Raw genomic sequence first — 57,536 nt, 5'->3', positions numbered from 1 at the left:
TTATGATCCGGATAGTTGTAATTCCCGCCGCAAAACACTTCGCACCGATTGCCAGACGGGTCGAAGAAATAAATGGTCTTGCCATGGGTAAGGCCATGGCGGGTCGGACCGATATCGATGGAGGTGTCGGTCATAGAGATCAGGTCGGCGGCGCGGAGTACGTCTTCCCAGGTTTCGAGGTAGAAGGAGGCGTGATGGAAGCGACCCTTCTCAGGGTGATGAATGAAGGCCACGTCGTGGGCCTTGGTCGACAGGCTGAGGAACTGGGCGACGCGCGTGCCATCCTCATCCAGCACCTGTTCGGCCAGATAGAAGCCGAGCACCTTGGTGAACAGCTCATAGGTGGCTTGTAGTTCGTCGCCATACAGCAGGCAATGATCGAAACGCACCGCCGCCATACCTTTCAGATCGCGCGGCCAAGCCTCGGGATTGACCTCACTCACACCCCACTTGCCAGTGTATTCCTTGTCAGCATACAACTCGAAGTGATGCCCGGAGGGGGCTTGGAAGCGCACACGCCGACCGCAACCCGTGAGTTCGCCGGCGGGAATGGTCTCGACCGGGCAGCCATAGTCGATCAGGTCCTGGGACAGCCGGGACAGGCACTCTTCGTCGATCACCTTGAAACCCATGAAATCCATACCCGGCTCATCGGCTTCGCGTAGCACTACGGAAAATTTGTCAACCTCAGTCCAAGCCTTCAGATAGACACGGCCCTGGTCGTCACGATCCATCTCGATCAGACCCAGCAACTCAACATAGTGTTCCAAAGCCTTGACCATGTCCAGTACACGTAGTTGCACGTGGCCGGGGCGCATTACACCTTTGTTCATTGATATCACCTATTATCTTTATTGTTGGTCGACAGTGTTTTCACTGCACGGCTTTGAATAACGTTCGATACATAGATCGCTGCGGGCAAACAGTCGGCAGGCCAAGGCGTAGCCTTGTTCGCGGGCTTCTACTGGCAGGTGCTTGCAGCTCACGCGCCCGCACTCGTAGTCACCGGCAAGCACCCTCACCTTGCACAAGCCACAACCGCCGCCGCGACAGCCCACGGGTAAGCAGTGCTTACCCTGCGTCTCCATTGCACGCAACGCTGACTGCTGCGGCTGACAGAAAAAGCGCTCCCCACCAGGCTGCACAGTGATTTCAAAGACCTCTGACATATCTCCCTCCGTTCAACCCGAGCAGAACCGGAGTAGCTCCACTGGGGACTGCAAAGGTGCCACTGCAGGACATCAAAAGACCAATCCTGATCGGTTCGGCCGCCTTAACCACCTTGTCAGGGAAGTGCTGAAGGCCAATACCAGAGCACTGACGGTGACGGTGGAACAGAACGAGCAAGGCATCTTGTTATTGTTGTGCATTGTCACCTCCAGCGAGCTCTGTGGCGCAGCACGCAAGGAAAACTATATTAGGCTGCCGTTGTGATAGCGACGCACTGAAGCCAGACACGGTGGTCGCCCATGCTTGGACCAACTTCGACGTGTAGTTAAAACTCAGCGCTTCTCAACGACATCCGGTTTGATGGCTGGAGCTCGCAGTAGCATTCCACCCTACGCTCAGCCCCACTAAGCAAGCCTTATGCACTATATAGCCCAACGTCGAGAATTATATTTGCCCTCAAGCCCTCGACCGATGTCAACGTTGTCACCCTTGACGTAGCACAACCCGGCCACCACGCTCCCAACCTAGGCGCGCACGGGCCTCGGCCAAGTCGGTATCGAGATCGTGGTTCCACAGCCAGTCGAAGCGGGTCGCCAGGTTTTCCCCCAGCAGCTGCTCGTTCGCACCGACGACGGGGTCGCGAAACTCGTATAACTCGCCGGTCTCCCAGGAGGTTCGCTGCACGCGACAGGCACGGGGGCGGCGCAGGTCGTCGTAGGCTTCAAGCAGCTCGGCGAGGTTGCCGGCATCGACCTGGGTATCGCCCAACAGGCGGGCGAGGAAGTAGGCGTCCTCAATCCCCTGACCAGCACCCGCGCCCATATGCGGCAGCGTGGCGTGGGCTGCATCGCCGATCAGGGCGACGCGCCGGTACACGTAAGTTGGCAGCTCCGCCAGATCGTGCAGTGCCCAGAGGGTTGGCGCCGGAATACACTCCAGCAGGACTCGCGCGGCGGCACCCCAACCGGTGAAGGTATCAAGCATCTCGCGCTGGCTCGCGTTGCGCACCCAGGGCATATCTGCGGGCCAGGTCGGATCAGGCTGGCTGCGGTCGGAAAAGAAGGCCACTACATTGATGAGACGGCCCTGCTTCACCGGAAAAGTAAGGATATGCCCGTCGAGCCCCAAGTACACCTGCGGCACGTCAACCAAGTGTTCGTCTATGCACTGGGCCCGATAAGCTTCGCGCAGGCGCAGACTGTCGACAAGCCCCCGATAGGCGCAGGTGCCGGTGAAGCGCGGCGCCTGCGGGGAGAGTCCTTGACATTCCAGCACATGGCTACGCAGCGCTGACTTGATACCGTCGGCGCCGATAAGAAGGTCGCAGCGGTGCTCTGTGCCGTCGGCGAATAGCACTTGCACTTCGCCACCCTGCTGCTCAACATGGACGGCGCGCTTCCTGAATTGAGCGATACCATCTGGCAGGTGAGTTACTAGGGCGTCAATGAAATCCGCCCGGTGTACCGAGGACTGGCCCACGCCCGGAGCAATGGTGGCTCCTAGATAGCTGTTATCGCTACCGCGCCTCCATTCGACCCACACGTCCTCCCAAGGCACCGAAGTACGGTCTGCAACCTGCAGGTAGGCCTCGCCCAAGCCCAGACCGACAATGGCGCGCACTGCGTTGGGACCAAAGGACACACCAGCACCGACCTCACCGAAAGCCGACGCAGCCTCGAACAGCTGTACCTGTAGATGGGAGTAGCGGCAGAGTTCCAGTGCTAAGGCAATGCCGGAAATTCCGCCGCCGACGATACCGATACGCAAGCCAAGTTTATTGTTTTTCATTTTTATACTAGCTATTAGATTTATCGATGACTTGTTGACAAGATAACTGCGCAAACAATATTGATAAATAGCTCTCTCGATATACAATAAATCATCAACATGAATATTGCTGCTGGCTGGCCGGGCACCAGCAATAACCCAAGCGAGGCCCCATGGAACTGCGTGACCTGGATTTAAACCTGCTGGTGGTGTTCAACCAGTTGCTGGTCGATAGACGCGTCTCTACCACTGCGGAGAACCTGGGCCTGACCCAGCCTGCCGTGAGCAATGCGCTGAAACGCCTGCGCACCTCGCTACAGGATCCACTCTTCGTGCGTACACACCAGGGAATGGAACCAACACCCTACGCCGCGAACTTGGCCGAGCCCGTCGCATTGGCCATGCACGCCCTGCGCGAAGCCCTACAGCACCATGAGCACTTCGATCCGCTGACCAGCGACCGTACCTTCACCCTGGGCATGACCGACATCGGCGAGATCTACTTCATGCCGCGGCTGATGAATGCGCTTACTCACCAGGCCCCCAATTGCGTGATCAGTACGGTGCGTGATAGTTCGATGAGCCTGATGCAGGCCTTGCAGAACGGCACCGTAGACTTGGCCGTGGGCCTGCTACCCAATCTGCAAACTGGCTTCTTCCAGCGCCGACTGCTCCAGAATCACTACGTGTGCCTATGTCGTAAGGACCATCCAGCCACCCGCGAACCCCTGACTCTGGAGCGCTTCTGTTCCTACGGGCACGTGCGTGTCATCGCCGCTGACACCGGCCACGGCGAGGTGGACACGTACATGACACGGGTCGGCATCCGGCGCGACATTCGTCTGGAAGTGCCGCACTTTACCGCCGTTGGCCACATCCTCCAGCGCACCGATCTGCTCGCCACTGTGCCGATACGTTTAGCCGACAGCTGCGTGGAGCCCTTCGGCCTGAGCGCCTTGCCGCACCCAGTCGCTCTGCCAGAAATCGCCATCAACATGTTCTGGCATGCAAAATACCACAAGGACCTCGCCAATATGTGGTTGCGCCAACTGATGTTTGACCTGTTTTCTGATTCAGGAGACAACCAAGCCAATCAATACGGTCGACAGTGATCTTACGCAGCCCGCTTGCGCCCTGGCTAGCAACGAGGGAAGCTCATCAACCGGCAGCTGGTATAGGCGATGCTGTGCGATACTTCAGCCGAGCCGGCGGTGCCGAGCCGCCTGACCTACAACCGCACCCTCTTTCGGTCGCGGTAGGGATAGCAGTTACCTGCCCCCCCCGCACAGATCCGTACGCGCGGAGCTACCGCATGCGGCTCCTGCCTCAGATCCGTGACGCGAAGCGTTCCTCCGGATAGAGATGTGCAGTTCTGGGCTTCGGTATTTCGGTATTTAGATACCTGCGAGACGACCAAGGCGTGACCACTGGAACCGGTTACGCTGGCTGCACCACTTGAGGGCTTGCCGCCATAGGCGGCAGACAGCTGCCCGAAAACCGTCAAGGCGGAGCAGGTTGCCCGGCACCGCTCGGAAGTTGAAATAGCCGCCAACCACCCGATTGAGCTACTGCCCTTGAGCCCGGACCGGCTCATGACGTCGACGTTGTAGTTCGCTCCGGATAGCCAGCAGCGTCGCACGCATTTGCTTCTTCACTGTCAGACGCAGCACTTGGAAATCGCCGTCTCTTTTGGTGCTGCAGCAGTGCTGTGAACACCCAGGAAGTCAAAAGCCTCCGGTTTGCCCAGTCCTCGCCGCCGGCATTTGCCTATGGCAAAACGACCGAATTCAATCAGCCGTGTTTTCGCCGCGTTGAGAGATAGGCTAAACTTGGCCAGGCCTCCCTATAACTAAGCCAGAACTGCTGAGCCTGCCATTGCGTCCTGAAACCCGCCACGCTGTCGTCCGCGTAACGCACGACAATCACATCGCGACGGGCATGCCGCTGGCGCCACTACCTTGCCCTGATATCCAGCACGTAGTGAAGATAGATATTCGCCAAGCAATGGCGATATCACTCCACCTTGGCGAGTCCTCTTGGGCGCAGCCACCCTACGTCCATCCTCCATTACGCGTCAGTACCGTTGCAAAACTCACTCTCAGTCTTTTGCCGCCGCCCAGTTTATAAAAATCGGGAATGGGCCTAATATACACCCCCCTACTCAAGACCAACTCTCCGGAATTTATCAGCTATGCCGTGGAAAATGTGGTCGACCGAACGACTAGGCATCGCACTGGCGATCCTTGCGGCCCTTGGTTTTTCCGTCAAGGCGATTTTCGTCAAGTTGGCCTACGCCGCCGCTCCTGTGGATGCGGTCACACTGCTGACCCTGCGCATGACCTTTACGTTGCCGGTCGCACTCTGGATCAGCCTTTCGCTGCGCTGCTCTCACCCGCCGCTTACGCGTAATGACTGGGGCCTGCTGATCTCGCTGGGCCTGCTTGGCTACTACGGTGCCAGTATCCTCGACTTTATCGGCCTGCAGTACATTTCCGCCGCGCTCGAGCGCTTGATTTTGCTAATCTACCCGACAATTACCGTACTGATCGGCGTCCTCGCCATGGGCAAACATCTTGATAGACGCCAAGTGGCTGCGTTGTTGCTATCCTATGGCGGAATTGGATTGGCGTTCGCCCACGATTTGCATATGGCGGAAAATAGCAACGCCGTGCTGATCGGCGCGGCCTTCGTCTTTGGCTCTGCGATATCCTACGCGCTCTATAGCGCCGGGGCCGAGATCGCAGTGCATCGCCTTGGCGCCCTGCGCTTCACCGCGCTGGCGATCATAGTTTCCACCGTCGCCACGCAGCTGCACTTCCTCGCCACCCAGCCATTTTCCGCCTTGATTCAGCCCGCGCCGGTCTATATGTATGCTGCGGCGATGGCACTGCTCTCGACGATACTGCCGGTATTTTGGCAGTCGTCCGCAGTTCGCAATATCGGTGCCGCACGCACCGTACTGATAGGTACATTAGGCCCGATACTCACGATTTTCTTTGGTTGGCATTTACTCTCGGAGCCGGTCTCCTTCGCGCAACTGGCCGGTGCCGGCCTGGTACTGGCGGGCGTACTGCTGGTTTCATGGCCCAACAGCACGCCTGTTCGGCGGAAGGATATTACCCAAGCGACCACTGCCGAGGGCACATGAACAATCGCGAGCTCTACCTACCAACTTGCAGGGCGTTGCCGCTAAAGATAGGCGGCATGCGTGCCTTCTTGTTAGATGTTGCATATTACTTTATAACACTAACACTCGAGCAATACACCTTAAAGGAAAGACCATGAAGCTTTATTACAGTCCTGGAGCCTGCTCCCTGTCACCCCACATTATTCTACGTGAAGGCAACTTCGACTTTCAGCTTGAGCGAGTCAATCTGCAAAGCGCTGAAACCGAAACTGGTGCCGATTACAAAACCATCAACGCCAACGGGTATGTCCCGGCTTTGAAACTCGACGAGGGGCAGGTGCTCACTGAAGGCCCAGCCATCGTGCAGTATCTCGCCGATCTCGTGCCAGAGAAACGCCTCGTGCCGGCTGCGGGTACGCTGGAACGCTACCGCCTGATGGAGTGGCTCAACTTCATTTCTACGGAGTTGCACAAACGCTTCGGCGCGCTGTTCAACCCGGAGTTGCCGGAGGAAATGAAAGCCCTCATCAAGTCCCACCTCACAAGCCGCATCGAAGAGGTCAGCCGGCGGCTGGATGACAAGCCCTACGCCATGGGCGAGGAGTTCACTGTGGTGGACGCCTATCTCTTCACCGTGCTCAGCTGGGACAAATATGTCGGCGTCGACCTCTCGGCCTGGCCTGGGCTGGGCACCTATCTCAACCGTGTGGCCGCTCGCCCAGCTGTCCAGGCCGCCCTCACGGCCGAAGGCTTGCTCTCCGCATCCGCACAATAAGAGGCCGTTGAAAATTCAGCTCCAAGTGCCCCTACCCGCCACGTTTGACGTTTCACATGCATTCAGACGTGGCGTGACTCTTCAAAATGCCTGATTTCAGGCCGCCTTGAGCCTAGACTCTATGCGTTTCGGCACTTTTTTGGCGTACTCGCCATATAAATGCGATCCCCGACACCAACCCGACAGACTGACCACCAGTGGCAGCTTGGATGGCGCCCAGGGCGCGACTTCCTGGCCTTCTAGTTCAGGTGCTGCCCGGTAGAGGCGGGATGCAGGGCGGTGCTTGCGCTTCGTTTCCACACCCCGCTCGTCAAACCGGACGTGCGCTATTAACGCATTAGGCCTCGTCCGAGATCGATAGGTCTTCGCGCTCGGCACATCGGCTATTCGCGTAAGTAATAGAAGCCTAGCTTTCCGTACATAACCGCATCGGGGGGATTACCTTTGCGACGACGGCGCCGGCCTCGGCCCCTACACCCTGCGCTGCGCGCTGTGGCGCGAGGGCGACAAGGCGATCTTCGACTTCGAGGGCACCGACCCGCAGGCGCCCTCCTCGGTCAACTTCTACCTCAACGAGGAGATGTTCAAGATATTCTTCGGCGCGCTGACCATCAGCCTATTCGACCCGGCGATCCTGCTCAACGACGGCTTCTACGACCTGATGGGCGGGCTGCTCGGTCAGGGTACGCCGCAGGCGATGAACGCCGCCGGCTTCTCCGACTCGCCGCACTTCATGTACTCGGGCTACGACCAGCAGGGCGAATTGTTCCAGCTGTTCCAGATCGGCTTCGGCGGCCTACCGGGACGGCCAGTGGGCGACGGCCCGGACGGTTACTCGCTGTGGCCGGGCTTCACCAACGTGCCCAACGAGTTCGTCGAGGCGTACCTCCCGCTGCTGCGCATCGAAACCTACGAAACCCTCACCGACTCCTGCGGCGCCGGCCTGCACCGTGGCGTCAACGGCGGCGCACCGGGCGAAAGCAGCCGCAAGGAGCTGATCCGTGCCGACGGCACCCGGCAGATGCTGCCGGCCAAGTGCGACAATATTCAGGTCAAGGCAGGCGACCTGGTGCTGTTCGACACCTGGGGCGGTGGCGGCTGGGGTGACCCGCTGCAGCGTGAACCGGCCAAGGTGCTCAGCGACATCCGCAAAGGCTTGATCAGCGTCGACGGCGTAGCCGCTATGGCGTGGTGGTCGCCAACGATGCTGTGGACGAGAGCGCGACTTGCGCCCTGCGCGAGGTCATGGCGGCCGAACGCGGCGAGATCGAACTGTTCGACCGCGGCGGCACGCCGGATGAACTGAAGGCGCGCTGCTTGACCGAAACCGGCCTGCCAGCACCGACGGTACCCGCCGAGCATGAAGAACACCACCACCGCGAGCACGCCGACCATCGCTGCAGAAATCACGAATGAGTGGCCGAGAACACCACCTTGGCCGCTTCGATCAGGGCGGTGGCCTCCAGCGAGCCGGCCGCCCCACCCTTGCTGGCCTCCGCCGAGCCCATAATGTCGATGGACGAAGCTGCCAGGCCGATTCTCAGGTTCGGGCCCAGCAGCGCTGGCACGACGAAGCCCGGCTGGTGGAAGTCGGCCAGCGCTGGAACGGATCAAGGATACTGAATGCAATGCATGCAAGTACTCGATAACCGTAAGGCGCGCGACTTCCGGGGTTGGAGGATGACGTATAGCCACGCATTTTCAGAAGCTTTGGGCTCATTCACCATTGCGTTCGAAAGACGTCTGATTTTACACAGAGTGCCGTGGCAGATCTCAGCGGCATCATCGAACAGCATCGGCGCACGGAACCAGAGCCGAGCACTAACTGAATGACCCATCGCCCGTGCGCTGAAATGCAGTTCCGCCCAGTTGATGACTATGACCGAAGCCAAGCTGGCAGAGTCAGCCCCATCCGCGAATTGAAGCCGGCCTGCGCAGCGGTCGCATGCCTACGCCTGATCGTCGTCCTTGCCCCCAAGGGCTGAATCTTCGCGCTTTGCGGCCTCGTTGAGGAGCCGCAGGTATGGGTTGTCTGGCGGCGTCTCCTCGAACAGCGTATCCGGGCTGGCGAGCAGGTAGCCGTGCAGCCGGCGAGACTTGCGCGGCCCCGTGACTTCGCAGGTCCAGATGTTCAGCCCACTGGGCTGCTTGCGGTGCTGCCCCAGCTTCTCGAAGCGCTTCTGCACCCACTGCCACCCCTCCAGCTTCTCCTGCTTGGCCAGCGCTGCGACTTGAAGATACTCCTGCGCGTAGCGCTGGAACACGCCGGGGCTGACGAGGTAGGCCGTGCCGGCGACGGTATGCACCAGAGCCTTGGCGTCGTTGATGATCAGCTTGCGCGTCTGGATGCTCTGACGCAGCCAGGCCATGAAGTGCGCCCCGGAGGGCTCCGCGCGATCCGGGGCAGGCGCGAGGCTCATCGGCGGCGGTGGCACGGTCAAAGGGGCCGGCTCGGGCTCGGCAACAGGGCAACTCGGGATCTCCGGTGCTGTGGGTGGAGTGGTGTCTCCCAGCAGGTCGAGCAGCGCGGCCACGCCCGGGTCTGTGGCTGCGGATGCAATCGGCGCCGTGCTCGCGGGTGCAGCATCGATGCCTTCCGCGCGCGGCACATCAGCCACCGCCGGCGCCTGCGGCTCCGCTTGTTCCTCTTCGACCTGCACACGGCCTGCGAAGGGCGCCGGCCGGTCGGCGGCATCCCAGATCATCGCCGGCGAGAGTTTCAGGAAGGTGAAGGCGTGCGACCAGCCGGCGTCGCTGGTGACGGTAGCCTTCCAGATTGCCTTGCCGTCCGGCGTGGCCAGAGCGATGCCATGATCCTGCAGCACGTTGAACACGGCCGTGTTGCTCGACGGAATGCCGTCGATGCCCTGCGACAGCAGGTGTGCGCGCAGCTTGTCGGAGACGGTCTTGCTCACCAGCCACAAAGCCTCTTGGGTCAGCCAGCCGTCCGCCGGGCCGGCCTGGTTCAACTTGAACTCTTCCTTGAGCAGGTAGCGGAGGCCGTCCAGCAGCTTGCGTTGCAGTGCGTGTTTGGGCGCCGCCAGCGCCTTGCTGGGATCACCGCCGAGTTCCTGGGCGACCGATGCCTGGTCGGCCTGCACGACGAGTTCGCCGAGCGTGCCGGCGTGCTCGTACTGGCCGGCCAGCACATACAGCAGCGCGGCCCAGAGGTCGGGATAGCCGCAGAGCCAGTCGAAGATGTCCCTATCGAGCAGGCGGGCATAGAGCAGCCCGGTGGCGGCACCGTGCAGGCGGTACTCACGCTCCTTTCGGTAACGGAAGCGGTAGGGCTTGCGCAGCGGGCCGTGCCAGGGATGCCAGACGCTGCCGTCAGCATGCTCGACGTGCAGATCGACCGCAATCTTGCCGATGTCGTGCAGCAGGGCCGCGTAGGCCGTGCCTGCGGTCCAGGCTTCGGCCTGGGCCGCCTGTGCCTCCGGTGTGGCGCCGGCAGGCAGCAGGTGCGACTGCCGCAGCTTGAGCGCATAGGCCGTGATTTCGAGGCCGTGGTCCAGCATGCCGCCCGGATAGGCGTGGTGGTGGCTTTCGGACGCAGGGAACTGTTGGACCAGTTCGGCGTAGCGTTCCAGCGGTGCCAGGTACAGCGTGGCGAACTGCCGGCGCGACAGCGAGGTGCGCTGCCAGATGTGTTCCAGCAGTTTCTGCCGGCGCGGTGTTGCCAGCAGCGATGCGGCCGACTCGGGCCGCGTCAGCCCTTTGGGTGTCTCGGTGGAGGGAGTGGATGGTGCGCCGGAGGCCGGCAGCATCCGTTTGCGAAACAGCGAGAGCATGGCGAACCTCGGATGAGGGACTGCTCAGGGGTGCCTTTTGGCCTTTTCGGGTAGGGCCTTTCCCCTTGGCCCCATTCCCTTGCCCCTTCCCAGCCCTTGCGGCCTTTTCGGAAGCCTTTGGGTATAGGGGCAGCGTGTGTCGCGTGCCGCAATCAATGCGGCATGGGGCAACCCCCGGCAAGCGGGGATACTGCTGCCGCCGCGTCAGATCTGGCCCAGGCCGGCATCGAGCGCAGCGGCTTGCGCGGCGAAGTCCTTGGGGCGCTTCTTGCGAAAGGTCTCCAGGTTGTTGAGCTTCCAGCGCAGTGCCGGCAGTTGCGCGGCGTGCTGGCATTGCACCAGCGACCAGTCCGGTTCTGCGCGTACCAGGCCGCTCAGGAACCGCCTGTGCGCCTGCGTCAGCCGTTGCTGCAACTCGCGTCGCAACTGCGCGCGAGCGTCCAGCAGCGTGTCCAAGGGGCAGTCCACTTCGGCCATACCGACAAAGGCTCGTCCGTACTCGCCGGCGATGTCCTTGTCGTTGCCGAACAGCACTTCGTGGGGCGGCCGGTTGTGCCCGGCCAGGTAGACCACGAAGCACTCGACCATGCCATCGCTGATGCCGCCTGATTCGTAGAGCTGCCACACGTCGAACAGATCGCGCGGATGCTGTCGATCCAGCGCAGCCACCAGCTTGCTGGCGTACAGTTCATCCGGCGCCAGGATCGGCAGCTCGAACTCGACGCCGAACAGATCGCGGGTCTTGGCGCTCAGTGGTCGCCGCTCGACGGGCAGCACGCTGCCACGGAACACGACATTGACCTCGATCTTCACTTGGCCTACGTCGTTCTCGACGATCAGCTTGGTGTCCCCCGGGGCCTTGGCGCGAACCAGGCGTGTTTGCACACCCAGTGGTGCAAGGCGCGTGGCGATGGCGGCCAGCTCCTGGTTGATGGCTTGCAGCGCTTCGTCGCGCGGCGTCTGCCACGGGAGGTACACCACGTCGATGTCCACCGACAGGCGTGGCATGTCCTGCACGAACAGGTTGATGGCCGTTCCGCCCTTCATGGCAAAGATGTCGTTGGCGAACACGTCGGGCGCGACGGCCAGCAGCAGGCGAACGGTGTCCGCGTAGGTCTTATCCATGAGGTCTCAGGCTCAGCAAGGTGCCGTCATCGAGCCGGCTCATCCAGCGCGTGTTACTGCCGGTGCGAACCGGGTACTGCTCCAGCAGGGCATCGACATCCACGAGGCTGGTCTCGCGCGCCCAGGTGAGGAACAGGCGCACGGCCTTCACGCTGGCGCAGCAGGACAGCAGTTGCCCGAGCAAGTCCTTGCGGGGAGAACGCAGTCCATCAAAGATGTTGCGGGCCTCTTCGAGGCTCTGCTTGACGCCGGACTCGTACAGCAGTTCCAGCACAGCGCGCTCGGGAACCGCCGCCCGCAGGTGATCAGGCAGGCCCGGCGGCGTGGTCAGGGTCTTGTCGGCCAGCGGCGCGTCCGCGTCTGGCCAGTCGAACAGGCGGGCATGGACGTAGCGGGCCGGGAAGCGCGAGGTGAACCAGCCCGGCAACGCGTAGCGGTTGTCGCCCCACAGCACCAGCGCCTCCCGGCTTCCCAGGTTGTGCCGCACGCCCTGCAGGGCCAGGGCGCTCTTGCCGCCGATGTGCAGGCCGGGCACGCGCTGCTGCAGGAACTTCAGCGCACCGTAGACCCCAAAGTCATCGTTCGGGAATGCATAGACGCCATGGGCCAGGCGCACGAGCCAGCCCCCGTCGGCGTAGTGGGCAGCGAGCTGGGGCGACACCCCGAACTGTCTCAGGGTGGCCAGATCGAACGGTGCTCCGCGGGGAAGCCCCGCCTGCAGGCGTTTGATTACTTGGTGCTTGGAATTTCTGTCCATGCTATAAAAATAGCACGAAATCCAATCACGCCCTAGCGCTGCCACAATAGTCCGCATAGAAAGTAGCATCATGTTTTACTTTTGGAGCAGAATCTAATCATGATCGGCAGCCCAGGCCAATCCGGCTCGCCGGTCGCAACCTCGCCTTCTGGATCGCGGTCTATGCTGGAGGGCGAACGACAACGCCTCCCCCATGAGGTGAGGCACCACAGAAACCGAGGCACATGAGCATGACGACCAACACGCACAACGGGCGCTGGAGCCACCGGCTGGGCCGGGGGGCTGGCCGTGCCTGGCGTGGCTACCTGCGTCGTGAGCAACGTGCCGCCGGCTGGCTGGTGGCGCGTGGAGTGCCTGCAGATGCGGCCAAGGTGGTGCTCTGGATCGTCAAGCTCGCCGTGTTCGGTGTCCTGCTCTACGCTGCATCCTGGCTGGCCCTGCTGCTTGCCTTTGCGGTGACTGCTGCATGGTTCGTGCAGCACGACGACCCTGATCAAGAGGAACCGCAACCCGAGTGGAGGGAAGGCCCCAACGGCTTCGGGCTTTATGACAAGAGCGACTGGCGCATCGACCCGCATGTGACCGACGACGACTGAACGGCGGTCACTTCTTCGATACGGCGCTCATTGCCATGCCAGCGCCACGCCCGCCAGCGCCTTTGGCGTCCGAGGTGGCGGTGGACAACCCCTGCACGATATTTCCCGTGCGCACGCCTGCCCAGGCCAATGCCATGACCCAGAACGTCGGCAACACGATGAACATCGTTGCCATGACGAAGTTCAGCAGCATGTCACCGAACGCATTGTTCAGGCCGATCAATGGGGCGAAGTTGGCGTGCGGCCTGTCCGCGGCAAACCCCCAGCCGTAGAGCGCATCCAGGATCGTGCTGTCGATCCAGCGCGCGAGCTGGAACCAGAAGTCCACGAAGAACAGCGCGAACTTCACGCAGCTCACCGTCACCGTCGTCTTGAGGTCGTAGGTGCCCACCAAGAGCACCAACGGGATGCAGATGACGAGTGCCATCTTGAGCAACGACAACACCATCGGCACGGCCTGACGCACCACGTCCATCGCAGGGAAGAAGGCCAGCGAGCCCACGGTCAGCCCCAGGTCGCTCGCGCCGCGCGTGACGATGTTCGGCAAGGTCTTGTCGATCTGCCCACCGTAGTCGGTGTAGACCGCGCCCTGGTTCATCTTCTGCTGTCGCGGTGACACCACGGCGCGGATCACCGAGTCATTGACCTCGCTCTGCGACAGGAAGCCCGCCCAGCGCCCGATGCGGGTCAGCAGGTCGGGGTCGACCTGTGCCAGCAGCCGGCTGTGCAACCCCTGGCCGCCATCGGCCCACCACTGCCGGCAGGACGGATAGCCGCCGCCACTGTCTACCTGAGCCAGTCCCGCATCGCGCGTGGCGTCATAGGGCCAGGCCGTGCGTGGGGTCTTGGCGCGATAGGTGTCATAGAAGCCGGGCGTGTCGAGGAAGTAGCTCGACCCGATCCAGGTGACGTCGTTCATCTGCTCGTCGGAGAGCGTCGGGCGGTTCATGAACAGCTTGGCGCGCGACGGCCCGTAGCAGTCGTGCGTGAAGTCGGCGACCTCCTGTGCCAGCACCGGATCGTCGGTGCGCGTGGCATCCACATCCATCCGTATTTGCCGCAGGTCCGTGCCGCAGGGAATCGCCGCCACCGCGGCGCCCGTGACCGCCTTGGAGATGGCGTGCATGAAGAACCACCACACCGGCACCAGCGCGCTCTGGTTGCCGAGCGTGGTGTAGACGTTGGACCAGCCCGTGTCGTCGGGCAGCGGGACGTTGACCTGGCATTGCGCGGAGCGCGTGGTGTCGAAGCGGATGATGCTGAGGTCGACCGGAATGAACGGGATGCCGGCGAACAGGATGACCACGATCGCCACCCATACGCGGTTCTCGATGCGCAGCGACGACAGCACGCCCTTGTTGCCCTCGTCCGCACCTTCGCTGCGGGCTTTGAGCCACTCCTGAATCACGATGGCCACGAACGGCAGTGCGAACACGCCGCTGGCCACCAGCAGGTTCCAGATGCCGTTGTTGACGATCCAGCCCACCAGCGTGAGGTAGTACTCCAGATAGTCCGTCGTGTAGAGCGTCATGCCCGTCTCCCGGTCTCAGCCGTGCCGCAGCAACTGGCTGCCTTCCAGCAGTACGAGGGCTGTCACGGCCGCGATCTCCGTGCGCCGCAGGCGCTGATGCGTCTCGCGGGAGGGCTCTCGCCGCAACAGCCGCCGACGCATCCACCACCAGCCATAAGCCGTCGCTCCGTAGAGGCACAGCCGCCACACGAAGAAGTGACCGGCGTGCGCCTGCAGCCAGTGCTCCCAGCCATCGACGCCGCCGACCACGTGGATGCCCGCGATGTTCACCGCCACCGCGGCGGCGACCACCAGCAAGGTCCACAGCAGCGCCACGCCAACGCGGCGGTTGAACAGCCACGGCAGCCGCAGCCAGGCCAGCCGGCTCATGGCGTACCGCTCCGAGGCTTCTCGATCTCCCGCAGCCGATCGCGTGTGGTGTCGCCCTCGAAGACACCGCGCGAGCCGGCGGCGCGGGTGCTGTGGCGCTGGATGATCGCCATCGCCGAGTTGCCGGCCAACGTGCGCCGCAGCTCCAGCTCGGTCTTGAGGTTGTTGATCTCTTGCTCCAGCGCGGCGTTCTCCTGATCGACCGCCTGCACGGCCAGCTCGTTGGCTGCGACGTTGGGCTCCTTCTTGCCCGTCAGCAGCGTGCGCTGCAGCAGCAAGGCTTTTTCCAGCACGCTCGACAGTGCGGCCTCGGATGCGAGACGCCGGCCCAGCACGTCCTGATCGGGCTCGTCGCGTAGCGCTTCGATCACGCCACGGGTGATCGGCAGCGAGCTGCTTCCGGCGGCTTCGAGATGGGCCTGCGTCGTCGACCGCGCCCCTGTCACCAGCTCTTGCAGCGCCTGCAGCTTGGTTTCGTACTCTTCCTGGATCATCGGCGTGAGCCCGACGCCTGGGGTGGTCTGCGTCTTGGTGCAGCTCTCGCAGGTGCGCTGCTCACGCTCGCCCAGCACGCGGATCGCCCAGGCCGAGGCCGCCTGCGGCGATGGCCAGGTTTGGCAGGTCAGGCGGTTGCCGCAGGCGCTGGACGCAATCGGCGACGTATCGCCGACGCTGCGGCCGTTGAGCAGGTTGTAGCCCGCACGCGTCACGTCGCCCACCACCTTGATCGAGCTTTGGCCGTTGCCGCCGGCATTGCCGCCACCAACCCAGGGCACGCCGTTGTTGCCCCGGTTGGTCTCGGCCTGCTCGATGGCGGACACGGCATCGGTGCTGCTGACCGCATCCCGCAGCGCCAGGCCCTCGGCGAGCTGGTTCCAGCCGGCCTGGCCGCCAGCCATGTCGGCCATCCGCTCGGCGATCGCACGGCAGGTCATCTTGGAACGGTCGAAGTCCAGCCGCGCCTGCAGGATGCCGTTGGTCAGCAGGTTGTAGAGCCCCGGGTCGGCGCGCTGGATGATCAGCGCCGGCAGCGACGCCACCGCGGCGGTGGCGTTCTGGATCACGTTCGACATGATCGTCTGGAAGCCGTTGGTGATGCCGTTCAACTGGTTCTGCAGCGTCGTGGTGATGCTCATGTCGCCGCAGATGAGGTTGCTGTTCCAGCCGATGCCGACACCGATGCTCTGCATGTTCCCCGCACCGCCCATGGACACGGCGCGGCCACCGCCGATGCTGTAGAGCACGTCGTCGCCGATCACGCTGCCGCTCGCGTTCACGCCGCTGCTGTTGATGCTGGTTTGCGCCCAGGCGGCGCCGACGGCCACCGTGATGGTGCCCACGAGTAGCGTAGCCCGTAGATGCGGCTGCGCGCGGCGCAGGAAGTCGTGGAGAGAGGTGTTCATCGTGGTTCCTCACATGAAATCGACGCTGCCGAGGAAGACCTGCCCCTTGCGTTCGCAGCAGGCATACGGCCGCCACAGTGCCCAGGCGTAGTCGCCCTGTTGGGCCTGCACGCGGGTGTCGCCGTGCGGGAACACCGCGCAGGTATTCGAGAGGGTCGGTGTCAGCTCCTGCCACTTGCCGGTGGAGGCATCGCCTTCCTTCAAGGCACCGGCAGGCCAGTAGCCGTCGCGCGCGTTGGCCAGCAGCGACTGATAAACGTGGACCTGGTTGCGGCGCGTCACGATGTCGCCCGCCCGCTGCGCGACCACGGCGCCGCTCTTGTAGTCATCGGTCTGGTGCAGGAAGCCGCCGCGCGGATAGACGTTGCCCCACAAGTTCAGTCCTGCGCGCGTACCAATCTCGCGCCGGCCGGGAATCAGCGCTTCGGGGTAGAAGGCTTCGGGGATGTTGTAGCGCCAGGCGATGGTATCGAGCGTGCTCAGCAGGTAGGGCATGAAGGCCGTGCCCGCACCCTCGCACGAGTAACCAAAGGAACTCGCAAACTGGCTGAACACGTAGCCGCCCGGGTGTCCAATGACGTCAGCGTTCTTGAATTTCGCCAGGTTGTTTTCGTTGTCGTGGTTGGTGGTGCCGTCGCCACCGGCCTTGGCGGTCGGATTCGGCATGCTCATCGCGCGCACTTCCATCCAGGGGTTCTCACCCGTGTTGCTGTAGCTCGACACGACGGCATCGGGCAGGTAGTGGCGTACCTTCACCGAGGTGCGCACCGAGCAGCCGTACGGCGTGCAGTACAGCCAGTAGCAGATGCCGACAACGCGGTACTCCAGGCAGTCAGGCGACAACGCCGAAGAGACGATCGTGGCGGTGTTCAGGGCGAACGCCGAGGTGGCCGCGCCCAGCATCAGCGAGGCGACAATGGCGCACCGGCGCCGGGAAGTGATCTGGCGGCTCATGGCCGTGCGCTCCGGTAGACGTCGATGCGCGCGACGGCGTGGGCCACGTCGGGCTCGCCGTAGACCACGTAGCGCCGATCGACCACCACGGCTGGGATCTTGACGATGCCCAGTCCCCAGGCATCGGCGACGCCCTGGTAGGCCTGGCGGATGCGGCGCTGCAGGTCGGCGCCGCCATCGAGCAGCCGCTGCCGTACCAGGGCCTCCGCCTGGGCCGGGTCAGCGGGCAGGCGCGCCGTGAGTTCGGCCTCGATGTTCGCCGGCTGGTCCAGCTCGATGACGCGCACGCCGGCCGGGGCCTGCACCGGATGACGGCTGTCGGTGATGACGAGCACGTCCGCCGCCACCGCGACCGGCGCGAGCAGCGCCAGGCACAGCACGGCGGCCAGAGGGCGCCGTGAGGCGGCGGGAAGATCGAGGGAAAGAGCCGGCATGTCGCGCCTCCGCGGAGTCGATGCAGCCTGTAGTCGAGCGCAAGGCCAGCCCGTGAGCGACAAAGAAACCGACACCGGCCGGCTCCGATTTCCTGCAGGCCGGCGCCCAAAGAGAACGGGAGCCGAAGGCTCCCGTGGGGGACAACAGACGAGCACCGTTGCGGCGCGGTGGCAGGACGCGGCTACAGCAGGCCTTGCTCGGCGAACGAATACGGCGTGCCCTTGCCGACGATGAAATGATCCAGCACCCGGATATCGACGGTGGCCAGGGCGCTCTTCAGCCGCTCGGTGATCGCACGATCAGCGGCCGAGGGCTCGGTGTTCCCCGAGGGGTGCTGATGCGCCAGGATCAGCGCCGAAGCGTTGAGCGCCAGCGCACGCTGGACAACCACCCTCGGATACACCGAAGTCTGGTCGACCGTGCCCTTGAACAGCGGCTCGTAGGCGAGCACCTGGTGCCGGTTGTCGAGAAACACGACGGCGAAGACTTCGTTCGGCTCCGCGACCAGTTTCAGGCGCAGGTAGTCGCGCACGGCGGCGGGACTGCCCAGCGCGGGACCGGCCTTGAACACGCGGTTCTCCAGCAGGGTGATGGCCTGCCGGATGATCCAGTCCTCGTGCTGGTCGGCGATCAGGGTGAGCGACTCCGGGCGGGAATCGGCGATGACAAAAGACATGGCGAACCTCCAATGGATGAGATCGGAGGGCGCCCGCCCCAGGAGGGCAAACCCTCCTGGGGACGATGGGAACGGAACAGGTGACGAGCAGGCATCCACCACCGCGGATGCGGTGGCTGTTCGCGTCAAGGGATGCGATGCGAACGGGTTTCGATCAACGCGGACGAGCCGCGCCGTAGCCTTGAAGATCGATGGCTACCTGGGCATGTCGCCAGCAACGCCGGCGGGCATGTCTGGGGAATGGGCGGGTTCGGCTACGCTCGTGCTGCCGGCGGAAAGCAGGCCGATGGCCGACAGCAAGGCATCGCCTTCGACGGGACCGTGCAGCAGGAGCGTCTTGCCTGACTCGCGGTCGCGCAGTTGCAAGGCCGGCGTGGCCGCGATGCCCTGCTGCGCTGCTTCCACCGCCTGGGCACGGATCACGGCGTCGGGCCGCTCGCTGTCGAGGCACTGCTGCAGGGTTGGCGTGAGGTCGGGATAGCGCAGGCCCTCCGGCAGGCCCTGGCCGTCGCCACGGGTGTGCGCGTAGAGCCAGGCCACCGCCTGCCAGAACGCGGCATGCCCGCCCACCTCGCCCGCGCACTCGGCCAGGCGTGCCCCGGCGGTCGCGGCTGGCTCGTGCATGGACAGCGGCAGGTGATGCCACTGCCAGTTCACCTCGGGGTGGGCGTCGATCCAGCGCTTGAGCGTCGGGAAGTACGCCCGGCAGTACGGGCACTCCAGGTCGGCGTAACCGACCACCGTGAAGCGGGCATCGCTGCGGCCGTACAGCCACGGCGGCCCAACCGGCTTCGGTGGCTCGGGCACGGTCGTGATCGGATGCATGAACTCCGGGGCCGCATCGGGCGTGCGCAGGAGCAACCACCCGGCGGCGCCCACCGCCGCGACCAGCAGCGCGATCAGGGCATGGCGTCGAGTGAACGAAGGCAGGCGCATGGCGTTCCTCCTTCAGGCCCATGCATCCAGCGCCAGCGGCTCGATGCCGCGGGCGCGGTCGATCCTCTCGGCCACGCGGAAGGCGGCATCCAGTTCGTTGATGCCATGCTGTTGCATGAGCTGGTAGCGCTCGGCCTTCTCCTCCGGTTCGGTCATCGCCATCGCCAGGTAGAGGCTGGGCGGCACGGCGCGGAACAGCACTTCCATGCTCTTGGAAAGGATGACGCCCTCCGAGAAGGCGCCGGCCTGCTTGCGCGCCGACAGCATCAGCGCCTTCTGCGAAGCGTTGAGTTCGCGGAAACGCGCGACCTTCTCCACCTCGTCCGGCGGCATCGACAGGCAGATCCACCACTCGATCATGTTGAGCATGGGCTCGGCCGCCTTGGGCAAGTCGTCGAGGTTTTGCGTGGCCAGCCAGAACCAGGCACCGAGCTTGCGCCACATCTTGGTGATCTTGACGATGTACGGCGAGAGCAGCGGATTCTTGGTGATGATGTGGCCTTCGTCCGTCACGTTGACGATGGGTCGGCCGAGATACTGATCCCGCTCGGCGATGTTGTTGACCGTGTTGATCAGCGAGATGTAAGCAATGGAGAGCTGCGCGTTGTAACCCTCGCGGGCGAAGGTCGCCAGATCGACAATGGTGATGTCCGCCTCGGGCCACGGCGTCCCCGGACGGTCGAACATCTCGCCGTCCACGCCCTGGCAGAACATGTCCATCGCGTCCGCCATCTCCTGCAGCCGCGCCCGCCGCGTCTCCGGCAGCGTGGCATCGCGGCTGCGCTCGCGCAGCGCGTCGCGCACGTCGCGCGTGAGCACCGTGCGTTGCTCGGCCACGCAGCGCCGCGCCGCGTCGAGGATGCACTGGCGGATCAGGCTGCGGTCGGCGCGCGTCATGCGCGCTTCCTCGCGCTCTTCACCGCCCGTGATCATCAGCCGCGCCGTGATCTCCAACTCGCCGAGCATGTCGCGCTGCTCGTCGCCTTCCATCGCCGCAGCAGTTTCGGCACGGTCCTCGTCGAGCGCGTCGGCGTCGAGCGTCTGCACCTGGCCCGGCGTATCGACCAAGCGCCAGGCATCGGCAAACGGGGCCAGGCTGACGCCCGAGCCTGGTGCGAGCTTCACGCGGTTGACGCTGAGCCCAAGGCGCGCAGCGAAGTCGCCGAACAGCCCGAACGAGTTGCCCGCTTCGACGATGAACAGCCGCGGCCGGTAGATGGCGGTGACCTGGTTGAGCAGGTTGTTTAGGGTCGCGGATTTGCCGGAACCCGTGGGACCGAACAGGAACAGATGCGCATTCATCTGCCGGTCGAGCCGGTTCAGTGGGTCGAAGCTGATCGTGCCGCCGCCGCGGTTGAAGAAGGTGATGCCGGGGTGGCCTGTGCCCTGGTTGCGGCCCCAGACCGGCGCCAGGTTCGCGGCGTGCTGCGCGAACATGAGCTGCGTGTACCACCCGCGCTTGTCGGCGGCCGGGTCGTAGACGCAGGGCAGCCAGCGCAGGTAGCTGTTCAGCGGCGCCACCTCGTCTTCCTCGCGCACCGGCTGCAGGCCCGCGTTGAGCATCACGTTGACGAGCTGCAGGCCGCGCGCGTCGAGCTGGGCCTGATCTCGACCACGCAGGTAGAACGCCAGCGCGCCGCGGTAGAGCTTGTGGGCGCTGCCGATCAGGCCGCGGGCCTGCTGCACGTCCGCGCGCGTCTGTTCGGAGGCCAGGGTTTCGCCGACGGCCTTCTTGGCGAGGTGATTGAGATGGCTCTCCAGCACGTCCTGCGGTGTCGCCACCACGGTCAGGCACATCACCGTGTCTTCTGGCACCTGGTCGAACAGCGCGTTCATGGCGTCGCCGCCCTTGCGCGTCTCGCCCGTCAGGTGTCCGGTCGCCGGCGGCGTGCGCAGGCGATCCATCACGATGACGCGATGCGGGAGCCCATCGAAGAACCACAGGCCCTGCTCGACATCCGAGCGCGGCGGGCCGAAGAACAGTCGCTGCGCGAAGTCGGTGCCGCTGGCGAGTTCGACTTCGCCCTCCTCGGGCTCGTCGGGGTAGCGGGTCAGCGCATAGAAGCGCTCGCGGTCTTCGGCGCTCGGGCCGAGCAGGGTCGGATGTGGGTTGAACCAGCGCAGCAGCCAGGCGTGGATGTCCGCCGCACCGAGGCGCCGGGCCTTCACGCCGGCATTCGCCAGCCCGCCCACCAGGCGGTCGCAGATCGTGGTCAGCGCCTGCTCGGGCGACTGGCCGCGCCGCGTGGCCGCGGCCGTGGGCGTGCGGCGGTAGACCACCATGCGCACGCGCCGCACCTGGCCGCGCCACGGCAGGCGGGTAACGGTGGTGTCCTCGAACAGCCCGCCCGGCTTGGCGATGGCGCGCAGGTGGTGGGCAAAGAAGCGCTGGTAGAACTCGCTGAACGCGCTGCCCTGCGCACGCGGCTGCACGTAGCCTGCCAAGTTGCTCAGGTAGGGGTTCCAATCGGCTTCATCCTGGGCGTAGAGCTGCACCACCCAGGGGTTCTCATCGAGTTCGTCGAAAGAGTCCTGCAGGGCGTTCTCCAGAGCATCGCGGGCCTGCCACAGCCAGGCCAGCTCGCGGCCTTCAGTGCCCACCGGCAGCAGCTCGAAGAACGCGGCCACCGACTGCCCGTCTTCGAGCAGCATGACCTTCGAGCTCGGCAGGTACTCGACCCACGGCAGCATGTCCGCGAACGACGGCGCGACGGTGTAGAGCGCATCGTGGTCGGCCTGGGTCGCGGGCCGGCGCTGGCCTGCGAGCGCGCCGCCGGGCTCGGGTATGCCCTGCGCGGCCAGCGTCGCGACATGCTGCGCCCAGGCATCCTCCGCTGCCTGGGCACCACCCGCCGGAGGAGCGGCCCCCTTGAGCGGCCATGGCATCGACCAGGCCATCAATAGTCCTCCACCCGCTCGCCGGGCATTGCGTACTGCACGCGCTGGTACAACGGGAACACCGTGCTGTAGCCAGGCACCGGCACCGGGTCGGTGCCGGCCAGATGCGGGAACACGTACATCACCAAGTCGGGATTCGGTAGGCGATGAAACTGCCGGTAGATTTCGTTGCTCGCGGTGCGCGTGTAGCGCTCCTGCACGGCGGGTGTGGCCTGCACGTCGGCTTCGGTCAGCGGCCGGCGCAGGCCCTGGCGTGCATCGAGCAGTTGCTGTGCGCCCCGACCGTTGCCGGGGCCGCCGCCTTCGCCGCCGCCGGTCTCCTGCTGCCAGATGTCGAGCATGGTGTTGTGTCCGTGGGGCAGCAGCTTCTCCTTGCTGGTCGCGCAGCCGCCGAGCAAGACGGCCGCCAGCAGCACGGCAGCCGCGTCAATCCAGGTCCGAGGCATGGGCTTCTCCGATGCGGTGGTTCACCCGACGCCCCTGGGCGTCGCGGTCGATGTGGAGCGGCTGCTCCAGATGCACGGCGACCCTGGCGCCGGGCTGCACGTAGACGGCCGCGAAGGCCTGGCCGTACAACTTGTTGACCCAATCGGCCATGTCGCGCACGCCACCGGCCAGGATGCGGCCCATCGCTTCGTTGCCGCCGATGCCGACCGTGCCGAGCGAGCCGTTTCCGTTGGCGACCACGGCCACGCTACCGTTGTCGGACTTGATGAGCGAGGCCGCGCCCGCGCCGGCCGCGGTGATCAGCGCCTGGCTGCCGAGGTACTGCTGTGCATTGCTGCGCCGCTCGCCGCTGACGCAGGGAATGCCGTAGGGATCGCTGATCCAGCCGAGGCCGCCTTGCGTGGCACTCGTCGTGCCGTTGGCTTGCCCGCCGCGCTGGTCCCGGTTGCCGTCCTCGGGCACGGTGCGGATGGTGCCGTCGTGGAACACGAAAGTGACCGAACGGATTTGCCCGCGCACGCACGAAAGCGTCCAGTCCCCAGAGGCCGTGCCGCTGACCACGGCGCCGGCCACGTCGGGGATGTCGATGCCGTTTGCCGTCAGGTTGTCCGGGCCGATCAGCACCTTGAAGGGGTACGGGTCATTGACCGTGCCGTCGATGGGCACGCGGCCGATCAGCGCCGTCATCGCCACTGATCCCATCAGCGTCGCATTGCGCGGCACCGTGTAGAACGGCGTCGTGGTCGCGCCCACGGCGCCGACCACCGCACGCCCGCCGGCATCGGCGACGGACTCCACGGCGGTTGACAGGGTTTTCTGCGCCGGGCCGAAGCTCAGCGGAAAGCTCGGTTCCTTGCTGCTGTTGCGGACATCGGTCTTGGCATCACCCGGTTCGACCCACTGTGTGCCGTTGCCTGCGCCGCTGCCGTCATGGTTGCCGAAGCGCTTGCCGTCGCCTTCTTCCAGGCCCAGCCCGACGGGCAGATCGACTTGGCCGCCTTTGCCGGAGAGGCCATCGAGCCGCTGCTGCAGATCCTGCAGCAGCCCCTGCGTCTGCTGCTTCTCGCTCGCCACCTGCTCGCGTTCCTGCTGCGAGCGGCTGCGTTCGCTTTCGAGCGCGGTCTGGATGCGCTGGTCGATCGCGCTCTCGCGGGTGCGCAGGCGCTCGTTCTCGGCCTTTTGCTGCCGGTTGTCGCCCAGCGCGGTCTGCAGCTCGGTGCGCAACTGTTTCACCTGCGCGACCAGCGTGGCCACCGTGTCGCGCGGCGTGTCGCCCTCGATGCCCAGGGCCTTCATCTCCTCGGGCGAGAGCGGGTTGGCCGTGCCCGACAGCGCCGGCCGCTGGCCGGCGGGACCGGAGAACAGCTTGATGCCGACGAACACCAGCAGCAGGATCACGGGGATCAGTAGCCACTTGAGCAGCGGGTTACTTTTCATCGGACGCTCCTCCTGCCGTGCCGGCGGCACTGGACGGCGGCAGATTCACGCTGGCGTCGATGGGGCTCAGCCTGGGCAGCAGCGCCTCGGCCAGACCGCGGCCGCGCGTGACCAGGTAGACCACGGTGGTGTCGGACGCGTGGCCGGCCGGCCCCAGGTTCGGGTGCTGGAAGGTGGCCGCCACGAAATTGCCCTGCAGCGCACGCGGATCGAGGTCCAGCCAGCGCGCCGCCGTGTTGGTGAGCCGCACCGCCGTCACCCACTGATCTTCGAGCCGCCAGGCAGCCAAGGCCCGCGCCTGCACCGGCAGCGTCGGCAGCAGGGTGTCCAGCGGGAGGTCGCGGCGCAGGTTCACGCGGCCGATCCCGGCGACCGGCTCGACGGTACGCAACGGTGCGTACAGGTTCTGCGCGGCGTAGCGTGTCAGCACGGCTGGGACGGGTGTTTCGCGCTTGCGCACTGGCCGATCCGGTGCGGCGGCTTCCGTGGCGCTGGCCGTCTCGCCGCCGTAGCGCGTGGCGGGCGACCGCTCCGCGTCCACGATCCGCACCGGCTCCAGCGGCGGCTGTTCGTCCTGCGCTGGTTCGGCGGCGATGTCGAGCAGAATCAGCGCGCCGGACTCCACGTCCTGCAACTGCAGCCGCGTCGGCGGCAGCGGCTCGCTCGCCCGCAGGTAGATCGCACCGCCGGCGCTCTGCACCCGCAGGTGCGCGGCCGCGCCGTCCGGTACGCCGACACGCACGTTGCGGTCGATGAAGATCACGCGCTCCTGGCCGACCACCAGCGGCACCGCCAGCGGCAGGCGTTCCCAGCGCAGGATTTCCACAGCCTGGGCCGGCGCGAGCGCGAGCCACAGCAAGACGCCGGTCAAGGCCGACAGGGCATGGCGTTTCATGGGGAGTCTCCCTGCGGGTGGCCGGATGCGGTGCCGGGCGCCGGCGATGTCTCGATGCGCTGAGGCGCGCTGGCATGGCAGTCCAGCGCCAGGCCGAAGGGGTTGCGCTCCGGATCGACGTCCATGCGCACAACCTTGAGGGCGTAGCGCACCAGGGCACGCTTGACCTGCTCGGAGCCGTAGTACTCGTCGGCGCTCACGTCCAACGTGACGATCCAATCGCGGTCGGAGACCGCCTTGACGCGCGTGCTGGGGCTGTCGCCATAGCCGCGGCCGGGAATCTCGTAGATGCCGCGCACGCGCTGCCGCAGCTCGCCGCTCGAGCGACGGTACTCGTAGTCCTGTTGCAGGAAGGCCCGGCAGCTCGGCGTGAGGTAGGCCGACAGCGCGTGCAGGTTGCGCGGGTAGTCGGTCTCGCCGTTGGTGGGCCAGCGCTGCACCTGCTGCCAGATGTAGAAGCTGAACGCGTACACGCTCTCGGGCGGCACGTCCCACCACTTGCGCACGCTGCCCGAGCGCAGGTCGGGGGGCACGTGGATGGTCAGGTCGCGCGGCGCGCTCCACCAGCCGAAGCCGAGCAGCAGCGCCATCACGAACAGCGCCGCGCCGCTCAGGCGCAGCGTCTTCACGTGTGCCTGCAGGTGCGCGACCTCATTCCTGAAACGGCTCATGCCGCACCTCGGTCGGTCGTGCGCCGCGTGCTCCACCAGCCCGTGCGGGTGATCAGACGGTACCCGCCCAGGTGAGCGGCGAGCGCCGGGTAGCGCAAGGTCAACCGCCACTGCAGCTGCCGGTACAGCCAGGTGTCAGGACGGCCGCGCTTCTGGCTGCGCAGGAAGCCACCGCCGACGAAGACGCCGAGCGCGATGCCCGCGACGATCAGCGTGGGCACCATGGCGATGCTGCGCGCCAGCCAGGCCAGGGGCACGCCGAGCACCAGCCCGGCGGCGGCCGACAGGCCGGCGCAGATCCACAGCTCATCGGCGGTCAGTCCGCGCACGACCACCGGCTGGCGATTCAGCCGGTGCGGCAGGAACGTCACCAGCGCGTCGCGCGCTGTCTCCGCGGGGGCGGTCATCGCGTGCAGCCCTTACAGCACGCCGGTGGCTTTGGTCAACAGCCAGATGCCGACGACCAACAGGATTGCACCCACGGCGACGGTCAGCCCGAACTGGCCCCAGGTGGCGCGACCCGTGTGAATCTCGGAGTAGCGGGTGTAGGCGTGGTAGCAGACGCCGACGAACATCGAGGCGACCACGAGCAACGCGATCAGCATCACGATGTCGTAGCCGTAGTTCTGCAGAGTCTGCATGAGGCCGCTGCCCTGGCCGCGGGAGGGGTCTTCCATTGTCGGCAGGCCCTGCGCGAACACGGATGACGGTAGCCCCAGGAGCGCCAGCGGCGCCAGCAGCGTGGCGATGCGCGAGGGAACGCGAGAAGTGGTCGGAGGCGTGTGCATGATCGATGGCCCTTCGTGATGGTCAGGAGAGGAGGAAGAAGGTCAGCACCAGGTACATCGCGACGAAGCGAATGCAGACGCCCAGGAACTGACGTTGATTGATGCGGTTCTCGGCCCAGCCCACGTAGGCCGTGCGCATGGCCCACACGCCCCACAACAGCAGCACGGCGAACACGAAGCCGAGCACCACGACGGACACAGCTGAGGGCGCAAAGCCACCGTTGGCCTGGAAGGCGGCGATCTGCTCGGCGGTCATGGCGAGGGCTCCTCCTGTTCGTCGCGGCGCAGGTAGTCGCCGGTCAGCGGGATCGGATCGCGCGGCTGGGCACGCTGGGGCACGAGGAAGTCCTGCACGCCGGTGCGCACGCGCTTCAGGTCGGCGCGCAGCCGGGCGTAATCGAAGTGGTAGCGGGCACGCGCCTGCGGCGCAGTGTTGGCGGCGTGCTCGGCCAGGCGATCGACCAGGTCGAGCTGGCGCGCGAGCGCGGCGAGCTGCTCACGCTCCGGGGTGTCGTCGGCAATGGCGGGTTGCAGGGCCGAGAGCGACACGGCCAGCAGCACGGCCAGCGAAGGCCATGCGGATGCGCGGCGGTTGGTCTGTCCCATCGTGCCATTCCTTCTAGCTAAGGCAATGGCGTGATGGTGTGGAAGAGCGGATGTCCATGCTGCAAAGAATCGGAACCGGTGCCGTACCGGATTCCCGGTCTCACCTCCATATGTCAGGCCCGAAGCTTCACGTCATGACTGGCTGCGTCTACATGCTGAGCCCAGGTAAGAGATGAGGCCGTCAAGCCCGATGAAATCCGTTTAAACCAGGTCCAATCCGGCCAATTCGGCTGTTAAAGTGGGCTGGTTGATGTAATATCTCAACATTGCCCGTACTCCGCCCCACTCTGTGATGGAAGCTCATGTCATGTCAGATCGCTGGTTGTCGGTCGAGGAGATCGCAGAGTATCTCGGCGTCAGTAAGGACACCGTCTATGCATGGATCAGCAAACGGAACATGCCGGCTCGCCGTATCGGCCGGCTGTGGAAGTTCAAAACCGAAGAAGTGGATGAATGGGTCCGTTCTGGAGGGGCGGCGGATGCCGAGAGCAAGGGCAAGTGATGAAGTGCTGGTTTGCCATGGGTTTCGCCTACTTCGTTCAAGTATCGAAGTGGAAGCAGGAGATGTGAAGTGACAACGATTTCTTGCGTGGACTTGTTCTGCGGCGCGGGTGGGCTGACGCACGGCTTCGTCCTGGAGGGGCTGCCCGTGGTCGCCGGTATCGATCTGGACCCTGCATGCCGTTTCCCTTACGAGGCAAACAATCAAGCCCGATTTGTAGAGCGGGATATCAACAAGGTCACGACGGCTGAACTGAAAGCGTTGTTCGGGGACGCCGATATGACGATTCTCGCGGGCTGTGCTCCGTGCCAACCCTTCTCGACATACGCGCAGCGCTATGAGCTGGATGGCAAAGATGGCAAGTGGGGCTTGCTGTATGAGTTTGCGCGCCTTGCCAAAGGTGCCAGGCCCGATGTCATCACGATGGAAAACGTGCCCACGGTCGCGAAGCACGAGGTGTTTCATGACTTCGTCGATACCCTGAAACGGCTTGGCTACAACGTTTGGTTCGACGTCGTCGATAGCTCTCGCTATGGCGTGCCGCAGATGCGGCGACGCATGGTGCTGCTGGCATCGAAACACGGCGACATCGAGATGATCGAACCGACCCAGGAAAAACCGAAGACGGTTCGTCAAGCCATTGGCCGCTTACGCCCATTGAGTGCAGGCGAGGCAGCGCCGAGAGACAAATTGCACGTCACATCGACGCTGTCGGAAAAGAATCTCAAGCGGATCAAGGTATCGAAACCCGGTGGCACCTGGCGCGACTGGCCGAATGATCTGGTCGCCGACTGTCACCGCGCCGAGAGCGGACGCACCTACCCGGGCGTCTACGGCCGCATGGAGTGGGACAAGCCAGCCCCGACCATGACGACGCAGTGCTACGGCTTTGGCAACGGCCGTTTCGGGCACCCGGAACAGGATCGAGCCATCTCATTGAGGGAGGCTGCGATCCTCCAGAGCTTCCCGCGCGACTACGCTTTCGTGCCGGACGACGGCGAAGTGAGCTTCAAGGTTCTCGGGCGGCTCATCGGCAACGCGGTTCCCGTCGATCTCGGCCGCGCCATCGCGCGAAGCATCAACATGCATATCGCATCGGTCGCGGCCCGATGACGAACTGACGAGGGCCTCCCGATGTCGCCCATTCAGCCCTCGTCCCCCGAGACCAGTCGCCGCATGGCGAAGGTTCGGCAAAAGGGGACTGATGCCGAGATCGCGTTGCGAAGAGAGCTTTATCGCAGAGGCCTGCGCTACCGGGTCGACTACGAGGATCTGAAAAAACCGCGCCGCGTGGCGGACGTGGCCTTCCCGTCATTGAAGATCGCCATCTTCGTCGACGGATGCTTCTGGCACGGTTGCCCCGAGCATGCCACTTGGCCAAAGCAGAACGCAGAGTTCTGGCGGCAGAAGATCGAGGCGAATCGCCTCAGGGATGCCGACACGAATTCGAGGCTGCTCGACGTCGGTTGGTTGGTACTGCGATTTTGGGAGCACGAATCACCGATCGAAGCCACAGAAGCCGTCGTACAGACGGCGGTCATGGCGAGAGAAAGACGCTGCGCATCGCCTGCTGGCGAACACAAGAAGAACTGAACAGGACGATGGTAGACCGCATGGAAATCTCAAACGATCAGAAGCACGAGACCTACCGTGCTCGTCCAGAGCCCGGCCAGTTGGTCGAGGTTCGTCGGCGCCAGTGGGTCGTGGCGGATGTCGCCTCCTCGAAATTGGAGTCGACTTCGGCGTCGCAGAACTGCGTGACGCTTTCATCCATCGACGAGGACGGCCTCGGCGAGGAACTGGAGGTCATCTGGGAGATCGAGCCCGGCGCACAAGTCATCGAACGGGCAGGTTTGCCATCCATCACGGGGCAGGACGACTCGGACACGCTCGAAGCCTTCCTCGATGCAGTCCGTTGGGGTGCCGCCACCAACGCCGACAGGGGATTTCTGCAGGCGCCTTTCCGCAGCGGCGTCAGCATTGAGGACTTCCAGCTCGACCCTCTGGTGCGCGCCATCGACATGGCGCGCGTCAACTTGCTCATCGCCGACGACGTCGGTCTGGGCAAGACCATCGAGGCCGGACTGGTCATCCAGGAGATGCTGCTCCGGCACCGCGCTCGTACCGTATTGATCATCTGTCCTGCTTCGCTCCAGGAGAAATGGCGTGTCGAGATGCTGGAGAAATTCGGCCTCGAATTCCGCGTGGTCGACACCGCCTACATCAAGCAACTGCGGCGTGAGCGCGGCATCCACGCCAACCCGTGGACCTCCCACCCGCGCCTCATCGCCTCGATGGACTGGGTCAAGAGTGGCGAAGGATTACGTGCGATGCGCGATGTCCTTCCTGCGCATGCCGGCCATCCGCGCAAATTCGATCTATTGGTCGTGGACGAAGCGCACAACATCGCCCCTGCCGCCGGCGCACATTACGCACTCGAGAGCCAACGCACGCGTTTCATTCGTGCGATCAGCCCGCACTTCCAGCATCGGCTGTTCCTGACCGCAACGCCGCACAACGGTTACACCGAGTCGTTCACCTCGCTGCTGGAGTTACTGGACGACCAGCGCTTCGCCCGGAACATCCTTCCTGACGAAAAGCAGCTGAGTCAGGTGATGATCCGGCGCCTGAAGAGCGATCTGGTCGACGCCGACGGCAAGCCGCTGTATGCCCAGCGCAAGCTACAGGCGCTGGCGGTCCCTTATACGGCCGAGGAACGGGAGATCCACCAGCAGCTGAACGATTACTGTGCCAGTCGCGAGAAAGACGCGGAGAAGACCGGCAGCATCTTCGGCACGTCGTTCGTCAATCAATTGCTCAAGAAGCGCCTGTTCTCGTCGCCCGCCGCATTCGCATCCACGCTCGAGAAGCACATCGCCTCGCTGTCGAATGGCGCCAAGCCCAAAACACAGGACGCCATGGCCGAGCGCATCCTGCGCAAGGCCATCCTGAAAGTGGATGAGGACTACGCCAACGACCAAGAGGTCGAGAACGCCCAATCGGAGGCCATTGAGGAGGCTTCGCGCCGAGCCCAGCCGCTGACTCAGGAGCAGCAGCGGATGCTGGCCGATCTGAGGCAATGGGCGCAGCGAGCAAAGAACCAGACCGATTCCAAGGCCCGGGCCATCATCGAATGGCTCTCAGCCAACCTCAAGCCGGGCGGCCAGTGGAACGATCGCAGGGTGATCCTGTTCACCGAATACCGCACCACACACCAGTGGATGCACGAGATCCTCGCCAGCCATGGCTTCGGCGGCGAACGCCTCGGCCTGCTCCATGGCGGACTTTCGCAGGATGAGCGGGAGCCCATCAAAGCCGCCTTCCAGGCATCTCCCAAGGATTCCCCCGTCCGCATCCTGCTCGCCACGGATGCGGCCTCCGAAGGTATCGACTTGCAGAACCACTGTAACTGCCTCATCCACTTGGAGATCCCCTACAACCCCAACGTGATGGAGCAGCGAAACGGGCGTATCGACCGTCACGGGCAACGAGAGAAAGAGGTGCTGATCTGGCACCCCGTCGACGGTGGTGACAAGGGTCATGCTGCTGTCGGTGGCCATGGTGAAGACATCCTGCGTGCCCTGCGCAAACTGGAGTCGATGCGTGCCGACATGGGCAGCGTCAACCCGGTCATCGCGCCCCAGATGTCCGGACTCATCGAAGGCTCGCTGAAGGATCTCGACACTCGCCTCGCAGAGGCCAAGATCGCCAAGGCCCGACATTTCGTTCGCGCCGAACGCGAGCTGAAAGAGCGTGTCGCCAAGCTCCACGAACGTCTCTTGGCCACCCAGCAGGATTTCCACCTCACCCCCGATCACATCCAGATGGCGGTGAAGACCGGCCTTGCGCTGGCGGGCCGCCCCGCACTGGAACCCGTCGTCCTCGCAGGCGCGCCCCAGGGCAGCGTATTCAGGATGCCGCCCCTTTCAGGGTCATGGGCACGCTGCTTAGAGGGCTTGCGTCACCCCCATACCCAACAGATACGCCCCATCACCTTCGACCATGCCGTCGCGAAGGGACGGGACGATGTCGTGCTGGTCCACCTGAACCATCGACTGGTGCAGATGTGCCTGCGCCTGCTGCGTGCCGAGGTCTGGGCACAGGACGACGTGAAGAAGCTGCATCGGATCACCGTGCGCACGGTGCCGGATGGCAGCATCGAAGGCCCGGCCGTGGCCGTCATCTCACGGCTGGTCATCACCGGCGGCAACCACCATCGGCTCCATGAGGAACTAACCGTCTCGGGCGGCTATCTGCGCGATCAGTCGTTCCGGCGTGAAGAGGGTGTCACCCGTGTCCAGCAGTGGCTGGACGAGGCACAGCCAGTCACTGCGAACAATTCATTGTTCGATGCCATCCGGGTGCGCTTCGATCGCGCCCAGCCAGCCATCCTGCAAACCGTCGATGCCCGCTCGAAGGATCGACTCAAATTTCTGGCCAACACGCTGCAGACTCGCAAGCAACAAGAGATCGACGACATCGGCGCCGTGCTCGACGAACTCGAGAAGGCGATCCAGAGCGAGCTGAAGAAAGATCAGCAGCCCGAGCAGATGTCGCTCTTCACCGAGGATGAGCGCACCCAACTCAGGCGCGATACCGCCGCGTTGGAGGCGCGCCTCGCACGCATCCCAGCCGAGCGCATCCAGGAGATTCAGTCCATCGAAACCCGCTACGCCAAGCTCGATGACCGCACTTTCCCGGTCGCCGTCATCTTCCTGGTTCCCGAGTCTGCGGGAGGGTTGGCATGAGCAATCACGACCTGCACCACGACTGGCTGGCACTCATCGAGATCTCCGGCCCGTTTCTCGCCGTTCCCGTACTCAAGGAAGCCTTTCCCCAAGGTCTGGAAGAACTAGACGGTCTCAAACGCAAACGGCTGCGTCAGGCCTACGAGGAATGGCGTGAGGCGCTGGAGACGGATGATCCGCAGTTCGCCGAGCTGCACGCGGCCTGGATCGACGAGGTGCTGTCCCATGGCCTGGAACTCGACGAGGGTGGCAAAGGAGATGTTCTGAAGCGCGCCGACTGGTGTGCGGTCAACTTGAATGTCAGCCTGGCCGAGCATGGCGTGACGCTATCCCCGAACCTCGCCGTCATCGACGAGCAACGGGGCAACAAGCCGCTGATGCTCATCTATACCTACGCTCAGGATGTCGACCTTGATGCCACCCTGAAGCTGGACGGATGGGCCGCCACCCCGGCCGATCGTATGGTTCAGTTGTGCCGCGCCACCGGCTGCCGCCTCGGGCTGGTAACCAATGGCGAGCGCTGGATGCTGGTCGACGCCCCGGTGGGCGCCGTCACCACCTTCGCCAGCTGGTACGCCCGCATCTGGAGCCAGGAGCCGATCACCCTGCAGGCCTTCGTGCACCTGCTGGGCATTCGTCGCCTCTTCGTCGATGAAGCAGAACAACTGCCAGCGCTGTTCGACCGCTCGCTGAAGTATCAGGACGAAGTCACCGACGCCCTCGGCGAGCAGGTGCGGCGCGCTGTCGAAGTGCTGATCCAGGCGCTCGACAAGGCCGACCAGGACCGCGACCGCGAGTTACTGCGCGACGTGAAGGAGCCAGTGCTCTACGAAGCCGCGCTGACGGTGATGATGCGGCTGGTGTTCCTGCTCTCCGCCGAGGAGCGTGGCTTGCTGCTATTGGGTGATGAGCGCTACGAGGCCAACTACGCGCTCTCGACGCTGCGCATGCAGTTGCGCAAAGAATCCGAAGAGATCCTCGAGCGCCGCTGGGATGCCTGGTCGCGCCTGCTGGCGATCTTTCGCGCGGTGTTCGGCGGCATCGAGCACGAGAACCTACGCCTGCCTGCGCTGGGTGGCTCGCTGTTCGACCCGGATCGTTTCCCCTTCCTCGAAGGCCGTGCCAAGGACTCGAACTGGCGCATTGACACGGCCAAGCCACTGCCGATCGACAATCGCACCGTGCTGTTGTTGCTCGAGGCAATCCAGCAATTCCAAGGGCGGACGCTGTCCTACCGCGCGCTGGATGTCGAACAGATCGGCTACGTCTACGAGGGCCTGCTGGAACGCACCGTCAAGCGCACCGACGAGGTCACCCTGGAACTCGACGGCACCAAGAATGCCAAGGCCCCCTGGGTCAAGTTGGCCGAGCTGGAGTCCGCCCGGCTGGACGGCGCAGAACGTCTGGCAGAGCTGATGCAGGAGCGTTCCGGCAGTTCCGCCAGCCGCGTGCGCAACGATCTGGCCAAGCCCGTCGGCGACACGCTGTCCGATCGCCTGCTGGCCGCCTGTCATGGGGACACAAACCTTCGCAATCGCATCAAGCCTTTTGCGCACCTGGTGCGCACCGATCCGTGGGGCTATCCGCTGGTCTATCCCGCTGGGGCCTTCGTCGTCACCACCGGCTCCGACAGGCGCGAGACCGGCACCCACTACACGCCGAAATCGCTCACCGAGGCCATCGTCGCCGAGACGCTCACGCCCATCGCCTACGTCGGCCCGGCGCAAGGCACGCCGCGAGCGGATTGGGTGCTGAAATCGCCTGCCGAACTGCTCGACCTGAAGATCTGCGACCCGGCCATGGGCTCGGGGGCCTTCCTCGTGCAGGCCTGCCGCTGGCTGGCCGACCGGCTGGTGGAAGCATGGGCGCAGACCGAGGCACAGGGCAACACGGTCGGTGTCGATGGACGAGGGGTGATCGCCGACGCCAGCATCGAACCGATGCCCCGCGACACCGAGGCGCGCACCATCGTCGCCCGCCGTCTCATCGCCGAACGCTGCCTCTACGGCGTCGATCTGAATCCGCTGGCGGTCGAGCTGGCCAAGCTCTCCATCTGGCTGGTGACGCTGGCCAAGGGGCGGCCCTTCGGCTTCCTCGACCACAACCTGCACTGTGGTGACAGCCTTCTCGGCATCCATCGGCTGGATCAACTGACCCAGCTTTCGATGAATCCCACCGGCCAGGGCCAGCTACGCCTGTTCGGCCAGAACGTCGAACAGGCCGTGCGCGAGGCCATCGAACTGCGCTCACGCTTGCGCGAGATGCCCATCCGCGACATCCGCGACGTGGAAGCCATGGCGCATCTGGACGCCGACGCGCGCCGCAGGCTCGAAGTGCCGGAATGCATCGCCGATGCCTTCATCGGAGAGGTGTTCGCATCGGCCGGCGGCACGACACTGGAGAACACGCTGGCGTCACTAACCATCCAGGCAGGGCAGGCCATCGACGGCGACCACAATGTGCTCGTCTCGATGCGCCGGAGATCGGTCGCTGCGCTCTCGATCGATCTGGCCGGAGACAAGCCTGCGCGTCGGCCTTTCCATTGGCCGTTGGAGTTTCCGGAGGTGTTCGCACGCGAACGCGGCGGCTTCGACGGCATCGTCGGTAATCCCCCCTTTCTGGGCGGGCAGCGCATCACCGGCGTCGCGGGCACGGCCTTCCGCGATTGGCTGGTCGCGCACATCGCCGAGGGGCGTCGCGGCTCGGCCGATCTGGTCGCCTATTTCTTCCTGCGAGCTTGGGGCCTGCTGCGCGAAGGCGGTGGTTTCGGGTTGCTCGCGGTCAACACCATTGCGGAAGGTGACACGCGGCAGGTTGGACTGGAAGCCATGGTCGGCGCGGGTGCAGTCATATATGCAGCCTACCCGAACGAACCTTGGCCCGGAAAGGCGAACGTCGTCACGAGTCGAGTTCACATCCACAAAGGAACGTGGGTTGGGGAAAGGTCCCTGCTGGGGCGCCCGGTGTCTTTCATCTCCGCGTTCCTGTCGGAAAACGAAGAGTGGAGCCCAAGAGCTTTGGCGGCTCACAGCGGGATCACATTCCAAGGCTCGATCGCTCTCGGCATGGGGTTCGTGCTGACCACTGACGAAGCGAGGACGATGCTCGAAGCCGATCCGTCGAACGCCGAGGTCATCTTTCCCTTCATTACTGGTGACGACTTGAACCGCGATCCCGAGCAGCGCCCGAGCCGCTGGACCATCTACTTCTGGGACTGGCCCGAGGAACGCGCCCGAAAGTACAAACAGCCATTTGAGCGCGTTCTCACACTGGTGAAGCCCGAACGAGATCGCAATCCTCGCCGCGAGAGACGTGAAAAATGGTGGCACTTCGCAGAGAAGACGCCGGCCCTCTACCACGCCGTGGGGCGCGGCCATGTTTTTGAGCGACACCCGGTAGATTGGGATTCGAAGCTCAAGCCCCTGCCGGAGGTGATGACCTCTGCGATCGTAGGAAAGTATTTCGCTCCATCGGTGGTCCCGAACAACGGCATCTTCAGCAACAAGTGCGCTGTCTTCGCCGTCAGGCAGCCATACGCACACGCTGCTCTCTTCAACTCCTCACCGGTCTCGGCATGGGTGTGGCAGCAGTCGTCCCGCATGAAACTGGACCTGAACTTCTCACACACCGACGCCATCGAGACGTTCCCATTCCCGGCGCCCGAGGCGCTCGCTGAGTTCGACAAGCAAGGACGCGAGTACCTGCAGGCGCGCCGCGAGGTGATGACTGATCCGGTCAACCCGATCGGCCTCACGAAGCTCTACAACCGCTTCCATGACGCGGGCGACGGTGATCGGTGCATTGAACGGCTACGCCACCAGCACCGCGAGATTGATGTGGCGGTCATGCGTGCCTATGGGTGGGATGACCTCGACCTCGGGCACGGCTTCCACGAACAGCCGAATTTAGCTGCGAACGATCGTGTGCGATTCACCATCTCCAGCGTCGCGCGTGCCGAGGTGCTACGCCGATTCGCCGAATTGAACCGTCAGAGATACGCGGAAGAAGTCGCCCTAGGCATGCACGGCAGAAAAACCACCGGCACGGCCACTCGCAATCCACGTACCCAACGCACCGAAAACACGCCCGCACAGCAATCCTCATTCGGGTTCGATGTCACTCCTCCCAACGAAGGCCAATACCTCAAAGCCGCCGACTCCCGCGCCGACTATCGCGCCGGCCCAGTCCACGCCATCGTCGAATACCTAAAAGCGCATTCCGGCTGGCATGCCAAATCCGACGTCCTCGCCGCCACCGGCATCACGGACGGTCAGTGGAACGCCGCGATCGCCGACATGATCGCTTGCGGCAGGATCGAACGCCAAGGCGAAAGGCGCGGCGCGCGGTATCGCTTCGTCGGGGAGGACCACTGATGGAGAGCCAACGCTATCCGGTAGATCTGATCGTTTCGGCCCATGACTTCACAAACTGCGGTTGGAAGGAGGTGCTGGACCAAACCTCGCGCGAGGGGTACTCGGCCATGTGGCAGGCGTTCTCCGCTTCCGCACGCACGGCCATGGAAGAGGGCCGCAAAGAGCATGGAAAGGTGCTCTGGTTATTGGCTGACGCCTCCTCGATGATGCTGGCGCCGGCGAGCCAAAACGAACCGTTCAAACCCATCGCTGTGTTCCATGACCGTCGGTCTGTGATCCCGGACGATTTGACCGACTCGGATATTGGTTTCTTCAGTGAGGTCATCGACTTGATCGATGACGCCTGGCTGAAGGCCCGCCTTGCCGATCTGTGTTGGTTGAAGCAAAAGCCCAAGGTAGTAGCCCATGCTCTGGTGGCCATCGACGCCTATCGGACCATTCCTCTGGACACGGAGACGTGGGTTCGTGGTGGCCGGGAGTGTTGGGAGCGTGCCATCAGCCTGGCACGGATGGTGAAAGCCGGGGCTGGAGACCGTTTGCAGCTGATGGAGGCCGCGATTCTTGCCGCCTTTGATGCAGCGGTATGTCAAGACGGTTTCCTCGGGCTCTGGCTCGCTGACCTGCTGAGAACGAACGGCATGGCGAGAGAACGTCGAGTCGACGTCGCCAAGCGGTTGGAGTCCCTGGCCCGGGAGTTCGATGGCGAGGGTGATCTGCACCGCGCGCGTGAGTATTCCTCGGCGGCCTCGGATTTGTACAGGGTCTCGGCCAACGAGTCAAAGGCGGCCGAGATGACCGTGGCCGTTGCCGAGGGATGGGTGAAAGAGGCCATCGCTCGGGCCTCATCAAGTGCCCCGAGTCACATGGTGGCTGCGAGTTTCTACGAGAACGCCATTCAGACCTATCGGACTGTTCCAAGGTCGGAACGGGCCGCATACCGAGTGGACGAGCGGATCGCCGAGCTGCGGATACACCTCAACGACTCCGGCGAGAGGGCGCTGGGCGAGATGGGCGTGATCAGCACGCCGGGTGTCGACATCTCCGAACTCGTTGAGAACGCACGCAAGGCAGTCAGCGGACAGTCGCCGGTCGATGCCTTGAAGGCGCTTGCCAACCTGCACCGAGGCGCGAGGGTGGATGAGCTGCGCAATAGTGCCCTTGATCGGATGCGGAAGTTCCCATTGCAATCCCTGTTTGCCGCAACGGTGATGAGTCGGGATGGTCGCGTCATCGCCAAACGGCCCGCTATGAGTCTCGGTGGCGAAGCCACGGATTCCGACGAGATAGCCATTCGAGCCGAGATGGTTCGGGACTACGGAATCCTCGTCAGCATTGTCGTGCAGGGAGACATTTGGCCCGCGCTTGAGACGATGCTTCTGGAGCACCGCTTGCGCGAAGCGGACTTCGTCGGCCTGGCTCGCCAGTCTCCCATCATTCCAAAGGGGCGAGAGGGGCTCGTCGGTAAGGCTCTGTTCCAAGGCTATGAGCGAGATTTCGTTTCGGCGCTGCACCTGCTCATACCGCAGATAGAGCACATGGTGCGCTTTCACCTCAAACAGGCTGGTGCGAAGACGACGAATCTAGACAAGGACGGCATTGAGAACGAGAACGGACTGAGCACCCTGATGGATCTGCCGGAAGCGGAAGCCGCTTTTGGCTGAGACCTGGCATTCGAGTTGAAGACGCTTTTCTGCGATCCGTTCGGACCGAACCTCCGTAACGAACTCGCTCACGGCCTGCTCGACGAGGATGCTTGCCATTCACCGTTCGCCATTTACGCGTGGTGGTTGGGCCTTAGACTCATATTCAATACTTGGTGGAATGCGGCGCATGCCACCGACGTAGAAAACGGGGCAGATTCTGATGGCTGAACAATACAAGATGACGGTCGACCTGAACGTGCTCGACCACCTCGGGATCAACCTCTACAGCAACATCGCCGCCGTTCTGACCGAGGCCGTCGCGAATGCTTGGGATGCCGACGCCGAGACCGTCGACATCAAGATCGATCCGGATAGCAATTGGATCGAGATCGTCGACAACGGTATCGGTATGTCGGTCGACGACATGAACGGCAAGTACCTGCGAGTCGGTTATCGGCGGCGTGACGAAGATGTCGAACATGGCAAGACTACCGCGAAGGGCCGCCCCGTGATGGGCCGCAAAGGGCTCGGCAAGCTCTCGCTGTTCTCGATCGCCAACGTCATCGAGGTCGAGTCGGCCCGGGATGGCGCGGCTCACGGACTTCGCATGACCGTGGATGGAATCCACGAGTCCGTTCAAAAGAAAGAGCCGTTCTACAGCCCGGAAGCCTTACCTGCTGACGAGATCGGTGTGACCAAGGGAACGCGTATCGTTTTGCGCGACATCAAGCGGCAGCGTCTCGGCCGTGGAGCGCTGGCGCTGCGTAAACGCCTGGCTCGCCGCTTCTCCGTGATCGGTGAGGCGCACGGGTTCAAGATCGATCTCGACGGCCAGCCCATCACGCCCTCCGACCGGGGAGACCTACCGATGGTGCAGTTCCTCTGGCAGTTCGGCGATGACGCGCTCGACCTGACTCCCGCCAGTCAGCTCCTTGAGCAGGAATCGCTACCGAACCGCTTCGATGCCTGGGACACCGGATGGAAGGTCAGCGGCTGGATCGGCACGGCCAGGTTCCCCAAGCAACTGGACAGTGAGGATGCCGGCAACCTAAACGGCATCGTCGTGTTCGCCCGTGGCCGGCTGTTTCACGAGAACATCCTCGACAAACTGAATGACGGGCGGCTCTACACGAAGTACCTCACGGGGCAGATTGAGGCCGATTTCCTCGATGCTGACGACGCGCCAGACATCGCGACCAGCGACCGACAGCGCGTGCAGGAGGATGACCCTCGATATGGGCAGCTCATCGCCTTTTTGAAATCGCGTCTGACGCAGGTCGAGAAGCGCTGGACGGAGTGGCGCAAGAAACACGAAGTCGAAAAGGCGAAAGAGTCATCACCTGCCCTTGCAGAGTGGCTCGACACGCTCCCCGAGGGATATAAGAAGAGTGCGGAGACGCTGATTGCCAAGCTCAGTGCGCTGCCGCTCGATGAAGAAGAGGACAGGAAGCTCATGTATCGGCACGGCATCCTGGCTTTCGAGCGCATGAAGTTGCGCGGCTCGACCGAGGAGTTCGTGACGAGCATCGAGAGTGCCGACAGACTCCTGGCGGTGCTCGCCGACAGAGACTCTCTCGAAGCATCCCTCTACCGGGACATCGTCAAATCGCGTCTGGATGCGATCCGGGATTTTCAGACCATCATCGATGAAGACGCGAAAGAACGCGTGCTCCAGAAGTACCTGTTCGATCATCTCTGGTTGCTGGACCCGGCATGGGAGCGCGCCACAGGCAGCCCGATCATGGAATCGCGCCTGATGACGGAAGGCGTGTTGATCGAAGACATGACCGAGAGAGAGCGTTTGGGCCGCGTCGACCTCGCCTATCGCACCAATGCAGGCAAGCACGTCATCGTCGAACTCAAGAAGGTCGGCCGCAAAATGGGATTGCTCGAGCTGGTGGAGCAAGGCCAGACCTACGTCGACAAGCTGAGAAAGATCCTGCGCGAGCAAAACGATGCCAGTCCCAACATCGAGGTGATCTTCGTGCTCGGTAAAACCGTCGACGAAGAGGCATCGAACCCCGACCGCCTCAAGTCATCGATGACGTCGATCTCGCCAGGCAGCCGCATCGTCCATTACGACACTTTGATTCGGGGCGCTCAAGAGGCGTATTCGGCGTACATCGAGAAGAGCAAGTCACTCGACAAGCTCGAAAAGATAGTGGATAGGATTTGAGGTGGCCAAGGTATGACAAAAACTCCCAACGCATGGATCGCCATCGATCATGGCCTCGGCACCGACCAAAGACTCGCGCCCTACATCCTGGTTCTGAAGGGTGAGCGGTCTCTCTATCAAGCCATCGAGGAGGACGACTGGGTCTTGGTCCTGAACCCCACTGGCAGCATCACCCGTGTCGGGCGTGTGCTGCGGGTTCGTTCCAACCTCGAGACCTGCACGCTCTATTTCGACCGGGTGCTGTCGGTTGCAGAACCCGTCTCGATCGGCATCACTTCGCTCACTCCGCCGTCTTCGGGAAGCATCGGTCGCGTCCAGTGGACGGATTTCGTCGAAGCACTGCCAAAGGCACTGCACACCATCGCCGAGGTGCCGACGGTAGGCTCTGACGCCCGCTCCCCCCAATACCAGCAAGAGCTCGCCTACATCCGCGAACTACTGCAACTGGCGGTGATGGACGATCTGCTCGGCCCTGCTGGCGGCCCTCACGAACGCATCGTTGATATGGGCGTGCGCGATCGCTACCTGGTCGGCAAGCTCGCCCCGCGTGAGGCGGCACGGGGTGGCATCGAGGGGCTCGAAGGGCCGCTGGCGAACGACGAGGCCGAGGAGCCAACCGATCCCAGGGCGCCCGGTCAGCATGAACCCGGTGCGGAGTTCGGCACGGCGACAGGGCGTGTCGAGCCCGAGTCCGACGCCGCCGATGAGATCGACGCCGCCAGCAATCAGTCGCTGGTGCCGAGCAGTCTGGGCATGACCTTTTGCGTGGATGGCGATGCCGAGCGGATCGAGATAGAGGTGCGCTGGGGCCGCTATGAGCGCAGTGACGAGCACGAAATCTTTCGCACCCGCAAGAACAAAGAAACCGGGGCCGAGGAGCAGACTAAGGCCAAGGTCTGGCAACGCATCCCTTGTGGCGGCAAGTTGGTGCTGCCGCTCACTGAGGGTGCGATCCCGCATCAGGCGCCGGACAACACCTATCCCGAGGTGCGGGTGCAAGGCTCCGTGCGCGCCAAGAACGCGAATGGCGATCGCTTGGTGACGCTGTTCTTGGTCAACGCGCAGGAGGAACCCGAGACCAATCGCGATACGGCCTGGGTGTTCCAGCCGGAGCTGATCGTGCGTTCGGAAGCAGAAGCACCCAAGCGCGCGATCTTCCGCCGCCGGCCCGTGCTCAATGCCGACGGTATGGACCCGGAGCGTGAGTCGTTGGAGATGATCTATCGCGACCGTGTAGAGTTCGCGGTGGGGCACGGCGTCGCTGTCCACGCCGAAACGGCGGAGGATGTGACGCTGGCCACGGAGGTGCGCATCACCGTCATGCCGCAGTACGAGGTGCAGGTCACCGAGACACCGGGGCTGGACCCCGCCGACCGGCCGGCGATGAAGGAAATGGTGAGCAGTGGCCTGCTCGACATGCAGCGCCTCGCCACACTGGACATTGATCCGCTGGTCGACGCCCTCAACCTGTTGACCAAGGATTACGCCGCGTGGATCGATGAGCAGCGTGCTCGGGTCGGCATCGACGTGCTTGGCTACGATGCGCAGTCGCAACAGGCAATGGATCGATGCCAGGAGATCCACACTCGCCTGCAGCAGGGTATCGATACGCTGAAGAGCGATGCGAATGCCCTGGCGGCCTTCCGTTTCGCCAACCGGGCAATGGCCACGCAGCGCGTGCGTAGCCAATACGCCCTCGAAATCCGGCGCGGCAAGGATGTCACCGTCGAGCAGTTCGACGTGCTGAAGAACCGTAGCTGGCGCCCGTTCCAGTTGGCGTTCCTGCTGCTGTCGATCCCTTCGCTGGCCGAACCGACGCACCCGGACCGCGTACAGCCGGTCGAAGCCTATGCCGACCTGTTGTGGTTCCCCACCGGCGGCGGCAAGACCGAGGCCTACTTGGGTGTGGCCGCCTTCACCATGGCCATTCGGCGCATGCAGGGCAACCTGGGCGGGTACGACGGCTCGCGTGGTCTGGCCGTGATCATGCGTTACACCCTGCGCCTGCTTACGCTGCAACAGTTCCAACGTGCCACCGCGCTGATATGTGCGATGGAAGTGCTGCGACGCGAGGCGCTGGCCAAGGGCGACGAGTCACTCGGCACCGAGCCCTTCACCATCGGCCTGTGGGTGGGCAACAAGGTGACGCCGGGCACGACCGAGGATAGCCATCGTGCCATTGAGGACATCCGCAACCCCGGCAAGTACAACGCCGGGGCGGCGTCTCCCGCTCAACTGACCAGTTGCCCCTGGTGTGGCTCGGAAGTCGCCCCTGGGCGCGACGTCGAGGTCGACAAGGGGCGTGGGCGCACCTTCGTCTACTGTGGCGACAAGAGGGGCCGTTGCGACTTCTCGAAGGGCAAGTCCAGCAAGCTCCCTCACGCGGGCATTCCGGTGCTGGTCGTAGACGAGGAGATCTATCACCGCCCCCCGACCATGATGATCGCCACGGTGGACAAGTTCGCCATGATGGCGTGGCGGGGCCAGGTGCGCACGCTGTTCGGTCGGGTGGGCCAGGAATGCGAGCGGCACGGCCTGCTATGGCAGGGAGCGGACTGCAATGGCAATCATCAGGCCGGAAAGGGGCTCGGTGCCACCAAGGTCAAGAACATCAGCCCGATCCGGCCGCCGGACCTGATCATTCAGGATGAGTTCCACCTGATCAGCGGGCCGCTTGGCACCATGGTCGGCTTGTACGAGACGGCCGTGGATGAGCTGTGCGGCTGGAAACTTGGCGAGCATACGGTCAAGCCGAAGATCATCGCGTCGACCGCCACGGTGCGAAAGGCCCGCGAGCAGGTGAACAACGTCTTCATGCGGCGCGTGTCGGTGTTCCCCCCGCATGGGCTGGACGTAGAGGACAACTACTTTTCAGTCCAGCGATCGATCGAGGACAAGCCGGGTCGGCGGTACCTCGGGGTCTGCTCCCCGGGCAGTTCGCGACCTGCGATGTTGATTCGGGTCTACACGGCCTTCCTGACCGCCGCGCAAGGGTTGTTCGATCGCTTCGGCGAGCCAGCAGACCCGTACATGACCATGGTCGGCTACTTCAACTCGCTGCGTGAGCTGGGCGGAATGAAGCGCTTGGCCGAGGACGACGTGCAGACGCGTTCCTACCGGGTGCAGATGAGCATGGTCGAGCGGCCCGCACTGGCACAACGCAGCGTCAGCAACATTCGCGAGTTGACGTCTCGAGTCTCCAGCCAGGACATCCCGAAGTACCTCGATCAGTTGGAGGTGAAGTTCAAGTCCGAGTTCGACGTTGCCGCCGGCAAGTACGTGACCAAGTGGCAGGATGGCGACACCCGGGCAATCGACGTAGTGTTGGCGACCAACATGCTGTCGGTGGGTGTCGACGTCAATCGACTGGGGCTGATGGCAGTCAATGGCCAACCCAAGGGCACGGCCGAGTACATCCAGGCCACCAGTCGTGTGGGCCGTTCCTTCCCCGGCTTGGTGTGCACCGTGCTCACGTGGGCGCGACCACGCGACCTCTCGCACTACGAAACCTTCGAGCACTACCACGCCACCTTCTACAAGCACGTCGAAGCGCAATCGGTAACGCCTTTCTCGCCGCGCGCGATGGATCGTGGGCTGACCGGCTCGTTGCTGAGTCTGATGCGTCTGGAGAACGATGCATTCAGCCCCAACGAGGGGGCCGGCAAGTTGGACAAGTCAGACCAGGGCGAGATCACCGATGCCATTGCTGTGCTCGTCAAGCGAGCCTGGAACGTCAGTGAACTGTCCAGTACCAAGAGCCTGGCCAAACAGGAACTCAAGGAGCGTGCAGACGAGTGGGCTAAGGAAGTGGGCAAAGGCGGCCGTATTCTGGCCTATGAGAAGCGCGGTCCGGAGAAGGACAAGACCGTTGCATTGATCAGGTCACCGGGCATCCAAGCCTGGGACAACTGGACCGTGCCCATGTCGATGCGTGAGGTGGAGCCTGGCGTGCGCTTGATCATGAACACCAGCCACATCACGGACGACCACGATTGGAAGCCTCGTCCCGCGACGAAGGATGAGGATTGAACATGATCATCAATGACAAAACTCCAGTCGGAGAAGTGCGGCCCAGCCAGCTGCTCTGGACCTACGGCCCCGGGGCGTTGATCGATCTGCCGAGCTTGTCCGTGGTGACGCTCGGCATCGACCGTTGGGAAAAGGACCGTTGCCAGCCGATCCAGGAAGCCAGGCTGCTGGCCGCCGTCCGGAAGGTACTGGGAGCACAGGTCGAGAACCTGCGGATGCCGCCATTCCAGAAAAGCGAGCTCGTCGACGTCTGGTCGGCAGAGGCGAGCATCGGCGTTCCCGTCCGGCCATTCCCGCGCTGGATGCGCTGCGTGAAATGCGGCCTGCTATCCCCCTTCGATGCCGGACTGTTCGAGATCAAGGAGAACCGTTTCAGGCCCGAGCGAACTCGGTTCGTCCACAAGGGCTGCCGAGGTTCAAAGGGCGATCAACCCGCGAAGGATGCCGATGCGGTGCCGGCGCGCTTCCTGCTAGCCTGCCGCGATGGTCACCTCGACGACTTCCCTTGGCACTACTTCGTCCACGGCGGCAACAGTTCATGCAAGGGCACGCTGCGCTTCTTCGAGAGCGGCGCCTCGCTGCAAACCGAAAACCTGTGGGTGAAGTGTGATGCGTGTGGGGCATCGAGAAGCATGGCTCACGCCTTCGGCAAGGCGGGGAAAGAGAATCTACCGGCCTGCCGTGGACGCCACCCGCACCTTGATCACTTCGACCACGAATGCGACGAGGAGGCGCGTGCCGTTCTGCTGGGCGCCACGAATAGCTGGTTCCCGATCACGCTCTCGGCGCTCGCGATTCCCCAGAGCAAGGACCCGCTCAGTCAGCTGGTTCAAGATGGCTGGGAGTTCTTCGAAGAGCTGGAATCCGAAGCCGAAGTGTCGGTGACGGTGAAGACCTTGAAGAAGACCGGCGCGCTGCCAGGGATTGACAAATATCCGGCGGGGTCGATCTGGTCAGCCATCGAGGTGCACCGCACCGGTGGCGGACAGGAGGCCGTGGGTGAAGCCGATATCAAGGGCCCCGAGTGGGACGTGCTGACGGAGGCCAATCCGCCCACGGACTACCCACACTTCATGAGCAAGAAGGTCGGCACGCCGCCAGACTTTGCAAAGCACATCAGCAGAGTGTTGCTCCTGGAGCGACTGCGCGAGGTCAATGCCTTGCTGGGCTTCACTCGGGTGGAGGCGCCCGAAGAAACGGGTGACCCGAACGAGCGGCCGCAGATGGCCAACCTCTCGCGAAGCAAGCCGGATTGGGTTCCCGCGAACCAAGTCCATGGCGAGGGCATCTTCATCCAGTTCGACGAACAGGCGCTCGTGGCGTGGGAGGCGCTACCGGCGGTGAAGAAGGTCGATCAGATGCTCCGAGGTGGCCACAGGGGGTGGCGCAACTCACGTCATCTCGACCCGGATGAGGGCTACCCCGGCATTCGCTACGCCATGCTTCACACGCTCTCACACCTGCTGATTCGTGAGCTGGCGCTGGAGTGCGGCTATAACGCCGCGAGTATCCGCGAACGGATCTATGCTGACACTTCAGGCGATAGTCCGCAGGCCGGCATCCTCATCTACACGGCAGCAGCCGACTCTGATGGAACGCTGGGCGGCCTCGTCGATCTTGGCAAACCGGAGAACCTCGGGCGCCTTCTGGAACAGGCCTTGAACCGTTCGAAGATCTGCTCATCCGACCCGCTTTGCTCCGAGCACGATCCCGAGAAAGATCGCTCACTTCATGCTGCTGCTTGCCACGCTTGTAGCCTGGTGGCGGAGACGTCCTGCGAACGTGGCAATCGTTACTTGGATCGGTCATTGCTGGTTCCGACCCTGGAACGCATCGACGCGGCTTTCTTCAAGGGCTTGTGACATGGAGAGGCTCTTGGACGCCGTCGCAGCCGTGGTCTGTCTGGTCTCTCCAGAGAAGGTCCAGGCCATAGCTAGCCGGATTCGTCGGACCGATGCCAGCAAAGCAGCCGGTGCGCTGTCGGGCGTGGTCAGCACCCCCGTTGCTGCTGAGGTTGTGGATCAACTCATCGATGCTTGGCGAGCCAGTGAGGTCAGCGCCGATGAGCTTGCATCAATGCTGCTCGCCGCCGGCCATGTTTTCACCAAGGCTACGAATCAACAATCCACCGAACTCGTGTGGACGGGACCGACGACACCCTTCGTCTCGGCTCGACGAACCGAGCAGGCGCTACTGCAGGTCATCAACGCCGCTGAGCAGGCCCTGTTCATCACCAGCTTCGTGGCCTACAACGTCTCGACCATCGTAAAGGCGCTGAATGCGGCAAGTGCTCGCGGAGTGGTCATCTCCATGCTGCTCGAGTTGTCTCAGGACCACGGCGGCAGCATCACCTTCGATGCGATAGGCAAGATGAGAACACTGGTCCCCGCTGCAAGGCTTTATTCCTGGCGAGACAAAGCCGACCCGTTCTCTGACGGGCGCGTTCACGCCAAAGTCGCCGTCGCCGATGGCAAGATGTGTTTCATCACCAGCGCCAACCTGACCGGCCACGCGATGGAGCAGAACATGGAGGCCGGTGTGCTTCTCACCGGCGGGCAGATTCCCAAGCTGCTACTCGACCATTTGCAGGCACTGGTAGACACGAAGACGGTTTCACCCGTCTGAATCGCCACTTCGAAATCCATCTGCCGAAACGAATGCGTCCTGCCGGATCAGTCCCAGACGACTTCGCACCCGAGATATTCCCGAAGGACGATTTTCACGGTCAGCCCATTGGCTTGGCTGGTACGGAAGCGATAGTTTCCTTCTTGCACGGCCAACCATCCCTCGGTGAAAGTGTCGGTGCCCGCCACAAGCAGCCTCTGCATCGCACGGCTCCCGACTTCCGGCCAGACATCGAACGCGTCGTCATCGCTTTCGAATGCGGCGCGCTCTTTTTCCGTCATGAGCGACAGCGGCTTGAATCCGAGGCGTGATGGTTCGTGGAGTTGTGGCTCGTTGAGTTCGAATGCAGCATGACAACGAGCCAATTTGAGGATGACGCGACTCACGCGGTCGTTTTCGGCTGCCCAGACGGGGCCTTCTGCACCATCTGTGCGTGCCCGCTGCAATCGGGTCAACAGCGAGGAGTTCGCCCGCAAGATACGGCCAATCTTGGCCCTGTGCAGTTTTTCGGGTGCGATGTCCCCGGCGATGACACATTCGAGCAAACAGGCCAGATATTCTTCGTCGAGTGAAAGGCCGTTGTTGCATTCACGGCACGCCGGAGCCGCCATGAGATTCTCTGGATACGGCTCATCCAAGAGAACTTTCGACGGGACGTGATCGATGGTTTCGCTTGGCCCGCCGCAATGCACGCAGAACCCATTGTTTCTGTCGTCGCCGTAGCATCGCAGCTGCTGCATCTGGCCTGCCTCCGAAGCTGTAGGTGCGAGTCGCGCCGCGTGCCTTGGGCAACCCCTGCTGATTTCAGATGGTACTGCACTCGACGAAAGCACACGGAGAAACTAGCGAAACCAGTGAAATTAGTGCCGTGACAAGCACTTGCGGCTGATTTTCTCCGGCGAAATCAGCGAAAGAATCCCCCGGTCAGTTCGCAGCCCAGCCGGTACACGCGCAGCAGTGCGCCCGGCGCACCGCTGCGCGTTCGCCCCACTGAACCGGCGTGAGTGACGCTCCTGGGTGTTTCACAAGTACTTCTTGAACGTCGCCGCCGCGATGCACACGGCCACGCCGAGCAGTGCGGCGCTGGGCAGCAGGATCAGCAGCGGGTTCACGCTCACCGGCAATGCGAGGTAGATCACCCAGGGCAGCACAGCCAGCGGCATCAGCGCGGCCTTCGCTCGGTGGTAGATGAAGCCCGACTCGCGGCCGGCGCCGAAGCGGCGCACATCTCGGCGCACCAGGCCGTCCACCAGCCCGACGAAGGCGGCCATCAGGAACAGCGGTAAGGTCAGGCACAGCACCAGCAGCCGCACGAGGAAGACCAGCGTCGTGTAGGTCGCAGCGATCAGGTAGCTCTCCACGTTCACGTAGACCAGTCCGATGTAGTAGCGGAAATCCTTGGTCGGGCGATGGCTGCCGGCGCTGGTCTGCGCTGAGGCATCGCGTATCCAGTCCAGCAGGCCGCTTTTCACGAACAGCCAGTCGTAGCCGTGTTCGACGATCCGGTTCGCGGTGCGCCCCGGCTCCTGCACCAGGGCGCTGCGCGTGAAGTGCGTGGAGAGCTGATCCAGCTCGTAGTGCAGCATGCCCTGCGCGTGGCGCCAGCCCTGATCGGGCCAGAAGAAGTGCATGCCGACGCATTCGATCAGGATGCACAGCAGCAGCGCGCCGCACAGCACGCCGAAGAAGCGGAACGGCAACGTGACCAGGCCGGCGATCAGCCCTTGCTGTCGTTGCTGCTGGCGCTGGGCCGCGACGGCCGGATCGCTCATGCTTCCGCTCCGTCAGCGGCGGCCGCCATCTGCTTGAAGTCGTCCAGCAGGTCGGTGGGCAGCGCGCTGTCCTGCAGGCCGGGCAGGCTCTGGTTCTCCCACCAGTCGCCGGCCTCGACGTAGTGCTGGCGCATGTAGCCGGCCAGCTGCTGCAGATCCTGGGGCATGGCTTCGTCGGGGTCGGGGGCCGGCAAGGGCATGCGGACTTTCCAGAGCATGCCGCCCTCGATCAGCGCGAAGCACTGCCCCTTGGGCAAGGCCACCACATGTGCGGGCTCGATCAGCGGCACGCTGGTCGTGCTGATGCGGTCCTGGGTGCTGGACGTGAAGGCGGTGTTGCCGAGCGGATCGGAGCTGTCGGTGGCGCCGCTCATGATCGCGGTGGCATGGACATCGACCTTGGGCAGTTGCCGCGTCAGCAGTTCTGCGGTGGCGGTCTCTCGCACGCGCAGCATGAACAGGTTGTTGAAGTTGCCGATCACCTGGCCTGCCTTGGCGCGGTTGCCGATGCGCGCCTCGATGTCGCTGAGCGTCTGCGTGTAGGCCGTCACCTGCACGCCGGCACCGCCCCCCTTGTTGACCATCGGGATGAACTCGTCGCCCATGAGTTCGTTGAACTCGTCGGCGTGGACGTTGATGGGCACCTTCACGCCGGTCGCCGATCCGGGCAGGCCGTCGTCGATGCCGAACTTGTAGATGTGCCCCGCGACGGAAACGAGGTCGGAGAACATGGAGTTGCCCACCGCTGCGGCCACTTCGGCATCGGACAACGCATCCAGGCCCACGTAGACCACCGCGCGTTTACGGATGATCTGCATCCAGTCGAAGATCGGCCGCGGGTCGGACAGGTCCGAATAGTTCGGCGCCAGCAGTTGCGCGATCTTGCCGGTGGTCAGCTTCTCCAGCAGAGGCAGCAGCGAGGCGACGATCTTGTCGAAGTAGGTCCGGTCGTAACGCACGGCGCTGCGCAGGCCGTCGAGCACTGGGTCGTAGACGCGCACCTGCGACAGGTACTGCTCAAGGGCGACCACGCGCTTCTCGCGCCCGATCATGTTGCGCGGGATGTTCTTCTCGTTGAGCCTGGCTTCGAGCTGGACGATGACCTCCCAGGCCTTCGGTTCGTTCTTGGCGAAGTAGTGCTGGGCGTACTCGATGAACAGCGCGTCGATGTTGATGACGTGGCGCTGGATCAGCAGGTAGTCGGGCCGCTGCCCCAGCTCGACCAGGGCGCGGGCGATGATGTTCACGAAGCGCCAGGCGAACTCGCGGAAGGCAGCGCTGTTGCCTTCGCCGGAGAGCTGGCCCGCGATGCGGGTGGCGACCTCGGAGATGCGCCCGAAGCGGCCCACCGCGTTGTAACGCGCCGAGATGTCCGGCCAGCCCAGGTGGAAGACGTAGAACTCGCCTTCGCGCCCCGCGCGCTTGGCCTCCACGTACATGCGTTTCAAGAGGTCGGCATCGCCCTTGGGGTCGATAACGATCACCACCTCGTACTCGCCGGCCGCATTGCAGCGACGGATGTCCTGCGTGATGAACAGCTCGGCCAGCCGCGTCTTGCCCACGCGCGTGGTGCCGAGCACCAGCGAGTGGCCCACGCGCTCGCCCAGCGGCAGCGTCACGTCGGTCTCGTGGGGTTCGATGCCGTGCAGCCGTGGCTGTCCGCCCACCGGTGGCAGCGGCCGGGCCGGGTTGAAAGGGCTGTCCCAGGCCAGGACCCGTGCGAGCTTCGATAGTGGAAACGGCGCGAACTCCAACCGCTCCTCCATCCGCCGCGCCGCGCGATAGATCGCGGTCGGCTCCACGAAGCGGCGGAACTCCGGACGGTAGGTCTGCATCAACCGGTGCGTGTGCCGCTGCTCCCACTTGAAGCCCCGGCCGATGAACAGGCGCTGCTGGCTCACCGGCACGTTGCGGCTGGTCATCACATAGCGCGGCAGGCGGCGGATGTTGCGCCGATAGCGCAGGATCGCCCAGGCGTCATGCAGGCGGATGGCGCCGAAGGTCAGGAAGGCCAGCGCCGTTCCCAGGCCCAGCAGCGGATTCAGCGCAAGCGACCACGGTGCCACCAGGCACAGAAGCGCGGCGCCGGCGCAGACCGCCACGGTGTAAAGCTCCACCGCGGGACGGAGCAGAACTTCCACCGCATGCGGCTGCGCCATCGTCTCACTGCTCGATGCCGGTGGCGGTGATGAGCACCGGGTAGTGGCGCAGGCCCAGGCGCTGGGCCAGGTCGTCGCCCGAGGCCGGCGCGAGGGTCAGGCCGGGCGCCAGGCGGCGCAGCTCGACCAGCGCCGCCGTCGATTCCACGTTGACCACCAGGCCCACGGCGCCCAGCTCCCGCAGCGCGGCGTGGCGCTGCCGCAGCCAGGCGCGCGAGCGTGCGTCGTCGCCGACCAGGAACAGCGGCGTCAGGCCCGGCGCGCGGATCACGCGGCGCGGCACGTCACCCGGCGACAGGTTCGCCGAGCGCACTGGCAGCATCGCGGCTTCGGCCTCGGCCGAGTTACCCACGCGCGGGCGTGGCAGCGGGGCTGGCCGCGCGGTGCCGTCCGGCTGCGGATTCAAGGGCTGGTAGTACGGCAACGCGGATGCGCCGCCACGGTCCTCGACCACGATCAGCGGCGCGGAAGTCGGCTGGGCGAAGGCAGTGGTCGTGGACAGCAGACCGATGGCGGCGATGAGAACGATGTGGTTCATGGCGTGGTGGCCTGGAGGGTTGTAACGGGAGCGCCAGGGCCGAGCACGCGGGTCAGGTGCCGGTGCACGCTGCGCCGGTAGCGCGCTGCGGGGGCGCCCCCGGCCGGGCGGTGGTAGCGGCCGATGGCGAGCAGCCAGTCCTCGCCGGGCGTGTGCTGCTCGCGCAGGATCTCGGCGGCGATGGCGAGGTTGCGGTACGGGTCCAGCAGCTCGCAGGGCTGCGCATAGCGCTGCGCGTGGTAGCCGAGATTGACCTGGCCGAGCCCAGCGTCGATGCGGGTGGCGGACGTGCGCTTGAGTGCCTGGCGCAGTCCCGCGCAGGCCTCGGCGCGGGTGGCATAGCGGTACGGCTTGCCGGCGACGTTGAGCGTCCACGGCCAGGGCACCAGGCGCCCGCGCAGCCGGGTGCCGCTCTCCTGCAGGGCCACGGCGTACAGCACCGGCGCCGGCACGCCCGCACGCTGCGCCGCCAGTTGATAGGCCGGCGGCGGGACTTCGCGCGGCGGCGTGGCAAAGGCCGATGCGCCGGTGGCGAGCAGCGCGGCGCAGGCGCCCCACAGGGCGCGGCGGCGTTGAGTGGCTACTGGCGCTGCCATTGCCCGTTCACCTCGCGCACCACGGCCGGCAGTTCACCGGGCAGGCCGAGCGACAGCCAGCGCCCGGCGTCGTGGTTGAGCGTGATGGTGCGGGCGCGCACCCGGGCCGGGTCGATGCCCGCCTGGGTGGCCCACTGGCGGATGCGCGCATCGTCCTGGCGGCTGCCGACCATGTAGAGATCGAAGGCGGTGCCCGCGGCCTGCAACTGCTGCACGCGCTGCGCGCAGGAAGTGCAGTCGGCCTTGACGAAGACGGCGAGCCGACCGGAGCCGGTGTTGCCAGCGGCCGTCGTCTTTGCGCCGGGCAGGTTCACGCGCGGCTGGCCGGGCGCGAGGCGCTGCCAGGCCGCGTCATAGGCGCGCTGGTAGGCGAGCAGCTTCTCGACGCGCCGGGTCTCCATCCGTACCTGCAGCTCCGCGTAGCGCCTGCGCTCCTCGTCGCTGCGGGCCTCGATGCCCAGGGCCGTGAGCGGGTCGAGCTGGGGGGAATGCACGCCAAGCGGCCCCTGCATCAATTGTCGGAAGCGTGCCCACTCCTCGGGTTGCAGGCCCCAGTCCCGCGCCTGGCGCTCGTTGAGCGTCGCATCGGTGTTGGGCTGTACCTGGCTGGGAACCACGCGGGCGTCCGTCACCGCAGCCGGCTGTGCGGATGCGCCCATGGCGGCGAACAGCAGAACGGCAGCGAGCATCGGCCGCAGGATCATGGTCCGCCCTCCTACGGCACGGCAAGGCGCTGCACTTGGCCGTCCACGCGGAACACGGCGGCGCGAGCCTCGATGGATTGCAGGTGCCAGCCGCCATCGGCATCACCCTCGCGCAGCAGCCGGACACTGCCGAGCGAGGTGGCGACCACGGGTGCGATCGACAGGAAGCGCTCGCCGCCGCGCAGTTCCACGCCGACCACCTGGAACGGTGGAACCGGCAGCGCCGGCTTTGTCACCTCGGGGGCTCGACGGGCGGCGACGGCGGTAGTTTTGCGGGCTTTCTCCAAACGGGTTTCGATGCCGTGCACACGGGCCTGCAAGGTCTGCAGGTCAATGGCGAGGCTGTCCGCGGACTGTGCGGCCTCGATACGCGCGATGCGCTCGTCCAGCGCCTGTTGCGCGGTGGCGAATTCGGCCTGGCTGAGCGGCGCAGGCCGGCGCCTGTCCACCTCGGCCTGCTGTTCGAGTTCGGCCAGCCGCAGGCCCAGCGCCTGGACCTGGGCGTCCTGCGCACTGGCCTCGGCCTGTTCGGTGAGATGCGACAGACCGACACTGTTGACGACGGCCAAGGTGCTTGTGAGCAGCAGCCAGACGGTCGCGGCGATCTTGAGCCAGCGCGTGCGGGCGCCCGGCGCGGACGATGCCGGGAGGATGCTCATGACTGCACCTCCGCGGCGTCGGCGGACCGGTTGAAGCAGACCTCGCGCGTCCGGTCATCGACCGAAAGCGCCCAAGCCGGGCCGGCCAAGACCAACAGGGCATCGCGCAGCAGGAGCGGGCCGAGGTGCAGATGTGCGGCAGGCAGTGGCAACGCATAGAGCGCGGCGGCCTCGGTGCCGTCGCACAGGCGGTAGCCCGAGCGCAGCAGCACATGGCGCATCGCATCGCCCACGCTGGCATCAAGCATGGGTGGAATAGAGACCTCCACCGCCTGCTGCAAGAGATCACGCTGCGCAGGTTCCGGCACCAGCTCGACCAGGGTGTAGCGCCCATAGCGGGCCACGGGCACCAGTCGCTGCTCCGAAGCTGTCTCGTCGGGCGGCGCTTCTATACGGTCAGGGGTGGCCGGCGTCGTCGTGCAGCCGGACAGCAGGCCGCTGAGCACGGCGAAGATGCAGTGGAAACGAGACAGAGACGGCAGCATGTGGCACCCCACGGTGACGGGATGCCTTCACCATTGCAGAACCTTGCTGCGCGGGATGCCGAAAATCCGAAACGCGCGGCGCCCCATTTCCCAAGGGGGGGCACCGGCTACACAAGTGGACCTGGTGCTCGGACACCCCTCCCGACGTGATCTATATACCTGCCGCTGGATCGAGAACTGCGGGACAAGGAACGGAAAGCCCGCGGGCTTTGCTGAAAAGGAAGCGGCCCCCGAAGGGGCCGCCAAGTCCAGCAACGCTCAATGCACCAACTGCCGCGCCAGTGCCACCTCCACCGAGTCGCCGTCCTGGTTGAGGACATCCAACCCGGACTCCGGCACGTCTCCCGACGTGCTCTGGGACACCATGATCTTCTTGGCCATCAGCCCCAGGCAGGTCATCTGCGAGGAGTTGGCGTAGCCGAGGTAGATCACGCGCACCGGCTGTTTCTGGCCGATGCGCCATGAGCGCCGGGCGGCCTGCTGCAGCGAATACACGTTGTAGCCCGACTGCATGAACACGATCGTCGGGAACTCCAACAGGTCCAGGCCGGTTTTCACCAGCTCGGGATTGGTGACGAGCACGTCGATGCCGCGGTCCAACTGCTCGGCGATCCAGTCTTCCCGGCGGGAGGCATCCACGCTCGCGCGCAGCACCGCCACCTTGAAGCCTTCCTGCTCCAGCAGCACCTTCAGGCGCGATGTGGTGTCGCGCGTGCCGGTGTAGACCGTATAGACCAGGGTCTTGCGACCTTCTGCTTTCTCCTGCTTGCAGATCTCGATCAGCTCGCGCTCCTTGGGCATCACCTCCAGCTCGTTGAACTGAGCCGGGACGAAGGCCAGGGTGTTGCGCGTGCGCGGATGCACCACCGTCTCCGACCGGAAGCAGCAATCCGGCCAGGCCAGCAGCACGTTGAGGACCACACCCAGCAGCGTCGTGTCGCGCTTCGCCAGGGCCTGCTTCAGCTCCGCGGTCAGCCGTCCCGCCAGATCGCGATAGGCCGCGGCTTGCGCCGTGTCCATCGTGACCTCACGGAACTCCTCGTCGTAGGGCGGCAGCACGTTGCCGCCGATGTCCTTCAACTTGAGGAAGACGGTGAACGGCAGGACGCAACGCAGCACGCCCTTCGGACCGAAGCCCGGCGCCTTGACCGTGCGCACCGATACCTTGGTGCCCTTGGCGGTCTTGTGCGCCGTGCCCGTGCTCTCGGAGTAGATGTCCTTGAGCACGCCGTGATCGCGCATGAACGCCATCGCAGCCGACGTCATGGAACCTTGCTTGGTCGGCCGGTAGCCGTCTTCGATCATCCGCCCAGGCAGGGCGCGGAACAGCAGGTGGAACAGGTCGTCGCCGTAGCCGCCCATCAGCGTGCCGGTGAGCAGCAGCGTCTTGCGCGCCTTGGCCGCCAAAACCCCCATGGCCTGGCCCTGTGCGGAGCCGCCGTTCTTGTACTCGTGCGCCTCGTCGGCGATGAGCAGGTCGAACGTGCCTTGGGGAAGCTGCCTCTTGATGAACTCGGACGGCTGGTAGCCGCCCTCGCCGAAGCCGAACTCCATGTTGGCCATCGCACGTTCCATGCGATGGGCTTGCCGGTCCGAGAAGACCAGCTCGCCGTTGCCATCCATCAGGTTGATGAACTCGTGGATGTTGTCCCCGAGCATCGACGCGAGAAAGGCGTCACCGAACTTCTGCATCAGCCTCTGCGCGGTGACTTCGCCAATCGTGGGAATACGCTTCAGCGCCTTGAGCACGGTCGAGGACTGGTCACTGTCGGACAAGCCCCTGGGACGGATCAGCGTCCACAGCGGTGCGGCGCAATGGCTGCACTTGCGGCGGGACTCCTCGGCTTCGAGTTCGACCGGGTTGATCGGTTCGCCGTCGAGGTCGGTGATGATGTGGCCGCAGTCCGGGCACGCCGCCATGTCGCCGTGGGGCGTGCGCCGCCGGGTGAAGACGGGCCTCCAGTGGAACCCCATCCGCATCCGCACGCGGCCCAGGACGAAGAACTCCTGACCCTGCGCCGGTACACCCAACTGTTCGCGCAGCTTCAGCAGCTTGACCAGCGTGTCCGGGCCGTTGAGCACCCAGACCTTGGCGCCGGCCACCGTCTCCTGGATTTCCCGCCGCCACTTGTAGACCAGATGCGGCGGAGAAAGAACCAAGGTGCGGCGGTAGCCTTCGGCGTTGAGCACGGCGGCGGTGGCAATACCCACCGTCGTCTTGCCGCAGCCCATCTCGCCATTGACGATCGCGGCGCGTTCACCGCTATCGACCAGCAGCTCGGTGACGGCATGGACCACATCGGCTTGCGCCTGGAACAGCTTGCGCTTGAGGGCTGCGAGGATGAGTTGCCGATGCACCCGCACCTGGCCGGTGTAGACCGGGGGATTGGCACGGTTGAGCGAGTCGAGCAGCTCGTCGCCGAACTCCGACACGAAGTCGGTCAGGCTGATGGCGAGCGGAGAAGATGCGGCTTCGAGCAGGTCGCCCTGCGCGGGCACGTCGGGAACAGTTTCGAGATCGAGTGACATGGTGATGCTCCAATGAAGACGGGGCATGCACCGACCCCTGCGGGGCGATGGCATGCCCCAGGGGCGGGAAGAGAAAGACGGCCGAGCCGTCAGAGGACGATCAGTACTCGGATGGCAGCAGCAGCGTGGTGACGCTGCGGTCCCACTCGGTGATGATCCAGAGCTTCAGGTCGGGCGTGACCTGATAGGACGAGAACAGACGGTCTCCGGACTTCAACGCAGCGTCGTTGGAACGCCGGTCGCAGTCATCGAGATCGCCCCAGTCGCAACGAAGGTGGCGGCGCAGATATGGCACCGGATTGAACTGACCCTGCTGGACCAGATCGTTGATGCCGGCGGTCATGACCACTTGTCCGGATGGGAACCGTGGTTGCGAGACGAGATTGAGAACAGCGAGTGCCATGGTGATTTCTCCTTCAGAAAGAAAAAGAGGCCACGGCACCCCATCGGGGCGACATGACCCCGGTGGGTGGACAAAGAAGGCGGCGAAGCACTGGCGGCTTGCCGTCGGGGAACAACGATCAGCGGATGGTCAGCACCTCGCCCCGCGTGGCGGAGCCCGGTGTCATGTCCCAGGCGCGGATGACCGGCACGAACTTGTCGGTGAGGATGCGTGTCTCGGCCACGGAGCCGTCGTCGCGCTCGGTGTATTCCGTCTGGAGAGTCTTCTCCTTGTGGGTATCACCTTTCACGACGAGCGTTCTGCCGCTCTTCGAGGTCACGACGCCCGAGATCGCGCCCGCGGCCAAGGCCAGAGCGAGATGCCAGTGGGACAAGGCCCGCGCCGGTGGACGCAGCGACTGCTGCGCGGCCCCCAGGTGGGTGTCGAGCGACGGCCATAGCC

General features: G+C 64.3%; 50 protein-coding genes (2 of these 50 cut by a window edge). 16 read left to right on the top strand and 34 right to left on the bottom strand.

Annotated features, from left to right (window positions below; all coding sequences use genetic code 11):
- The 3 genes from OUY36_RS06425 to salA all read right to left on the bottom strand — a co-directional run.
- Window positions 1-833, bottom strand: partial view of a catechol 2,3-dioxygenase gene (locus tag OUY36_RS06425; RefSeq protein WP_061340930.1) — the 5' portion only. 91 nt of this gene lie to the left of the window's left edge; the window shows 833 of its 924 coding nt (coding positions 1-833); the start codon lies at window positions 831-833; the stop codon falls past the left edge of the window.
- Between the two features lie 18 nt (window positions 834-851).
- Window positions 852-1,169, bottom strand: coding sequence for a 2Fe-2S iron-sulfur cluster-binding protein (locus OUY36_RS06420; protein WP_076342822.1), 318 nt, complete (start codon window positions 1,167-1,169; stop codon window positions 852-854).
- A 484-nt stretch (window positions 1,170-1,653) separates the two neighbouring features.
- Window positions 1,654-2,958, bottom strand: coding sequence for a salicylate 1-monooxygenase (salA, locus tag OUY36_RS06415; protein ID WP_267938105.1), 1,305 nt, complete (start codon window positions 2,956-2,958; stop codon window positions 1,654-1,656).
- A 152-nt stretch (window positions 2,959-3,110) separates the two neighbouring features.
- Between salA and nahR the strand changes: the two genes are divergently transcribed.
- The 4 genes from nahR to OUY36_RS06395 all read left to right on the top strand — a co-directional run bounded on the left by nahR (window position 3,111) and on the right by OUY36_RS06395 (window position 8,145).
- Complete coding sequence (gene nahR, locus OUY36_RS06410) at window positions 3,111-4,049, top strand: HTH-type transcriptional activator NahR (protein WP_267937294.1); 939 nt, start codon at window positions 3,111-3,113, stop codon at window positions 4,047-4,049.
- Window positions 4,050-5,128: 1,079 nt separating this feature from the next.
- On the top strand, window positions 5,129-6,085 hold the full coding sequence (locus OUY36_RS06405; protein ID WP_083675061.1) for a DMT family transporter: 957 nt from the start codon (window positions 5,129-5,131) through the stop codon (window positions 6,083-6,085).
- Window positions 6,086-6,218: 133 nt separating this feature from the next.
- Complete coding sequence (gstA, locus tag OUY36_RS06400; RefSeq protein WP_061341172.1) at window positions 6,219-6,839, top strand: glutathione transferase GstA; 621 nt, start codon at window positions 6,219-6,221, stop codon at window positions 6,837-6,839.
- 478 nt (window positions 6,840-7,317) lie between these two features.
- A complete protein-coding gene (locus tag OUY36_RS06395; protein ID WP_326491929.1) occupies window positions 7,318-8,145 on the top strand; it encodes a hydantoinase B/oxoprolinase family protein in 828 nt (275 codons plus the stop codon).
- A gap of 100 nt (window positions 8,146-8,245) precedes the next feature.
- On the opposite strand, the gene OUY36_RS06390 is transcribed toward OUY36_RS06395, so the two are convergent.
- The 4 genes from OUY36_RS06390 to OUY36_RS06375 form a co-directional block, all read right to left on the bottom strand.
- Window positions 8,246-8,407, bottom strand: coding sequence for a hypothetical protein (locus OUY36_RS06390; RefSeq protein ID WP_241833433.1), 162 nt, complete (start codon window positions 8,405-8,407; stop codon window positions 8,246-8,248).
- Between the two features lie 381 nt (window positions 8,408-8,788).
- Entirely contained in the window at window positions 8,789-10,630 is a 1,842-nt protein-coding gene (mobH, locus tag OUY36_RS06385; protein WP_061341174.1) for a MobH family relaxase, read from the bottom strand.
- Between the two features lie 204 nt (window positions 10,631-10,834).
- The gene (locus tag OUY36_RS06380; RefSeq protein ID WP_104098550.1) at window positions 10,835-11,755 is read right to left on the bottom strand and encodes a nucleotidyl transferase AbiEii/AbiGii toxin family protein; all 921 of its coding nucleotides are present in this window, start codon (window positions 11,753-11,755) and stop codon (window positions 10,835-10,837) included.
- Window positions 11,748-12,512 carry a type IV toxin-antitoxin system AbiEi family antitoxin domain-containing protein gene (locus OUY36_RS06375; protein ID WP_267937293.1) on the bottom strand — a complete coding sequence of 255 codons (765 nt, stop codon included), beginning with the start codon at window positions 12,510-12,512 and terminating at the stop codon, window positions 11,748-11,750. The genes OUY36_RS06380 and OUY36_RS06375 overlap by 8 nt, the downstream gene beginning before the upstream one ends.
- 224 nt (window positions 12,513-12,736) lie before the next feature.
- Between OUY36_RS06375 and OUY36_RS06370 the strand changes: the two genes are divergently transcribed.
- On the top strand, window positions 12,737-13,108 hold the full coding sequence (locus OUY36_RS06370; RefSeq protein WP_267937292.1) for a DUF3742 family protein: 372 nt from the start codon (window positions 12,737-12,739) through the stop codon (window positions 13,106-13,108).
- 7 nt (window positions 13,109-13,115) lie between these two features.
- On the opposite strand, the gene OUY36_RS06365 is transcribed toward OUY36_RS06370, so the two are convergent.
- From OUY36_RS06365 to OUY36_RS06290, 16 genes are all read right to left on the bottom strand, one after another.
- Window positions 13,116-14,639: a conjugal transfer protein TraG N-terminal domain-containing protein gene (locus tag OUY36_RS06365; RefSeq protein ID WP_267937291.1), complete on the bottom strand. Its 1,524-nt coding sequence runs from the start codon at window positions 14,637-14,639 to the stop codon at window positions 13,116-13,118.
- 15 nt (window positions 14,640-14,654) lie between these two features.
- Entirely contained in the window at window positions 14,655-15,008 is a 354-nt protein-coding gene (locus OUY36_RS06360) for a hypothetical protein (RefSeq protein WP_267937290.1), read from the bottom strand.
- Window positions 15,005-16,411, bottom strand: coding sequence for an integrating conjugative element protein (locus OUY36_RS06355; RefSeq protein ID WP_267937289.1), 1,407 nt, complete (start codon window positions 16,409-16,411; stop codon window positions 15,005-15,007). The genes OUY36_RS06360 and OUY36_RS06355 overlap by 4 nt, the downstream gene beginning before the upstream one ends.
- Window positions 16,412-16,420: 9 nt before the next feature.
- Window positions 16,421-17,365 carry a TIGR03756 family integrating conjugative element protein gene (locus OUY36_RS06350; protein WP_267937288.1) on the bottom strand — a complete coding sequence of 315 codons (945 nt, stop codon included), beginning with the start codon at window positions 17,363-17,365 and terminating at the stop codon, window positions 16,421-16,423.
- Window positions 17,362-17,799: a TIGR03757 family integrating conjugative element protein gene (locus tag OUY36_RS06345; RefSeq protein WP_267937287.1), complete on the bottom strand. Its 438-nt coding sequence runs from the start codon at window positions 17,797-17,799 to the stop codon at window positions 17,362-17,364. Before OUY36_RS06345 ends, OUY36_RS06350 begins: the two co-directional genes overlap by 4 nt.
- Window positions 17,800-17,981: 182 nt before the next feature.
- Window positions 17,982-18,476, bottom strand: a complete 495-nt coding sequence (gene radC / locus OUY36_RS06340) for a RadC family protein (protein WP_267937286.1) — start codon at window positions 18,474-18,476, stop codon at window positions 17,982-17,984.
- 195 nt (window positions 18,477-18,671) lie between these two features.
- Entirely contained in the window at window positions 18,672-19,412 is a 741-nt protein-coding gene (locus OUY36_RS06335) for a DsbA family protein (RefSeq protein ID WP_267937285.1), read from the bottom strand.
- Between the two features lie 12 nt (window positions 19,413-19,424).
- Entirely contained in the window at window positions 19,425-22,310 is a 2,886-nt protein-coding gene (locus OUY36_RS06330) for a conjugative transfer ATPase (RefSeq protein ID WP_267937283.1), read from the bottom strand.
- On the bottom strand, window positions 22,310-22,756 hold the full coding sequence (locus OUY36_RS06325; protein WP_267937281.1) for a TIGR03751 family conjugal transfer lipoprotein: 447 nt from the start codon (window positions 22,754-22,756) through the stop codon (window positions 22,310-22,312). The genes OUY36_RS06330 and OUY36_RS06325 overlap by 1 nt, the downstream gene beginning before the upstream one ends.
- Window positions 22,737-24,194, bottom strand: coding sequence for a TIGR03752 family integrating conjugative element protein (locus OUY36_RS06320; RefSeq protein ID WP_267937278.1), 1,458 nt, complete (start codon window positions 24,192-24,194; stop codon window positions 22,737-22,739). The genes OUY36_RS06325 and OUY36_RS06320 overlap by 20 nt, the downstream gene beginning before the upstream one ends.
- Entirely contained in the window at window positions 24,184-25,089 is a 906-nt protein-coding gene (locus OUY36_RS06315; RefSeq protein ID WP_267937276.1) for a TIGR03749 family integrating conjugative element protein, read from the bottom strand. The genes OUY36_RS06320 and OUY36_RS06315 overlap by 11 nt, the downstream gene beginning before the upstream one ends.
- The gene (locus OUY36_RS06310; protein ID WP_267937273.1) at window positions 25,086-25,760 is read right to left on the bottom strand and encodes a PFL_4703 family integrating conjugative element protein; all 675 of its coding nucleotides are present in this window, start codon (window positions 25,758-25,760) and stop codon (window positions 25,086-25,088) included. The genes OUY36_RS06315 and OUY36_RS06310 overlap by 4 nt, the downstream gene beginning before the upstream one ends.
- Complete coding sequence (locus OUY36_RS06305; protein WP_267937271.1) at window positions 25,757-26,167, bottom strand: TIGR03750 family conjugal transfer protein; 411 nt, start codon at window positions 26,165-26,167, stop codon at window positions 25,757-25,759. Before OUY36_RS06305 ends, OUY36_RS06310 begins: the two co-directional genes overlap by 4 nt.
- A gap of 12 nt (window positions 26,168-26,179) precedes the next feature.
- Window positions 26,180-26,548 (bottom strand): TIGR03745 family integrating conjugative element membrane protein, encoded by a 369-nt coding sequence (locus OUY36_RS06300; protein ID WP_267937269.1) that lies wholly within the window; start codon window positions 26,546-26,548, stop codon window positions 26,180-26,182.
- A gap of 22 nt (window positions 26,549-26,570) precedes the next feature.
- Window positions 26,571-26,804, bottom strand: coding sequence for a TIGR03758 family integrating conjugative element protein (locus OUY36_RS06295; protein ID WP_086077271.1), 234 nt, complete (start codon window positions 26,802-26,804; stop codon window positions 26,571-26,573).
- Complete coding sequence (locus tag OUY36_RS06290) at window positions 26,801-27,154, bottom strand: integrative conjugative element protein, RAQPRD family (protein WP_267937265.1); 354 nt, start codon at window positions 27,152-27,154, stop codon at window positions 26,801-26,803. The genes OUY36_RS06295 and OUY36_RS06290 overlap by 4 nt, the downstream gene beginning before the upstream one ends.
- Window positions 27,155-27,461: 307 nt before the next feature.
- Here OUY36_RS06290 and OUY36_RS06285 point away from each other — a divergent pair, with 307 nt between their 5' ends.
- From OUY36_RS06285 to drmC, 11 genes are all read left to right on the top strand, one after another.
- On the top strand, window positions 27,462-27,656 hold the full coding sequence (locus tag OUY36_RS06285; protein ID WP_252635482.1) for a helix-turn-helix domain-containing protein: 195 nt from the start codon (window positions 27,462-27,464) through the stop codon (window positions 27,654-27,656).
- Window positions 27,657-27,725: 69 nt separating this feature from the next.
- Complete coding sequence (locus OUY36_RS06280; RefSeq protein ID WP_267937261.1) at window positions 27,726-28,769, top strand: DNA cytosine methyltransferase; 1,044 nt, start codon at window positions 27,726-27,728, stop codon at window positions 28,767-28,769.
- Between the two features lie 21 nt (window positions 28,770-28,790).
- On the top strand, window positions 28,791-29,249 hold the full coding sequence (locus tag OUY36_RS06275) for a very short patch repair endonuclease (RefSeq protein WP_267937259.1): 459 nt from the start codon (window positions 28,791-28,793) through the stop codon (window positions 29,247-29,249).
- Between the two features lie 20 nt (window positions 29,250-29,269).
- Window positions 29,270-32,404, top strand: a complete 3,135-nt coding sequence (gene drmD, locus OUY36_RS06270) for a DISARM system SNF2-like helicase DrmD (RefSeq protein WP_267937257.1) — start codon at window positions 29,270-29,272, stop codon at window positions 32,402-32,404.
- Window positions 32,401-36,777, top strand: coding sequence for an Eco57I restriction-modification methylase domain-containing protein (locus tag OUY36_RS06265; RefSeq protein ID WP_267937255.1), 4,377 nt, complete (start codon window positions 32,401-32,403; stop codon window positions 36,775-36,777). The genes drmD and OUY36_RS06265 overlap by 4 nt, the downstream gene beginning before the upstream one ends.
- Window positions 36,777-38,438 carry a DUF7380 domain-containing protein gene (locus OUY36_RS06260; protein ID WP_267937253.1) on the top strand — a complete coding sequence of 554 codons (1,662 nt, stop codon included), beginning with the start codon at window positions 36,777-36,779 and terminating at the stop codon, window positions 38,436-38,438. The genes OUY36_RS06265 and OUY36_RS06260 overlap by 1 nt, the downstream gene beginning before the upstream one ends.
- Window positions 38,439-38,453: 15 nt before the next feature.
- On the top strand, window positions 38,454-38,648 hold the full coding sequence (locus OUY36_RS22030; RefSeq protein ID WP_442807040.1) for a DUF4209 domain-containing protein: 195 nt from the start codon (window positions 38,454-38,456) through the stop codon (window positions 38,646-38,648).
- Window positions 38,641-40,596 carry a BbrUII/HgiDII family restriction enzyme gene (locus OUY36_RS06255; protein ID WP_267937251.1) on the top strand — a complete coding sequence of 652 codons (1,956 nt, stop codon included), beginning with the start codon at window positions 38,641-38,643 and terminating at the stop codon, window positions 40,594-40,596. The genes OUY36_RS22030 and OUY36_RS06255 overlap by 8 nt, the downstream gene beginning before the upstream one ends.
- A gap of 12 nt (window positions 40,597-40,608) precedes the next feature.
- On the top strand, window positions 40,609-44,625 hold the full coding sequence (drmA, locus tag OUY36_RS06250) for a DISARM system helicase DrmA (protein WP_267937249.1): 4,017 nt from the start codon (window positions 40,609-40,611) through the stop codon (window positions 44,623-44,625).
- Between the two features lie 2 nt (window positions 44,626-44,627).
- On the top strand, window positions 44,628-46,487 hold the full coding sequence (gene drmB / locus OUY36_RS06245) for a DUF1998 domain-containing protein (RefSeq protein ID WP_267937247.1): 1,860 nt from the start codon (window positions 44,628-44,630) through the stop codon (window positions 46,485-46,487).
- A gap of 13 nt (window positions 46,488-46,500) precedes the next feature.
- On the top strand, window positions 46,501-47,250 hold the full coding sequence (gene drmC, locus OUY36_RS06240) for a DISARM system phospholipase D-like protein DrmC (protein WP_249059189.1): 750 nt from the start codon (window positions 46,501-46,503) through the stop codon (window positions 47,248-47,250).
- Window positions 47,251-47,297: 47 nt separating this feature from the next.
- Here drmC and OUY36_RS06235 read toward each other — a convergent pair whose 3' ends face one another.
- The 11 genes from OUY36_RS06235 to OUY36_RS06185 form a co-directional block, all read right to left on the bottom strand.
- Window positions 47,298-47,990 (bottom strand): hypothetical protein, encoded by a 693-nt coding sequence (locus OUY36_RS06235; protein ID WP_267937242.1) that lies wholly within the window; start codon window positions 47,988-47,990, stop codon window positions 47,298-47,300.
- Window positions 47,991-48,272: 282 nt separating this feature from the next.
- Window positions 48,273-49,022, bottom strand: a complete 750-nt coding sequence (locus OUY36_RS06230; RefSeq protein ID WP_267937240.1) for a TIGR03747 family integrating conjugative element membrane protein — start codon at window positions 49,020-49,022, stop codon at window positions 48,273-48,275.
- On the bottom strand, window positions 49,019-51,181 hold the full coding sequence (traD, locus tag OUY36_RS06225; protein ID WP_267937238.1) for a type IV conjugative transfer system coupling protein TraD: 2,163 nt from the start codon (window positions 51,179-51,181) through the stop codon (window positions 49,019-49,021). The genes OUY36_RS06230 and traD overlap by 4 nt, the downstream gene beginning before the upstream one ends.
- A 4-nt stretch (window positions 51,182-51,185) precedes the next feature.
- Complete coding sequence (locus tag OUY36_RS06220; protein WP_267937236.1) at window positions 51,186-51,719, bottom strand: integrating conjugative element protein; 534 nt, start codon at window positions 51,717-51,719, stop codon at window positions 51,186-51,188.
- A complete protein-coding gene (locus tag OUY36_RS06215) occupies window positions 51,716-52,315 on the bottom strand; it encodes a transglycosylase SLT domain-containing protein (protein ID WP_267937234.1) in 600 nt (199 codons plus the stop codon). The genes OUY36_RS06220 and OUY36_RS06215 overlap by 4 nt, the downstream gene beginning before the upstream one ends.
- Window positions 52,300-53,019 (bottom strand): TIGR03759 family integrating conjugative element protein, encoded by a 720-nt coding sequence (locus tag OUY36_RS06210; RefSeq protein WP_267937232.1) that lies wholly within the window; start codon window positions 53,017-53,019, stop codon window positions 52,300-52,302. The genes OUY36_RS06215 and OUY36_RS06210 overlap by 16 nt, the downstream gene beginning before the upstream one ends.
- Window positions 53,020-53,030: 11 nt before the next feature.
- Window positions 53,031-53,678 carry a hypothetical protein gene (locus OUY36_RS06205; protein ID WP_020685588.1) on the bottom strand — a complete coding sequence of 216 codons (648 nt, stop codon included), beginning with the start codon at window positions 53,676-53,678 and terminating at the stop codon, window positions 53,031-53,033.
- Entirely contained in the window at window positions 53,675-54,163 is a 489-nt protein-coding gene (gene pilL2 / locus OUY36_RS06200; RefSeq protein ID WP_020685587.1) for a PFGI-1 class ICE element type IV pilus protein PilL2, read from the bottom strand. Before pilL2 ends, OUY36_RS06205 begins: the two co-directional genes overlap by 4 nt.
- Before the next feature lie 258 nt (window positions 54,164-54,421).
- The gene (locus tag OUY36_RS06195; protein WP_267937226.1) at window positions 54,422-56,692 is read right to left on the bottom strand and encodes a helicase-related protein; all 2,271 of its coding nucleotides are present in this window, start codon (window positions 56,690-56,692) and stop codon (window positions 54,422-54,424) included.
- Window positions 56,693-56,792: 100 nt separating this feature from the next.
- Window positions 56,793-57,095, bottom strand: coding sequence for a hypothetical protein (locus tag OUY36_RS06190; RefSeq protein ID WP_267937223.1), 303 nt, complete (start codon window positions 57,093-57,095; stop codon window positions 56,793-56,795).
- Between the two features lie 118 nt (window positions 57,096-57,213).
- Window positions 57,214-57,536, bottom strand: the final stretch of a protein-coding gene (locus OUY36_RS06185; protein ID WP_267937220.1) for a DUF6094 domain-containing protein. Its footprint extends 787 nt past the window's final position; 323 of the gene's 1,110 nt are visible here — the last part of the coding sequence; the start codon falls outside the window, past its right edge; its stop codon occupies window positions 57,214-57,216.

The sequence above is a fragment of the Stutzerimonas sp. R40042 genome, from assembly GCF_026642215.1.
Classification (GTDB): domain Bacteria; phylum Pseudomonadota; class Gammaproteobacteria; order Pseudomonadales; family Pseudomonadaceae; genus Stutzerimonas; species Stutzerimonas frequens.
This window is presented reverse-complemented; position numbering and strand designations above follow the sequence as displayed.

Bases quoted from the DNA above. Each gene is read 5' to 3' on its own strand.
- nahR (WP_267937294.1), top strand. From the start codon at position 3,111: ATGGAACTGCGTGACCTGGATTTAAACCTGCTGGTGGTGTTCAACCAG.
- OUY36_RS06360 (WP_267937290.1), bottom strand. From the start codon at position 15,008: ATGAGCCGGCTGGCCTGGCTGCGGCTGCCGTGGCTGTTCAACCGCCGC.
- OUY36_RS06350 (WP_267937288.1), bottom strand. From the start codon at position 17,365: ATGAGCCGCCAGATCACTTCCCGGCGCCGGTGCGCCATTGTCGCCTCG.
- drmA (WP_267937249.1), top strand. From the start codon at position 40,609: ATGACAAAAACTCCCAACGCATGGATCGCCATCGATCATGGCCTCGGC.
- OUY36_RS06310 (WP_267937273.1), bottom strand. From the start codon at position 25,760: ATGAGCCGTTTCAGGAATGAGGTCGCGCACCTGCAGGCACACGTGAAG.
- OUY36_RS06420 (WP_076342822.1), bottom strand. From the start codon at position 1,169: ATGTCAGAGGTCTTTGAAATCACTGTGCAGCCTGGTGGGGAGCGCTTT.
- OUY36_RS06365 (WP_267937291.1), bottom strand. From the start codon at position 14,639: ATGACGCTCTACACGACGGACTATCTGGAGTACTACCTCACGCTGGTG.
- OUY36_RS06305 (WP_267937271.1), bottom strand. From the start codon at position 26,167: ATGACCGCCCCCGCGGAGACAGCGCGCGACGCGCTGGTGACGTTCCTG.
- mobH (WP_061341174.1), bottom strand. From the start codon at position 10,630: ATGCTCTCGCTGTTTCGCAAACGGATGCTGCCGGCCTCCGGCGCACCA.
- OUY36_RS06195 (WP_267937226.1), bottom strand. From the start codon at position 56,692: ATGTCACTCGATCTCGAAACTGTTCCCGACGTGCCCGCGCAGGGCGAC.
- traD (WP_267937238.1), bottom strand. From the start codon at position 51,181: ATGGCGCAGCCGCATGCGGTGGAAGTTCTGCTCCGTCCCGCGGTGGAG.
- radC (WP_267937286.1), bottom strand. From the start codon at position 18,476: ATGTCTTTTGTCATCGCCGATTCCCGCCCGGAGTCGCTCACCCTGATC.
- OUY36_RS06380 (WP_104098550.1), bottom strand. From the start codon at position 11,755: ATGGATAAGACCTACGCGGACACCGTTCGCCTGCTGCTGGCCGTCGCG.
- OUY36_RS06295 (WP_086077271.1), bottom strand. From the start codon at position 26,804: ATGACCGCCGAGCAGATCGCCGCCTTCCAGGCCAACGGTGGCTTTGCG.
- OUY36_RS06355 (WP_267937289.1), bottom strand. From the start codon at position 16,411: ATGAACACCTCTCTCCACGACTTCCTGCGCCGCGCGCAGCCGCATCTA.
- OUY36_RS06190 (WP_267937223.1), bottom strand. From the start codon at position 57,095: ATGGCACTCGCTGTTCTCAATCTCGTCTCGCAACCACGGTTCCCATCC.
- OUY36_RS06375 (WP_267937293.1), bottom strand. From the start codon at position 12,512: ATGGACAGAAATTCCAAGCACCAAGTAATCAAACGCCTGCAGGCGGGG.
- OUY36_RS06230 (WP_267937240.1), bottom strand. From the start codon at position 49,022: ATGAGCGATCCGGCCGTCGCGGCCCAGCGCCAGCAGCAACGACAGCAA.
- OUY36_RS06260 (WP_267937253.1), top strand. From the start codon at position 36,777: ATGGAGAGCCAACGCTATCCGGTAGATCTGATCGTTTCGGCCCATGAC.
- pilL2 (WP_020685587.1), bottom strand. From the start codon at position 54,163: ATGCTGCCGTCTCTGTCTCGTTTCCACTGCATCTTCGCCGTGCTCAGC.
- OUY36_RS06210 (WP_267937232.1), bottom strand. From the start codon at position 53,019: ATGATCCTGCGGCCGATGCTCGCTGCCGTTCTGCTGTTCGCCGCCATG.
- OUY36_RS06320 (WP_267937278.1), bottom strand. From the start codon at position 24,194: ATGAAAAGTAACCCGCTGCTCAAGTGGCTACTGATCCCCGTGATCCTG.
- OUY36_RS06345 (WP_267937287.1), bottom strand. From the start codon at position 17,799: ATGCCGGCTCTTTCCCTCGATCTTCCCGCCGCCTCACGGCGCCCTCTG.
- OUY36_RS06275 (WP_267937259.1), top strand. From the start codon at position 28,791: ATGTCGCCCATTCAGCCCTCGTCCCCCGAGACCAGTCGCCGCATGGCG.
- OUY36_RS06370 (WP_267937292.1), top strand. From the start codon at position 12,737: ATGAGCATGACGACCAACACGCACAACGGGCGCTGGAGCCACCGGCTG.
- OUY36_RS06405 (WP_083675061.1), top strand. From the start codon at position 5,129: ATGCCGTGGAAAATGTGGTCGACCGAACGACTAGGCATCGCACTGGCG.
- OUY36_RS06220 (WP_267937236.1), bottom strand. From the start codon at position 51,719: ATGAACCACATCGTTCTCATCGCCGCCATCGGTCTGCTGTCCACGACC.
- drmB (WP_267937247.1), top strand. From the start codon at position 44,628: ATGATCATCAATGACAAAACTCCAGTCGGAGAAGTGCGGCCCAGCCAG.
- OUY36_RS06315 (WP_267937276.1), bottom strand. From the start codon at position 25,089: ATGAAACGCCATGCCCTGTCGGCCTTGACCGGCGTCTTGCTGTGGCTC.
- OUY36_RS06325 (WP_267937281.1), bottom strand. From the start codon at position 22,756: ATGCCTCGGACCTGGATTGACGCGGCTGCCGTGCTGCTGGCGGCCGTC.
- OUY36_RS06205 (WP_020685588.1), bottom strand. From the start codon at position 53,678: ATGAGCATCCTCCCGGCATCGTCCGCGCCGGGCGCCCGCACGCGCTGG.
- OUY36_RS06215 (WP_267937234.1), bottom strand. From the start codon at position 52,315: ATGGCAGCGCCAGTAGCCACTCAACGCCGCCGCGCCCTGTGGGGCGCC.
- OUY36_RS06265 (WP_267937255.1), top strand. From the start codon at position 32,401: ATGAGCAATCACGACCTGCACCACGACTGGCTGGCACTCATCGAGATC.
- OUY36_RS06300 (WP_267937269.1), bottom strand. From the start codon at position 26,548: ATGCACACGCCTCCGACCACTTCTCGCGTTCCCTCGCGCATCGCCACG.
- OUY36_RS06330 (WP_267937283.1), bottom strand. From the start codon at position 22,310: ATGGCCTGGTCGATGCCATGGCCGCTCAAGGGGGCCGCTCCTCCGGCG.
- salA (WP_267938105.1), bottom strand. From the start codon at position 2,958: ATGAAAAACAATAAACTTGGCTTGCGTATCGGTATCGTCGGCGGCGGA.
- gstA (WP_061341172.1), top strand. From the start codon at position 6,219: ATGAAGCTTTATTACAGTCCTGGAGCCTGCTCCCTGTCACCCCACATT.
- OUY36_RS06290 (WP_267937265.1), bottom strand. From the start codon at position 27,154: ATGGGACAGACCAACCGCCGCGCATCCGCATGGCCTTCGCTGGCCGTG.
- OUY36_RS06335 (WP_267937285.1), bottom strand. From the start codon at position 19,412: ATGCGCCTGCCTTCGTTCACTCGACGCCATGCCCTGATCGCGCTGCTG.
- OUY36_RS06285 (WP_252635482.1), top strand. From the start codon at position 27,462: ATGTCAGATCGCTGGTTGTCGGTCGAGGAGATCGCAGAGTATCTCGGC.
- OUY36_RS06235 (WP_267937242.1), bottom strand. From the start codon at position 47,990: ATGCAGCAGCTGCGATGCTACGGCGACGACAGAAACAATGGGTTCTGC.
- drmD (WP_267937257.1), top strand. From the start codon at position 29,270: ATGGAAATCTCAAACGATCAGAAGCACGAGACCTACCGTGCTCGTCCA.
- OUY36_RS06255 (WP_267937251.1), top strand. From the start codon at position 38,641: ATGGCTGAACAATACAAGATGACGGTCGACCTGAACGTGCTCGACCAC.